General features: G+C 50.3%; 45 protein-coding genes (2 of these 45 cut by a window edge). 35 read left to right on the forward strand and 10 right to left on the reverse strand.

What is annotated here, in order from left to right:
- The 3 genes from yegD to LZU96_RS07010 form a co-directional block, all read right to left on the reverse strand.
- Positions 1-1,002 carry the 5' portion of a molecular chaperone gene (yegD, locus tag LZU96_RS07000; RefSeq protein ID WP_233987624.1) on the reverse strand. It extends 351 nt beyond the left edge of the window, so only the first 1,002 of its 1,353 coding nucleotides appear in the window; it begins with the start codon at positions 1,000-1,002; the stop codon falls past the left edge of the window.
- Between the two features lie 75 nt (positions 1,003-1,077).
- Positions 1,078-4,413 carry a diguanylate cyclase gene (locus LZU96_RS07005; RefSeq protein ID WP_233988150.1) on the reverse strand — a complete coding sequence of 1,112 codons (3,336 nt, stop codon included), beginning with the start codon at positions 4,411-4,413 and terminating at the stop codon, positions 1,078-1,080.
- A 154-nt stretch (positions 4,414-4,567) separates the two neighbouring features.
- Positions 4,568-5,182: a phosphatase PAP2 family protein gene (locus LZU96_RS07010; RefSeq protein ID WP_233987625.1), complete on the reverse strand. Its 615-nt coding sequence runs from the start codon at positions 5,180-5,182 to the stop codon at positions 4,568-4,570.
- A gap of 277 nt (positions 5,183-5,459) precedes the next feature.
- On the opposite strand from LZU96_RS07010, the gene udk reads away from it, so the two are divergent.
- From udk to asmA, 3 genes are all read left to right on the forward strand, one after another.
- On the forward strand, positions 5,460-6,101 hold the full coding sequence (gene udk, locus LZU96_RS07015) for a uridine kinase (protein WP_031375322.1): 642 nt from the start codon (positions 5,460-5,462) through the stop codon (positions 6,099-6,101).
- An 83-nt stretch (positions 6,102-6,184) separates the two neighbouring features.
- Positions 6,185-6,766, forward strand: a complete 582-nt coding sequence (gene dcd, locus LZU96_RS07020; RefSeq protein WP_031375323.1) for a dCTP deaminase — start codon at positions 6,185-6,187, stop codon at positions 6,764-6,766.
- Between the two features lie 15 nt (positions 6,767-6,781).
- Positions 6,782-8,605 carry an outer membrane assembly protein AsmA gene (asmA, locus tag LZU96_RS07025; protein ID WP_233987626.1) on the forward strand — a complete coding sequence of 608 codons (1,824 nt, stop codon included), beginning with the start codon at positions 6,782-6,784 and terminating at the stop codon, positions 8,603-8,605.
- A 13-nt stretch (positions 8,606-8,618) separates the two neighbouring features.
- On the opposite strand, the gene LZU96_RS07030 is transcribed toward asmA, so the two are convergent.
- Entirely contained in the window at positions 8,619-10,190 is a 1,572-nt protein-coding gene (locus LZU96_RS07030) for a TerC family protein (protein ID WP_233987627.1), read from the reverse strand.
- Between the two features lie 799 nt (positions 10,191-10,989).
- Here LZU96_RS07030 and wbaP point away from each other — a divergent pair.
- The 32 genes from wbaP to LZU96_RS07190 all read left to right on the forward strand — a co-directional run bounded on the left by wbaP (position 10,990) and on the right by LZU96_RS07190 (position 52,562).
- Positions 10,990-12,423 (forward strand): undecaprenyl-phosphate galactose phosphotransferase WbaP, encoded by a 1,434-nt coding sequence (gene wbaP / locus LZU96_RS07035; protein WP_233987628.1) that lies wholly within the window; start codon positions 10,990-10,992, stop codon positions 12,421-12,423.
- Between the two features lie 290 nt (positions 12,424-12,713).
- Complete coding sequence (locus tag LZU96_RS07040; RefSeq protein ID WP_031375327.1) at positions 12,714-13,853, forward strand: polysaccharide export protein; 1,140 nt, start codon at positions 12,714-12,716, stop codon at positions 13,851-13,853.
- A gap of 9 nt (positions 13,854-13,862) precedes the next feature.
- Positions 13,863-14,297 (forward strand): protein tyrosine phosphatase, encoded by a 435-nt coding sequence (locus tag LZU96_RS07045; RefSeq protein ID WP_233987629.1) that lies wholly within the window; start codon positions 13,863-13,865, stop codon positions 14,295-14,297.
- Between the two features lie 12 nt (positions 14,298-14,309).
- Complete coding sequence (gene wzc, locus LZU96_RS07050) at positions 14,310-16,487, forward strand: tyrosine-protein kinase Wzc (RefSeq protein ID WP_233987630.1); 2,178 nt, start codon at positions 14,310-14,312, stop codon at positions 16,485-16,487.
- Between the two features lie 280 nt (positions 16,488-16,767).
- Positions 16,768-17,907, forward strand: coding sequence for an EpsG family protein (locus tag LZU96_RS07055; RefSeq protein ID WP_233987631.1), 1,140 nt, complete (start codon positions 16,768-16,770; stop codon positions 17,905-17,907).
- Between the two features lie 17 nt (positions 17,908-17,924).
- Positions 17,925-18,629 (forward strand): SGNH/GDSL hydrolase family protein, encoded by a 705-nt coding sequence (locus tag LZU96_RS07060; protein WP_233987632.1) that lies wholly within the window; start codon positions 17,925-17,927, stop codon positions 18,627-18,629.
- A gap of 35 nt (positions 18,630-18,664) precedes the next feature.
- Complete coding sequence (locus tag LZU96_RS07065) at positions 18,665-19,843, forward strand: acyltransferase family protein (RefSeq protein ID WP_233987633.1); 1,179 nt, start codon at positions 18,665-18,667, stop codon at positions 19,841-19,843.
- Positions 19,844-19,918: 75 nt separating this feature from the next.
- Complete coding sequence (locus tag LZU96_RS07070; protein ID WP_233987634.1) at positions 19,919-20,836, forward strand: glycosyltransferase family 2 protein; 918 nt, start codon at positions 19,919-19,921, stop codon at positions 20,834-20,836.
- A 76-nt stretch (positions 20,837-20,912) separates the two neighbouring features.
- Positions 20,913-21,665, forward strand: a complete 753-nt coding sequence (locus LZU96_RS07075; protein WP_233987635.1) for a glycosyltransferase family 2 protein — start codon at positions 20,913-20,915, stop codon at positions 21,663-21,665.
- 46 nt (positions 21,666-21,711) lie between these two features.
- Complete coding sequence (locus tag LZU96_RS07080) at positions 21,712-22,746, forward strand: glycosyltransferase (protein ID WP_233987636.1); 1,035 nt, start codon at positions 21,712-21,714, stop codon at positions 22,744-22,746.
- Positions 22,747-22,828: 82 nt separating this feature from the next.
- On the forward strand, positions 22,829-25,045 hold the full coding sequence (locus LZU96_RS07085; RefSeq protein ID WP_233987637.1) for a phage tailspike protein: 2,217 nt from the start codon (positions 22,829-22,831) through the stop codon (positions 25,043-25,045).
- Between the two features lie 189 nt (positions 25,046-25,234).
- On the forward strand, positions 25,235-26,497 hold the full coding sequence (wcaK, locus tag LZU96_RS07090) for a colanic acid biosynthesis pyruvyl transferase WcaK (RefSeq protein ID WP_233987638.1): 1,263 nt from the start codon (positions 25,235-25,237) through the stop codon (positions 26,495-26,497).
- Between the two features lie 4 nt (positions 26,498-26,501).
- Positions 26,502-27,725, forward strand: a complete 1,224-nt coding sequence (locus tag LZU96_RS07095; RefSeq protein WP_233987639.1) for a glycosyltransferase — start codon at positions 26,502-26,504, stop codon at positions 27,723-27,725.
- Entirely contained in the window at positions 27,722-29,062 is a 1,341-nt protein-coding gene (locus LZU96_RS07100; protein WP_233987640.1) for a lipopolysaccharide biosynthesis protein, read from the forward strand. Before LZU96_RS07095 ends, LZU96_RS07100 begins: the two co-directional genes overlap by 4 nt.
- Before the next feature lie 278 nt (positions 29,063-29,340).
- Positions 29,341-30,243 (forward strand): UTP--glucose-1-phosphate uridylyltransferase GalF, encoded by a 903-nt coding sequence (gene galF / locus LZU96_RS07105; RefSeq protein WP_233987641.1) that lies wholly within the window; start codon positions 29,341-29,343, stop codon positions 30,241-30,243.
- A 42-nt stretch (positions 30,244-30,285) separates the two neighbouring features.
- Complete coding sequence (gene galE / locus LZU96_RS07110; protein WP_094120342.1) at positions 30,286-31,299, forward strand: UDP-glucose 4-epimerase GalE; 1,014 nt, start codon at positions 30,286-30,288, stop codon at positions 31,297-31,299.
- Between the two features lie 550 nt (positions 31,300-31,849).
- Complete coding sequence (locus LZU96_RS07115) at positions 31,850-33,265, forward strand: mannose-1-phosphate guanylyltransferase/mannose-6-phosphate isomerase (protein ID WP_233987642.1); 1,416 nt, start codon at positions 31,850-31,852, stop codon at positions 33,263-33,265.
- A 14-nt stretch (positions 33,266-33,279) separates the two neighbouring features.
- Positions 33,280-34,662, forward strand: a complete 1,383-nt coding sequence (gene cpsG, locus LZU96_RS07120; RefSeq protein WP_233987643.1) for a phosphomannomutase CpsG — start codon at positions 33,280-33,282, stop codon at positions 34,660-34,662.
- 48 nt (positions 34,663-34,710) lie between these two features.
- The gene (gene gmd / locus LZU96_RS07125) at positions 34,711-35,751 is read left to right on the forward strand and encodes a GDP-mannose 4,6-dehydratase (RefSeq protein WP_233987644.1); all 1,041 of its coding nucleotides are present in this window, start codon (positions 34,711-34,713) and stop codon (positions 35,749-35,751) included.
- A 1-nt stretch (position 35,752) separates the two neighbouring features.
- A complete protein-coding gene (locus LZU96_RS07130; protein WP_233987645.1) occupies positions 35,753-36,655 on the forward strand; it encodes a GDP-mannose 4,6-dehydratase in 903 nt (300 codons plus the stop codon).
- Positions 36,631-37,794 carry a glycosyltransferase family 4 protein gene (locus LZU96_RS07135; protein ID WP_233987646.1) on the forward strand — a complete coding sequence of 388 codons (1,164 nt, stop codon included), beginning with the start codon at positions 36,631-36,633 and terminating at the stop codon, positions 37,792-37,794. Before LZU96_RS07130 ends, LZU96_RS07135 begins: the two co-directional genes overlap by 25 nt.
- Positions 37,791-38,906, forward strand: coding sequence for a glycosyltransferase family 4 protein (locus tag LZU96_RS07140; protein WP_293002191.1), 1,116 nt, complete (start codon positions 37,791-37,793; stop codon positions 38,904-38,906). The genes LZU96_RS07135 and LZU96_RS07140 overlap by 4 nt, the downstream gene beginning before the upstream one ends.
- 134 nt (positions 38,907-39,040) lie before the next feature.
- Positions 39,041-40,450 carry an NADP-dependent phosphogluconate dehydrogenase gene (gndA, locus tag LZU96_RS07145; protein ID WP_094120353.1) on the forward strand — a complete coding sequence of 470 codons (1,410 nt, stop codon included), beginning with the start codon at positions 39,041-39,043 and terminating at the stop codon, positions 40,448-40,450.
- Positions 40,451-40,543: 93 nt separating this feature from the next.
- Positions 40,544-41,341, forward strand: a complete 798-nt coding sequence (locus LZU96_RS07150) for an ABC transporter permease (RefSeq protein WP_233987647.1) — start codon at positions 40,544-40,546, stop codon at positions 41,339-41,341.
- Positions 41,341-42,570: an ABC transporter ATP-binding protein gene (locus LZU96_RS07155; protein WP_233987648.1), complete on the forward strand. Its 1,230-nt coding sequence runs from the start codon at positions 41,341-41,343 to the stop codon at positions 42,568-42,570. The genes LZU96_RS07150 and LZU96_RS07155 overlap by 1 nt, the downstream gene beginning before the upstream one ends.
- Positions 42,563-44,020 carry an FkbM family methyltransferase gene (locus LZU96_RS07160; RefSeq protein ID WP_233987649.1) on the forward strand — a complete coding sequence of 486 codons (1,458 nt, stop codon included), beginning with the start codon at positions 42,563-42,565 and terminating at the stop codon, positions 44,018-44,020. Before LZU96_RS07155 ends, LZU96_RS07160 begins: the two co-directional genes overlap by 8 nt.
- Before the next feature lie 9 nt (positions 44,021-44,029).
- Complete coding sequence (locus LZU96_RS07165) at positions 44,030-47,728, forward strand: glycosyltransferase (protein WP_233987650.1); 3,699 nt, start codon at positions 44,030-44,032, stop codon at positions 47,726-47,728.
- Between the two features lie 138 nt (positions 47,729-47,866).
- Positions 47,867-48,241 (forward strand): glycosyltransferase family 2 protein, encoded by a 375-nt coding sequence (locus LZU96_RS07170; protein WP_233987651.1) that lies wholly within the window; start codon positions 47,867-47,869, stop codon positions 48,239-48,241.
- A gap of 351 nt (positions 48,242-48,592) precedes the next feature.
- On the forward strand, positions 48,593-48,817 hold the full coding sequence (locus LZU96_RS07175; protein ID WP_233987652.1) for a hypothetical protein: 225 nt from the start codon (positions 48,593-48,595) through the stop codon (positions 48,815-48,817).
- Between the two features lies 1 nt (position 48,818).
- Positions 48,819-49,457 carry a class I SAM-dependent methyltransferase gene (locus LZU96_RS07180; RefSeq protein ID WP_233987653.1) on the forward strand — a complete coding sequence of 213 codons (639 nt, stop codon included), beginning with the start codon at positions 48,819-48,821 and terminating at the stop codon, positions 49,455-49,457.
- A complete protein-coding gene (locus LZU96_RS07185) occupies positions 49,436-50,335 on the forward strand; it encodes a hypothetical protein (protein ID WP_233987654.1) in 900 nt (299 codons plus the stop codon). The genes LZU96_RS07180 and LZU96_RS07185 overlap by 22 nt, the downstream gene beginning before the upstream one ends.
- Positions 50,310-52,562, forward strand: a complete 2,253-nt coding sequence (locus LZU96_RS07190; RefSeq protein ID WP_233987655.1) for a hypothetical protein — start codon at positions 50,310-50,312, stop codon at positions 52,560-52,562. The genes LZU96_RS07185 and LZU96_RS07190 overlap by 26 nt, the downstream gene beginning before the upstream one ends.
- 101 nt (positions 52,563-52,663) lie before the next feature.
- Here the strand turns inward: LZU96_RS07190 and LZU96_RS07195 are convergent, their stop codons facing one another.
- The 6 genes from LZU96_RS07195 to hisA all read right to left on the reverse strand — a co-directional run.
- Entirely contained in the window at positions 52,664-53,962 is a 1,299-nt protein-coding gene (locus LZU96_RS07195; protein ID WP_233987656.1) for a succinylglutamate desuccinylase/aspartoacylase family protein, read from the reverse strand.
- 107 nt (positions 53,963-54,069) lie between these two features.
- A complete protein-coding gene (locus tag LZU96_RS07200) occupies positions 54,070-54,861 on the reverse strand; it encodes an ABC transporter substrate-binding protein (RefSeq protein WP_233988152.1) in 792 nt (263 codons plus the stop codon).
- A gap of 71 nt (positions 54,862-54,932) precedes the next feature.
- Positions 54,933-55,409, reverse strand: coding sequence for a YbaK/prolyl-tRNA synthetase associated domain-containing protein (locus LZU96_RS07205; protein WP_233987657.1), 477 nt, complete (start codon positions 55,407-55,409; stop codon positions 54,933-54,935).
- Between the two features lie 319 nt (positions 55,410-55,728).
- A complete protein-coding gene (hisIE, locus tag LZU96_RS07210) occupies positions 55,729-56,340 on the reverse strand; it encodes a bifunctional phosphoribosyl-AMP cyclohydrolase/phosphoribosyl-ATP diphosphatase HisIE (RefSeq protein ID WP_233987658.1) in 612 nt (203 codons plus the stop codon).
- The gene (gene hisF, locus LZU96_RS07215; protein WP_233987659.1) at positions 56,334-57,110 is read right to left on the reverse strand and encodes an imidazole glycerol phosphate synthase subunit HisF; all 777 of its coding nucleotides are present in this window, start codon (positions 57,108-57,110) and stop codon (positions 56,334-56,336) included. The genes hisIE and hisF overlap by 7 nt, the downstream gene beginning before the upstream one ends.
- A protein-coding gene (gene hisA, locus LZU96_RS07220) for a 1-(5-phosphoribosyl)-5-[(5-phosphoribosylamino)methylideneamino]imidazole-4-carboxamide isomerase (protein ID WP_233987660.1) crosses the window boundary here: on the reverse strand, positions 57,092-57,671 show its 3' portion. Its footprint extends 158 nt past the window's final position; only the last 580 of its 738 coding nucleotides appear in the window; its start codon lies beyond the right edge, outside the window — the gene reads right to left on this strand; it ends in the stop codon at positions 57,092-57,094. Before hisA ends, hisF begins: the two co-directional genes overlap by 19 nt.

Here is a 57,671-nt window from a genome sequence, read left to right on the forward strand (position 1 = left end):
ACTCAGTTTCTGCTGCCACACTTTCAGCAGGCGCGCCACCACGTCACTCTGCTCGGCGTCGCGCACCAGATCGCGCAGCAACTTACCGCAGGCGGCGCTGTAAAACTCGCTCTGCGCCGGAACATCGTTAATCGCCACCGCATTCCACCACGGCAGGGCAGGCAGGGCGATGCCTTTCTGAGTATTGCCGCCGAGGCCGAGCAGCGGCATCAGGGTTTTAAACGCCAGCATAATATCGAGATCGTTACCGCCAACGCGGCAACCGCTGTGGCCCAGCAGGCTTTCGCGGCGATCGGCTTTGTCACGCCACTGCGGGCCCATCAGTAACATCGAACAGTCGGTGGTCCCGCCGCCGATATCGACCACCAGCACCCGGGTTTCCTGCTGCAGGGTGGCTTCAAAATCGAGACCGGCCGCTACCGGCTCAAACTGAAACTCCACGTCGCGGAAGCCGGCCCGCTGCGCGGCACGCAGTAAAATGCCCTGCGCCTGCTGGTTGGCCTCTTCACTGCCTAAGCCCTGGAAGTTAATCGGACGGCCAATCACCGCCTGATCGATCGGCTGATCGAGCTGGCTTTCGCCCTGCTGACGGATGTGCAGCATCATGGCGCAGACCAGATCTTCAAACAGGGCGATCTGCTGCGGCTTCAGGCCGCTGGCACCGAGAAAGGATTTAGGGGATTTTACGAACCAGACATCTTCGGGATCGACCATGTAGTGCTGCAGGGCGGTCAGGCCGAACTGCACACTGTTGGGCAGCACGTCGATATCTTCTTCGCGGTTGAAACGCAGCGCGCGCTGCAGCAGGGCGGTGGTTTCACTGTCGGGCGTGGGCACCTGATGATGGCGATAGAGCCATTCGCTGACGGACTCACGGGTCGGCGCACAGATCATCGACGGCAGCAGGCGCTGGCCGTTTTCCAGCGTTAACAGACGCGGCGCGCCATTTTCACTGACGGCTATCGAACAGTTAGCCGTGCCGTAATCGAATCCTATGAACATTTTCGCCCCCATGCCGGAAAAAAGGGGGCGACTTTAACGCAGCTTTAACAGGGTAGCAAGCGCTCAGCGGCGGATTTAACGGATGGCAAAAAAGCGCGCTTCAGCCAGTACGCTCAGCGGCTGACGTTCGGCCACCGCACTGCCCCAGACGCCGTCGACGTCCAGGCTGGCCAGCGCGGTCAGCACCGCCGGCACCGACACCGGACCGGCCAGCAGGGCGATATTGCGCTGCGATGCCTGACCCTGAATGATGGTCAGCAGCATCTCATCCATCAGATTATTGTGTACATTGGTCACCAGTTCCGGCGCCAGCACCAGACAATCGACCAGTTCATCGCTGAGCTGATTAAAGGCTTCAAGATTACGCCCGAACTGCTGTAATACGATGCGGCAGCCGCACTGACGCAGTTGCAGCAGGGCGCTGTGCAGCTGTTCGCCCTGACTTAACACGCTGGCGGTCTGGAAGGCGAAGCCACAGCGGCTGTCGGTCAGGCCCGCTGCGTCAAAGCGGCGACAAAGCTGCCGGACAAAATCCGCATCGCTGAGTGCCTGAGCATTCAGCGGCAGGATCACCGGGATGCCTTTTTCATTCAGCCCCTGCACGTCATGCTGGAAAAAAGCATTGAGAATTTTATTGTCCAGCTGCCGCCGCAGCGCCTCATCGGGCAGGTTATTGCGCAGCAGGGTTTCATCCACCAGCAGGCCATCGGGCGTCAACAGCTGTACGTCGAGAAGCCAGAGAAAGGCGGACTGTGGCGTTTTCGGCGGGGCAACCGCCCAGGCGGGCAGTTCAATCTGCAAGGAGTCGATCATCGCGGCATCCAGCCCCTGATGATTACCCGCCAGCGGCATCCGGTGCTGCTCATAGATCATGTAACGGCCACGTCCGCTGCGCTTGGCGTTATAACAGGCGATATCCGCCTGCGACAGTACATCACTGCTCTGGCAGTTGTCGGGCGAAATCTGGGTGACACCGGCGCTGGCGCCAACATGATAGAGCCGCCCCAGCCACTGAAAACGGTAATCGTTGACCGTGGCCACGATGCGCTGAATCACCTCGTGCGCCTGCTCAACCTGACAGTCAGGCATCAGCAAGGCAAACTCATCGCCACCCAGCCGCGCCAGGAAGTCACTGCTGCGCAGATGATGCTGCATCAGGTCTGACAGTTCGCGTAACAGCGCATCGCCCGCGGCGTGACCGGCGCTGTCGTTGACCGCTTTAAACTTATCAAGATCGATAAACACCAGCACGTGCTGATGCTGATGTTCCGCCGCGTCGTACAGCAGACGTTTTAACTGGTGCTCAAAGCTGGCGCGGTTAGGCAAACCGGTCAGGGTGTCGTGCAGCGCACTGTAGCTCAGCCGCTTCATCAGTTTGCGCGACTCGCTGACATCCTGAATCACCATTACCGCGCCCTGTTCCAGCCCGGCTTCTGAACGCAGCGGAGTGATGCTGTAATGAATGTCGATATGGCCGCCATCCGGGGTATGCAGCACCAGATCCTCGGCCAGATCGGGCGTAATCTTTTCGCGTGGCAACTGACACAGCAGCAGGTTTTCCACTTCCGGCCCGTTGCGGCCCTGAGTAATGTGCAGCAGTTCGCTGAGCGGTTTACCCGCCGCCTGTTCCTGCGTCCAGCCGCTCATCTTTTCCGCCACCGGATTCATAAAGGAGACCTGCATCGCCTGATTGGTGCTGATGACGGCCTCACCGATGGAGCCAAGCGTGATCGCCATGCGCTCTTTCTCCTGAAACAGCGCCTCGTTCAGATTGCGTAATGGAGTGATGTCCTGGCAAATACCGAGCATCCGCTCAATTCGTCCCTCTTTACTGAGGATGCGGTTAGCCTGAGTGCGTATCCAGCGCTGACCGTCAGCGTTAACCACGCGGTACTCCATATGGAAAGCGCTGCGCAGTTCGATCGCCTGCTGTACCGTCAGGGCGGCATGTTCCCGATCGCCGGGATGCAGCAGATGCACCCACAAATCGTAACTGGGCGACTCATGAGACGCCAGGCCAAACAGCGCATACATCCGTTTGTCCCATAACATCTCGCCGGTCAGCAGGTTCCATTCCCACACGCCGATTCCGCCCGCCTCATTGGCCAGCGTGATCCGCTCCATCAGCCGCCGGTTAACCTGTTCACTCTGTTTCAGCTCGGAGATATCGATGATCTGGGCAATCAGGTAGAGCGGCACATTGTCAGTATCACGGACCAGCGACACCGTCAGCCGGGTCCAGACAATCTCACCGTCTTTGCGGAAGTAACGTTTTTCCATCGTGTAGGTGTAGATCTCGCCGCTGAGCAGTTTACTTAGCTGCTGCAGATCGTTGCTGAGATCATCAGGATGGGTGATCTGCTGAAAGGTGAGTCGTCTCAGTTCCTCTTCCGGATAGCCCAGCGTCTGGCAGAGCGAATGGTTGACCTGCAGCCAGCTGCCTTGTGGCGACACCAGCGCCATGCCGATTGCCGAGTACTCCATTGCGTGACGAAAACGGGTTTCGCTCTCGCTGATGTGATTTTTCTCGCGGCGAAACGCATCCATCACCAGCGACATGATATGGCTGGGGATCAGCACCAGCAGGAACGGCAGCCAGCTGGAGACCGGTCCCAGCGCACTGTTATTGTTCACCACGCTGACCAGGCTAAGCGCCAGCAGCATCGACATAAAACTGGCATTGATGAAGAACAGCACAAAAGCCTGCAGCTTAGGCAACCGGACGGCGCACCAGAACAGGATCACCACAATAAAGGTGAAGGGCCACGGCAGAAAGCGCAGAGCCAGATAACTGGCAATCAGCGTGACCGCCAGCGTCAGGAAAAATTCGGTCAGGCGCCTATCGCCTATCTGGCTGCGGCGTAGCGGCCACGGCAGCAGCAGCAACATCGGGCCCAGCACCAGCATCCCGATGATTTCGGAGATCACCCAGGTATAAAAGAAGGGGAACGAGGCGTGACCACTGACCTGCAGTACCCATAGCGCCATCAGCCCACCGAGCACCGGGGTTAACACGCCCACCGAAAGCACCAGCCGCGCCCAGTCATGCAGCGAACTGAGCGGTGCGCGCCGATCGAGTAATGCCCGCAGCAGGATACCGCCGAGGCCCGCCTGCAACAGATTGAGCAGGGCGAATTTAATATTCGACAGCGCCGGTCCGATGATTAAAGCGTTGGCACAGGCGGTACCGATGACACAGGTGGTCAGATAGAGCGGAAGCTGACGCGACGGACAGCGGAAAACCACCACCGTCATCACGGCGGTCGGAAACCATAGCGGCGAAATTTTACCGCTGACGACGATCAGTTCGAGGCAGAATAGCGTCAGAAAAAACACCAGGCAGCCGAGCAGAAGTGCGGGCAAAGCGTGCTTTTGCGGTCGGTTGTGCAGGGTGGGGATCTCAATGGTCATGCAGACGTCCGGCAGGGCGCACGCATTCGCAACGGCGAAATATGCACCAGTCATTCTCTTTCAGCATGCTAGCACATTCAGCAAAGAAAAAAGGGGCGAAATCAAAGTTGCCCGTTATTCGACGAATTGACGGGCATAGAAAGTTAACCTTTGATTACTGTCGGAAAAGATCGGCGCGGGTATAGGGCTTTTCCATGCCGGCCAGGCTGGCGGAGAAACGTTCGAGGAACTGCTGGGTTGTCGCGACCCGACCATGACCTAACAGCACAAATGGCACTAACAGTGCGGCACCCACCTGAGGCCAGCTGAACCCTTTGAGGGCGGTACGCCGCTGGGAAATCAGGAACGCCGTACTCAGGGTAAAGCCGAGCAGCAAGCCGGTCGCCACTTCACTTTTCGAGTGCGCATGGATCACCAGACGAGAGAAGCCCACCATCAGCGGGATCATATAGCCGACGCCAATGGCGAAGCCGCGCCATAAGGCGGACCAGCGGCCTGAAATCAGCCACAGCATCACCGGCCAGAGCGTCGCAGACATCGCGCTGTGACCGCTGAAGCCGGTAAAATTAAAGCGCGCACTGCCAATACCAAAGCCGAGAAACAGAATTTTTGACAGGCTCACCAGCAGTCCGGCCAGGCCAAAGGCGACAACCCAGTAGAGCACCGTACGGCGGTTATCGCTTTTCCACGGCAAAATCAGCGCAATAATTACCGCTGTTGGAATCAACAGCATGCTGTCGCCAAAATAGGTCAAGGTCTTCCAGAGCATACAACTCCTGATAGGATCGTTCGTTCGCGCCGGGCAGCCACGCGTTCAGCGCACCGCACCGGCGAATTTATCTGTATTACAGTCTGACCTTAGTTTATCGGTGAAATGAGTGGCGTCCAAAGGAGAAAGTCTGAAAAGTCACGGACGCCATTTCTCTGGCATCAAAACGCCGAAATCCCTATACTTAGCGCGAACACACCCTCTCCATTTCGGCCCGTCATCTGGATGCGTAATGCGTGACCAGTGGCAGGCTCCAGTTATCAGGTCTTAAAAAAGTATGACTGACAAGTCTCATCAGTGCGTGATTGTAGGCATTGCCGGCGCTTCCGCATCCGGTAAAAGTTTAATTGCCAGCACGCTCTATCGTGAAATCCGTGATCAGGTAGGTGACGAGCATATCGGGGTTATCCCGGAAGATGCTTATTACAAAGATCAAAGTCACCTCACCATGGAAGAGAGGGTTAAAACCAATTATGACCATCCGAGTGCGATGGATCATGATTTGCTGTTACAGCATTTACAGGCGGTCAAAGCCGGTCAGGACATTGAGCTGCCGGTCTACAGTTATGTAGAGCACACCCGCACCGCAGAAACGCTGCACCTGAAGCCAAAAAAGGTGATTATCCTTGAAGGCATTCTGCTGCTGACCGACGCGCGCCTGCGCCAGGAACTGAATTTTTCGATTTTCGTCGATACGCCGCTCGATATCTGCCTGATGCGCCGCATGAAGCGTGACGTCAATGAGCGTGGCCGTTCGATGGACTCGGTGATGAGCCAGTATCAGAAAACGGTTCGCCCGATGTTCCTGCAGTTCATTGAGCCGTCAAAACAGTACGCCGATATCATTGTGCCGCGCGGCGGGAAAAACCGTATTGCCATCGATATCCTGAAAGCCAAAATTAATCAGTTCTTTGAATAATTCACATCTGTCCGGATAGGACGCGAACCGGCGGCACGCAGTCTGGCGCCTGTTCGCTACACTTACGTCATGGAGTTAGCGCAATGAGATTATGCGACCGCGATATTGAAGCCTGGCTGGATAATGGCAAGCTGGCCATTGAGCCGCGTCCGCCGGTTGAGCGGATTAATGGCGCCACGGTCGATGTGCGGCTGGGCAACCAGTTCCGCACCTTTAGCGGCCATACCGCAGCTTATATCGATCTGAGTGGACCGAAACATGAAGTCAGCGCGGCGCTGGATCGGGTGATGAGCGATGAAATCGTGCTGCCGGATGGTGAAGCCTTTTTCCTGCATCCCGGTGAACTGGCGCTGGCGGTGACGCTGGAGTCAGTGACGCTGCCGGACGATCTGGTCGGCTGGCTGGATGGCCGCTCCTCCCTGGCGCGACTCGGGCTGATGGTGCACGTAACGGCGCACCGCATCGATCCTGGCTGGCAGGGGCGCATCGTGCTGGAGTTCTATAACTCCGGTAAACTGCCGCTGGCTCTGCGCCCTGGCATGTTAATCGGCGCGCTGAGCTTCGAGCCTCTTTCCGGCCCGGCTGCCCGTCCTTATAATCGGCGTGAAGATGCAAAATATCGTGGTCAGCAGGGTGCTGACGCCAGCCGTATTGATAAAGACTGATTTACTGAGGATGTAATGAAGAGAGTGATAACCACGCTGGCCATCCTGTTAGTGGTGGTCGTAGCGGGAATGACCGCACTGGTGCTGCTGGTAAATCCCAACGACTTTCGTGCCTATATGGTGCAACAGGTTGAACAACGCAGTGGTTATCAGCTTCAGGTCAGCGGCGATCTGCGCTGGCACGTCTGGCCGCAGCTGAGCATTCTCGCGGGCCGCATGAGCCTGACCGCGCCCGGAGCCAGCCAGCCGATGGTGACGGCTGACAATATGCGGCTGGATGTCGATCTCTGGCCGTTGCTGTCGCATCAGCTTAGCGTCAGCCAGGTGATGCTGAAAAATGCTGTGGTGCGGGTCACGCCCGACAGCGCGGCGCAACCGGCAAAAAACGCCCCTCAGGGACCGCGTGATGCGGAGCCTTCTTCGCCTGCAACCGGCTGGTCATTTGATATCGGCCAGCTGCGGGTGGCCGACAGTCTGCTGATCTGGCAACAGCCGGGTGGCGACGAATATAACTTCCGCAACTTCAATCTTAACCTGGAGCAGGATGCGCGTAAGCAGGCGCAGCTGACGCTCAGCACCAGCCTGACGCGCAATCAGCGCACCGCCGTGGTCAGCCTCAATGCTCAGCTGGATGCCGCGCAATATCCGCATCGCCTCTCGGGCCAGATCGCGCAGCTCGATTACAACGTATCCGGCGCTGATCTGCCGGCGCAGGGAATAAAAGGCACGCTGAGCCTGCAGGCGGACTGGAACGCCGACAGCCAGCAGTTCGCCCTGAACCATCTGCAGTTAACCGCCAACGACAGCGCGATGACCGGTCAGGCCGAGGGCCGGCTGGCACTGCCGCAGCGGCTGGCGCTTACGCTCAATGCCAGCACCCTGAATCTGGATAATTTACTGGCCAATTCTCCGGTTGCGGCTGCGCCAGGCGCGCAGCGGGCAACGGTGGCTCGCTCGCCGGTGATTGCCCAGCCGCGTGAGAAAAGTAACGCCGATTCCCCGCTCAATACTCTTGATCTGGCATTAAAGGTGCAGGCTGAGAATGCGGTCTGGCGCGGACTGCCGCTGACCGGCCTGACGATCGACGCCACTAACCAGGGCGGATTAATGACGATTAACACCCTGAAAGGCAATCTGGGTCAGGGGAGTTTTTCGATTCCGGGCAGCATCGATATCCGCCAGCCGCTGACCCACGTCAGCCTGCAACCTCAGCTCAATGCGATTGCTATTCAGCCATTGCTGAAAGCCTTTGAACTGCCGGAAAGTCTGCAGGGCGCAGTGAGTCTGAGCGGTAATCTGGCCGGTGACACGCTGAGCGTGGATGAGGCGAAGCGCAGCTGGCAGGGCAGGGCGGTAATCAGCGCCACGCAACTGCAGCTAGCGCAGATCAATCTGCAACAGATGGTGCGTCGGGCAGTGGCGCGGGTGAGCAATCGTGTCACCAGCGACGACCAGCCGGATCAGGGCATCGATCAGATCAGCGGTCAGGTGGCACTGAACCGCGGCGTGCTCAGCTTCAGCCAGCTCAGCGGTAACGGTCAGCAGCTGGCGCTGCAGGGTGACGGTAAAGTGAATATGGTCGAGCAGCAGCTCGACGTGACGCTGGGACTGAAAATCAGCGGCTGGCAAGGCGACGAGGAGCTGGTGGCGGCGCTTGCCGATCAGGCGATCCCGCTACGGATGTATGGCAGCTGGAACGATCTGCAATATTCATTACCGGTGGATGCGGTGTTGCGGGAACGGCTGCAGAATGAGGCGAAATCACGGTTAGATAAGTGGATCGATCGTCAGCAGGATAGCGACAATAAACAGAATATGCAGAAACTGCTGCGCCCGTAACGGGCGCAGCGGGTTACACCTCGTAATCGATCGCCGGTTGTTGCAGGATCTCAACTTTCTGCACCCGGTGATTTTCTACCTGCAGCGTCCGCAACAGATAATCACCCATCTGCACCTCTTCACCCTCCTGCGGAATATGCTGCAACCGATCCATCAGTAATCCCGCCAGCGTATGATAATCACGCTGCTCTTCCAGCGGCAATTTCACATACAGCGCCAGGTCATCCAGCGGCATATGGCCGTTAGCGATCCAGTGCCGCTCGCCCTTGATCTGAATATCGTAACGGGCATCAATCTCGCCCGCTTCATTCGGCAGGTTACCGGCGATGGTTTCCATCACATCGCTGAGAGTCACTACGCCCTCAACCGACCCAAACTCATCGACTACAAAGGCAAAATGGGTATGGGCCTGGCGAAACTGTTCCAGCGCCTGCAACAGCGTTAAACGTTCAGGGAATACCAGCGGCTGGCGAATCAGCGCCCGCAAATCCAGCGAATGATGATGCAGCGACTGGTGCAGCAGGTCGATAACGTGCACCACGCCGAGCGGCTCGCTGGAATGCTCGGTAATCAGAATACGGGTATGCTGGTTGCGGTCGAGCCGCGCCATGATCTCCGCCGGGTCCTCACTGAGATCGATATGCTCGACGTCATGCCGCGAGGTCATAATGCTGTTAACGTGGCGCTGGCCCAGTCCCAGCACGCGGGCAATCATCACCCGTTCCTGGCGGTTAAACAGCATATTGGCGTTACTGTCGGCAATCAGCGAGGAGGTTTTCGCATCCAGTTCTGCCGGTTCCGCTTCTCCGCGCAGCAGGCGCAGCACCGCCTCGGCGGTACGCTGACGTAACGGCCGGCCAGCCGACAACACCCGCCGGCGATTATACTGCGCCAGCTGGTTCAGCGCCTCAATCAGCACCGAGAAGCCGATCGCCGCATAGAGGTAGCCTTTAGGAATCGCGAAGCCAAAGCCTTCCGCCACCAGGCTGAAGCCAATCATCAATAAAAAACTCAGGCAGAGGATCACGATGGTCGGATGGCTGTTCACAAAGCGGGTCAGGGGCTTGCTGGCCAGCAGCATCAGCAGAATGGCAATGGTGACTGCAATCATCATTACCGGCAGATCATTGACCATTCCGACCGCAGTAATCACCGCATCCAGCGAGAAAATCGCGTCCAGCACCACGATTTGTGCGACCACTGGCCAGAATTTAGCGCCGCCTTTTTGTTGACCGGCCTCATCATCGTGCCCTTCAAGGCGGCTATTCAGCTCGGTTGTGGCCTTAAAAAGCAGGAAAATCCCGCCTGACAGCAGCAACAGATCGCGCGCACTAAAGGCGTGACCCGCCAGTGTGAGCCACGGTTGGGTCAGGGTAACCAGCCAGGAAAGCGAGGCCAGCAGTAATAAGCGGCACAGCAACGCCAGCAGCAGGCCAATCACCCTGGCCCGGTCGCGCAGTGCCGCAGGCAGCTTCTCAACCAGAATGGCGATGAACACCAGATTATCAATACCCAGCACCAGTTCCAGAACGATTAGCGTCACTAATCCTGCCCAAAGCGACGGGTCTGCAATTACCTCCAGCATGAGGGGTTCACCTGAATGTCATTAATTGAGTTTTGTCTGATGATAGTGGAGTGTCTCGCTGGCTACAAATGCCGGTGCAGGTGGAAAATCGTCTTACCAGAGAAATTAACAGTAATTAATCTCTCTCTACATTCATGACCATTTGATTAAATCGGCAGAGAGTTTTGCATAAGAAGTGGCACAGAAGCATTGCTGAATGCGCGATATCTTGCTGCGCTGCTTATGCGATTTATCCTAATGGTGACATGGCATTAATCTGAATTATGAAAAAAGGATTGCACTTCGATTGCATGACGAGGAGGGCGCCATTACTAATGGCTGGTAGTCTTTTTCCTAAAATAGTACAGGGATGGCGGGGCCTACTTGTAAACAAGCCAGTAATAACTAGTATAGCAACGAGTTTGCAAAAGTCTGCGCCAAAGTCGTAATTCGCGTGACCAATCGACGTCAAATGTTATGAATTGTGATCTCGTCCGATAACTACTGCATTAAGCGCCAATACGACGCCCCGTGCAGAGCAATATGAATGATGACAGCGGTATTGGCAGCGACAGCCAAGGGCGGTAGCGTGCCTGAATCGCGTTTATCGTTTATTAAATGACCGCTGTTACGGTCGATTAAAGTCAGAGTAATCTGTTGGAATTAATCACAATAATGCTGGATTTATGGTTAAGATCGTTGGCGTAAAGGCCGCAGGAGCTCCCCTCAGAAACGGCTCAGTCCTGAGAATTTATACCGCTCAATAAATATACAGGCGAGAGACGTGGCGGGTTTAAGGAAATAAAATAAAGAGTTAAATATGCGCGATACTGAATTTACGTTTAAAAGTCTTATCACCAAATTAATGCTGGCTTGCTCAGACTTAATTTGTTTCAACGCAGCGTTTTTTGTGGCGATGATGCTAATTAATATGCAGTCAGAATCGCCGCTGGCAGATATTTCTGAAAAAGAAATGAATTTAAAAATTGCCACTCACATTTGCCTGTCGGTAATTTGTATTGGCTGGTTCTGGGTAAGGCTGCGTCACTATACCTACCGCAAACCTTTCTGGTTCGAATTAAAAGAAATTTTTCGTACCATTCTTATTTTTTCAGTGATTGATCTGTCGATTACCGCATTGTCACAATGGCAGATGTCGCGGTTCGTCTGGTTGCTGACCTGGGTGCTGGCGCTTATTTTCATTCCGACCTGTCGCGCGCTCTCTAAACGTGTGCTGAACCATTACGGTTTGTGGAAAAAGCAGACCATCATTATCGGCAGCAGCAAAAATGCTCACGAAGCCTGGCAGGCGCTGCAGAGCGAAGAGGTGATGGGTTTTGACGTGATCGCCTTCTACGACGTCGATGGCACTTGTCCGCAGAGCATCCTCGATGGCGTGCCGGTACTGCGCGATGAGCAGGAGCTGTGGAGCCTGACCAGCAGCGAAACGCAGTTTATCGTGGCGGTAGAGTTCGAACAGAGTCAGTACCGTGATAAGTGGCTGAAATCACTGGCGATGCATAATTGCCGCTCCGTTTCAGTGATTCCTACATTGCGTGGCGTGCCGCTTTATGGCACTGATATGGCCTATATCTTCAGCCATGAAGTGATGATCCTGCGGGTACAGAACAATCTGGCAAAACGCACTTCGCGTTTCCTGAAGCGGGCATTTGATATCGTCGGTGCGCTGTCGATTATCCTGATGCTGATGCCGGCGCTGCTGGTGCTGGGCTTCCTGGTTGGCCGTGATGGCGGACCACCGATTTATGGCCATGAGCGTGTCGGCATGAATGGCCGTAAGTTCAAATGCCTGAAGTTCCGCTCAATGGTGATCAATTCCAAAGAGGTGCTGGAAGAAGTGCTGCGCACTGACCCGATTGCACGCGCCGAGTGGGATAAAGATTTCAAACTGAAAAATGATCCGCGTATCACCAAAGTGGGCCATTTTATCCGTAAAACCAGCCTTGATGAGCTGCCGCAACTGTGGAACGTGGTGCGCGGCGACATGAGCCTGGTCGGTCCCCGTCCCGTAATTGAAGATGAACTCTGTCGTTATGCCGGTGATGTTGATTATTACCTGATGGCAAAGCCAGGCATGACGGGATTGTGGCAGGTCAGCGGTCGTAATGATGTTGACTACGAAACCCGCGTCTATTTCGACTCGTGGTACGTGAAAAACTGGTCACTGTGGAATGACATCGCCATCCTGTTTAAGACAGTGGGTGTGGTGTTGAAGCGAGACGGTGCGTATTGATTGTGAGGCGATAAGAGCGTGTTAACCGCATGCTCTCGTGGTTCGGTGCCGTTGTCAGGCGTGTCGTTGTTAGCGGCCATCGTCAGGGAGAACGCAGATTGTCATTACCGAAGCGTAATGCTCTGCTACTGTTATTCCGCCCTGATAGATGGTTACTACTTATAACAATTGGAGCAAAGGATAATGAACGACAGGTTCAGTGCTTAATTAAGTTAGTTTTACTTTTTGTTGGACGCTTACACAGCGGCGTATTCGCCTCTATCAATCAATAACTGATAGCGAAGATCTAAATGATTACAATCAAAATGAAATTGATACCCTTGCTGGTATCCGCCACTTTTCTTAGCGGGTGTACGATCGAACCAGGTCAGCGCCTTTCCACATCGGGAAAAGATGTCATCGAGCAGCAGGACAGCAACTTTGACATCGACAAGTACGTCAACGTCTTTCCGTTAACCCCAACGCTGGTTGAGAAAATGCGTCCTAAGCCGCTGGTGGCTCAGGCGAATCCTTCTCTGCAGAACGAAATTCAGAACTATGAATACCGTATCGGCATTGGCGACGTCCTGACTGTCACCGTCTGGGATCACCCGGAGTTGACCACGCCAGCCGGTCAGTACCGTAGCGCCAGCGACACCGGTAACTGGGTACATTCCGATGGCACGATTTTCTACCCTTACATTGGTAAAGTCCGCGTAGCGGGCCGGACCGTGGGTGAAGTGCGTAACGAAATCGCCCGTCGCCTGGCACAGTACATCGAAAGTCCACAGGTTGATGTCAGCATCGCCTCGTTTAAATCGCAGAAGACCTACGTGACCGGTTCAGTGACCACCTCAGGTCAGCAGCCGATTACCAACGTGCCGCTGACGATTCTGGATGCCATCAACGCCGCAGGCGGCCTGGCAGCGGATGCGGACTGGCGCAACGTGGTGCTGACGCACAACGGTCGCGAACAGCGCGTGTCACTGCAGGCGCTGATGCAAAATGGCGACCTGAGTCAGAACCATCTGCTCTATCCGGGCGACATTCTGTACGTTCCGCGTAATGACGATCTGAAAGTGTTCGTGATGGGTGAAGTGAAGCAGCAGGCGACCCTGAAAATGGATCGCAGCGGCATGACGCTGGCGGAAGCACTGGGCAATGCGGCCGGGATGGATCAAACCACCTCTGACGCCACCGGTGTGTTCGTTATCCGTCCACTGCGCGGCACCGATCGCAACAAGATTGCCAACATCTATCAGTTGAACACCAAAGATGCGGCATCAATGGTCATGGGTACTGAATTCCAACTGGAACCGTACGACATCGTCTATGTCACCTCCACGCCGCTGACGCGCTGGAACCGTGTGATCTCGCAATTACTGCCAACCATTGCGGGTATCAACGATGTGAGCGAGAGCGCACTGCGTATCCGCAACTGGTCAAACTAAGGTTTCACCATGATTACGTCCGTGTTAGTCGTTTGCGTCGGCAATATCTGCCGCTCTCCGACCGGAGAGCGCCTGTTTAAACGCGCATTACCCAACACCCGTGTCAGTTCTGCTGGTCTGGGCGCCCTGGTGGGGCGTCCTGCCGATCAGACTGCCAGCGACGTAGCGGCCGCACATGGTCTGTCGCTGGAAGGGCATCAGGCTCAACAGCTGACGGCCGAAATGTGCCGCAACGTCGACCTGATCCTGGTGATGGAGAAGCGTCAGATTGAACAGGTGAACCGCATTGACCCGGCCGCGCGTGGCAAAACCATGCTGCTTGGGCACTGGCTCAATCAGAGAGAAATTGCGGATCCGTACAGAAAAAGCCGTGAGGCCTTTGAAGAGGTTTACGGGTTACTGGAAAACGCTACCCAGAAATGGGTCAACGTATTAAGCCGATAGTTGGGATTATCCATGAATATAAAAAACAAGGTCAGAACCGCGCCGGGAGAGGATTCAAATGGATGGGATCTGGCGCATCTTGTGGGACAGCTTATTGATCATCGCTGGATCATTGTTGCCGTTACCGCTTTCTTTATGCTGGCGGGCACGCTCTACACACTGTTTGCGACACCGATTTACAGCGCCGATGCGTTAGTACAGGTTGAGCAGAAAAATGCCAGCACCGTACTGAACGAACTGGACAGCATTCTGCCACCGACGCCAGCCTCAGATACTGAGATTGAGATTCTGGAATCGCGCATGGTGATCGGCAAAACCGTTGACGATCTGGGTCTGGATACCGTTGTCGAGCAGAACTATTTCCCGGTTATCGGTAAAGGTCTGTCACGTCTGATGGGCAACAAACCGGCTAACATCGCGATTTCGCGCTTGGAAATTCCACGCACTATCGACAAACGTAACGTTGAGCTGGAAGTGACCGGTCCGGACAGCTACACCGTGTCGAAAGATGGCGATGAGCTGTTCAAAGGTAAAGTGGGTCAGCTGGAGTCGCACGGCGACATCACCATGCTGGTGAGCGAGATTCATGCCGACGAAGGCACCAGCTTCACCGTGACCAAGCTCAACAATCTGCAGGCTATCCGCTCGGTGCTCTCTAACCTGACCGTTGCAGACAAAGGTAAAGATACCGGCGTACTGGGTCTGGAATATCTGGGTGAAGATCCTGAGCAGATCAGCAAAGTCCTGAACCAGATCGTGAATAACTATCTGTTGCAGAACGTTGAGCGTAAGTCAGAGCAGGCAGAGAAGAGCCTGGAGTTCTTACGTACCCAGCTGCCGCAGGTTCGCGCCAAACTGGATGAAGCGGAAGACAAGCTGAACACCTTCCGTCGTGAGAACGAATCAGTTGACCTGTCGCTGGAAGCGAAATCTGCCCTCGACTCCTCGGTCAGCGTGCAGAGCCAGTTGAACGAACTGACTTTCCGTGAAGCCGAAGTCTCTCAGCTGTTTACCAAAGATCACCCGACTTACCGCGCACTGCTGGAAAAACGCAAAACGCTGGAAGGTGAGCAGGCTCAGCTGAACAAGAAAATTTCTGGTATGCCACAGACTCAGCAGGAAATTCTGCGTCTGACCCGTGACGTGCAGTCCGGTCAGGAGATCTACATGCAGCTGCTGAACCGTCAGCAGGAGCTGGGCATCAGTAAAGCCAGCACCGTGGGTGATGTTCGCATCATCGATGGCGCGGAAACGGCTAACTCGCCAGTGGCACCGAAGAAGCTGCTGATCATCGCCGCCAGCCTGATTTTTGGTCTGTTCGTGTCGGTGGGTCTGGTGCTGCTGAAAGCGCTGCTGCATCACGGCATCGAAAACCCGGATCAGCTGGAAGAGCTGGGCATGAACGTCTACGCCAGCGTTCCCCTGTCGGAATGGCAGCGTAAGAAGGATACCGAAGCGCTGGCACGTCGCGGCAGCAAGGTGAAAACCGATCCGCACGAAACGCTGCTGGCATTGGGTAATCCGACTGACCTCTCTATCGAAGCGATCCGTAGCCTGCGTACCAGCCTGCACTTCGCAATGATGGAAGCCAAAAACAACATCCTGATGATCACCGGTGCCAGCCCGGGTATTGGTAAAACCTTTATCTGTGCCAACCTGGCGACGCTGGTGGCGAAAGCGGGTCAGCGCGTACTGTTTATCGATGGCGACATGCGTCGTGGTTACACCCACGAACTGCTGGGCGCGGATAACAAATCGGGTCTGTCCAACGTGCTGTCCGGTAAAACGGAGTTCAGTCCGGCGCTGATTCAGCAGGGCGTTTACGGTTTCGACTTCCTGCCACGTGGTCAGGTGCCGCCGAACCCGTCTGAACTGCTGATGCATCGTCGCATGGGTGAGCTGCTGGAGTGGGCGAGCAAGAACTACGACTTGGTGTTAATCGATACGCCACCGATTCTGGCGGTTACCGATGCGTCAATTATCGGTAAGCTGGCCGGCACCTCGCTGATGGTGGCGCGTTTCGAAGCCAACACCACCAAAGAAGTGGACGTCAGCTTCAAACGCTTTGCCCAGAACGGTATCGAGATTAAAGGTGTGATCCTCAACGCCGTGGTGCGTAAAGCTGCCAATGCGTATGGCTATGGCTACGACTATTACGATTACGAATACGGTAAGCCAACCAAAAGCTAATCACTGAGTGGATAGGGGCGGTCTGACCGCCCCTTTTTATCGCCCCTTTGAATGACGACACGCATCAATTTACACAGGTAATTCTGTCAAAACCCACATAAGCGATGAAGGTATAAATCGCATGGCGAGCGTCACTCAACAGAATTCATCACCAGCATGGCATCAGCCTGTCGCACGCCCGCAACGGCAGTCGCGTCAGGCACGCTGAGAGGTCAGCCGGGAAGGCAATCAGCGTCGCCGACTGTTGGCATGAGAACTTGTGGAATTAAGGAATCACACCATGGCTCCATATTGGTATGTATCAGGGTTTTTACTGGTGATTTCGCTGGTTGAACTCCTGCTGAAAAAAGACGAACGAACCAACCATCTTCTGACCTGGTTGCTCTGTATCGCGACCGTGACGCTGATTGTGTTCGGCGGTATTCGCGGCCTCGGCACCGGAATGGATGACTACCAATACCGCAACTTCTTCGAAGATTTTATCCGGCGTATTCAGGTTAACGGCTTCTTTAATACCGTGGCATTCTTCCGCTACGAGCCGCTGATCTTTGCGATTGCTACCCTGACCAGCCTGATCTCTCATAACGCCAGTACCTTCCTGTTTGTCTTTTCGATTCTGGCGGTGGGCACCAACGCGATCTTTTTCAAAAAGATGTCACCCTATCCGGTGATGGCGCTGGCGCTCTATTCGGCGCACATCTTTATCAACAAAGATATGAACCAGATTCGTTTCGGCCTGAGTTCAGCGCTGTTCCTGGGCGTGATCTGGGCGCTCTATCTGCGGCGTTACTGGATGGCGACCGGCTTCTTTGTCCTCTCCTTTCTCAGTCACAACACCGCCGTCATGGTGGTGACGCTGATCCCGTTCCTGTTTATAAGTGAACGCCGCTTGTGGCCGATTCTTATTATTGTGCTGAGTATCCCGGCATCAAAAGTCGGGGGAATGGGCTTTGTATCGGTCATTGCCGGCCACCTCGGAGCGTTAGGCGAAAGGGCAGCCAACTACAACAACGACAATTCAGCCGCGGCAACCACCGGTAGCGTCTTCTCGGTTTCCAACCTGAAGAACGTCGCGCTGGTGTTTATCTTTGTCTACTTCATGCTGAGCAACCAGCTTAAACGCGACAATTACAACGCCTGGCGACTCAACTACCTGTTGATCATTACCTTTGCGATTGGCGGTGGCATCAGGATCTTCTTCTACAACTACTCATCCGGCGCACGTCTGTCGAACTACCTGCTGCAGGTGGAGCCGATCATTCTGACGCTGTTGATCTACCAGTCGAAGCGGGTCTGGAAACCGGCGATGTTTGCGATGTTTGTCTTCTTCCAGATGTACTACCTCTACTACAACACCATCTCACTCAAGCAGGCGGTGGTGGGGTATGAAGTAGCGCGTGAATTTAAACTGATCCACTGATGAACAGGGTGAAGGCGATGAACCGATATCTTCCGTTGTTGCTGGTCGCCGCGCCGCTGATGGCGCAGGCGACGCCCACTCCGGCCGCGATCGTTATCGCGGCCTATGGTGACTCGACGACCGCAGGCGTAACCTCGTCGGGCGGGCGTAACATCATTATTAAAGATAATGAAATCAGCTATCTGCAGCAGATGTTGCAGCAGAAGTATGGGCCTGCGGTACGCATCGAGAATCACGGTTCGCCCGGAGCCCTGCTGACCGAACTGACCCAATCGTCGCTCAGCTGGGAGCAGCGGATGGCACAGTCTGATGCCAGCATCATTCTGATCAATTACGCCATTAACGATGCGCGCATCTACTCAGCAAAAAACCGGCCGGCTGGCGCAGAGAGCCCGGAGGATTTTAACCGCATCCTCACCGGACTGATTAAAACCGCCAAAGCGCACCATAAACAGGTAGTGCTGCAACAGCCTAATCCACTCTGTGGCCGGGCTGAGCGCTGGAACCTCTGGCCATATGTTTATCAGCTGAATCAGGTGGCACAGCAGCAGCAGGTGCCCATTGTCCGACAGTATCAGCTGATCAAGCAGCAGGGCGACTGGCGCAGTGAGATGTCACCGGATTGCATTCACCCGACCAGCACACTCTATAAAAAGAAAGCTGAGCAAACTTTTGAGCTGCTAAGTCAGCATTTTGACAGCGTGTTTAAAACCAACAGCTAACCATTTGATTTAATAAATTTCAGGAGCAGGACAGTATGTATGTACTGATAATGGCGTTGTCGCTGGGACTGGCGCTGATGGTGTTGCGGTTGTTCTCATTCCATCGCGGCATTTATAACGATAGCGGGATTAAAAGTATCTCCGGATTGCGTGCGCTGCTGGCCAGCATCGTGGCGTTTTCCCACTTAGCCCATTATCTCTATGCACGCGATAACGAATGGATTTTTGATAAAGACTATTTTTCGCTGATTTCGCAGGGCAACTTTTTTGTGAACAGCGGCAAGTTTGGCGTGGCGCTGTTTTTTATGATCTCCGCCTTCCTGTTTTATCGCTGGCTGGACAATGACCGTCTCTCTCCCCGCGAGCTGACCCAAAAATTACTCAAGTCGCGGGTGCGCCGGATAGTGCCGATGTTCTGGTTTTCGGGGCTGGTGATTGTGTCGATTGGCTGGTTACAGGGTGATCTGGTACCGGACCTGACGTCGCTGAAGCAGGGGCTGCTCTGGTTGCTGTTTGTCGGCAATTATCACATCGGTTCAATCAAGACCGCCGATATTAACGCCGGCGTTGAGTGGACGCTGCGACTGGAATGGCTGCTCTATCTGTCGATTCCGCTGATTTATCTGCTTAATCGTGTCACCGGTGGCCGTTACAAAACGCTGCTGATCCTCGGCTCGATTGGGGTGATTTTCATGATTGCGGTGGCGCTCCGTGTGTGGGGAACCGCCTATACCGATCCGCGTCCGGTGCTGGGATTCGCAATGGGGTATCTGGCCTGGCTCTACCGTGACCACTGGGTGCAGGGCCGCAACTCTGGCAAGGCGGCCGTGCTGGCGATTGCGCTCGCCGTCGTGGCGCTGTTCTTTACCAGTAACGCGTTCTTCTACCTGATTTTCCTCGCCTGCCTGGCGATAGTGTTTTTCATTGTCAGCAGCGGCAACGCCATTTTTGGCCTGCTGGAGAACAAGACCCTGATGTCGGTGGGTGAAGTGAGCTACAGCCTCTATCTGATTCATGGCGTGGTGCTCTATTTCATTAAGCAACTGCCGCTGCCCGCATTGCAGCACAACTTTGTGCTCTATACCGCGCTCTCGACCCTGTTTTTTGTGGTGTCGTTTTACGTGGCAAAACTGACCTACCTCTATGTGGAAAAACCGTTTATCGGCAGCAGCAATAAGAAAAAAGTGGCGATTGAACCCTCGCCGACAAATTAGGACATCACCGGTTACCCTACCAGGCCCAAACGTTATATCTTTGAAATTGGAAATGTTTTTAATGAGGTGCTGGCAATGAAGGACATTCGCTTCTCCATCGTAATTCCTGCTTACAATGCGTCAGAATCGATCGTGACGACGCTGGATTGCGTTAAAGCGCAGACGTATCGCAATTTTGAAGTAATCATCGTTGATGATAAATCCGCCGATGCGGCCGCGCTGGCGGAAGTGGTGCGCAGCGAGCGCTATCAGGACCTGAACATTAATCTGGTGCTCTCTGAGGTTAAGCTCAATGGCGCCGGTGCGCGTAATAAAGGCATTGAGCTGGCAACCGGCGATTACGTCAGTTTCCTCGACGCCGATGACGAGTGGCATGCCGATAAGCTGCGTCAGGTGAGCGAAAAAATTGCTCAGCTGGACGCGCAGGGTAAACAGAAGGTCGTGATTTTCAGCCAGGTGAACATCTATCAGGATGGCGCTTTTCTGAAAGTGATGCCGATGCAGCCACCGGGCAAAAATGAAACCGTCGCCGAATATCTGTTCGGCTGCTACGGCTTTATTCAGACCAGTACCATCGTGCTGAAGCGCGAAGATGCAGCGAAAATTCAGTTCGATACCCGCTATATCCGCCATCAGGATTACGATTTCTGCATTCGTGCCGACCGCATGGGCTATGCGTTCGAGATGATCGCCGCGCCGCTGGCTAATTACCATCTGGTGACGAAGTTCGGCTCGAAGCACAAAGGGGAGTCGGTGAACTACTCGATGTTCTGGCTCGACGCCATGAAGCCGCACCTGACCCCGCGTGACATTCACACCTACAAAGCCTTTAAGCTGCCGCTGCGCTACAAGATGGACGGCAAGGGCATGATGGCGAGCCTGACTTTTGCCCGCTACTTCTTCCTGACGAACCAGGATAATCGCGCTTACTTTATGAACCGGGTCAAAGACAAGGTCAGATCGCGGTTTGGCGGTGAAAAAGCGCTCTCCTGATTCACGCTAATGCTTTGTTTGCTCCTGTTAGCAGGAGCAGCTTTCTCCTTATTTTGCTTATTATTCTGGGTTAAAGATGAATAATCACGTTGGAACCGTCGGCATTGTTATGCCTATGTATAACTCACGTCAGACGGTATTACGCGCCGTGCAATCGGTTATCAATCAAAGTTATGCCGACTGGCACCTTTACCTGATTAACGACAAATCGACCGATGACTCCCTCGCCTGGGTGCAGGAACAGTGTCAGGACCCGCGCATCACCATTCTGGATAACGCCGTTAACATGGGTGCTGCCGAAACCCGTAACGTCGGGCTGCGCGCCGCCAGCGAAGAGATCATCGCGTTTCTCGACAGTGACGACGAATGGCATGCTGACAAACTGGCGCAGCAGGTGGCGGCGATGGCGGCCGGTGATAACTTTGTCATCACCGAATATCACTACAAAACCCGCAACGCCGATCACGACATTACCTACAGCAAACCTTATCTGCAGCAGGAAAACTTTGTGAAGAAGCAGTATCGCGTCTGCTTCTCCTCGGTCTGTTTCCGCCGTCCGCCAGAAGGCATCTTCTTCCAGCGTAAGGGTCACGAAGACTTTCTTTTTCTGTATGAACTCTTCACCCGCTATAAGCAGGCACGCGTGATTCAGACCATTCTGGTCAATTATTACGAATTAGGTGATTCCCTTTCCCGTAATAAGAACAAAGCGGCGAAATGGCACCTTGAATTATTAAGAATTATCTATAAAAACAATCCTTTAAAAATCTATTACTATTACGGCTGGTATATGGTGAATGGCGTGCTGTTTACCCTGAAGCATCGTTAAGCCAATCGGCAGGATTGTCTTTATTATTTGAGGTGGATAGCGTTTCATGAAAAAAATCGTCCTGGTGATCAAAGATGCCTATTCGTATGCGGGCACCGAGAACATCTGTAACTTTATGTCAGAATGTCTTGGCGAAACACACGACGTCACCATCTACTCGCTGGAAGGCAGCGGAAAAACCTTCTATCCGTTTGAGCACGTCAAACAGATCGTCAGCTTTGAAGGGCAGAGCAACCCGATTAAAAGCGCGGTGGCCCGTATTCACGAAGAGGGTTTCGATACCGTTTTCCTGATCAGTATGGGACGCCTCAGCGTGATGTTCGCTTTCTGGAACCTGCTGGCGATGAAGAAAAAGCGCGGCAAAGCCTATGCCTGCGAACATATCGCCATTAACTCCTTCAGCAAACCGATCAAGTTCCTCAAGTTTCTGCTGCTGCGCTACTACGACCGCGTGATTGTTCTGACCGACAAAGATCATCAGGTGTTCAGCCGCTGGCGCATTCCCAGCAAGCAAATCCCAAATCCGGTGGTGTACAAAGGCTTTCAGCGTCAGACGCGCCATCGTCAGGCGCTGGCCGTGGGTCGTCTGGATAACCAGAAGGGCTTCGATTTGATGCTGGATATCTGGCGCGATTTTGCCCGTTCCCATCCTGACTGGACGCTGGTGATTGCCGGTGACGGCGAACTGCGTCAGCAGTTACACGATCAGGCCGCGGTGTTGGGGATTACTGACAGCGTGAAGTTTGTCGGCAAGGTCAGCAACATTAACGATTACTACCGCGACAGCGACATGGCGCTGATGACCTCACGCTATGAAGGATTGCCGCTGGTGCTGCTGGAAGCCAAATCCTGGTCACTGCCGGTAGTGGCCTATGACTGTCCGACCGGACCGCAGGAGATCATCAATCACGGCGAAGATGGCTTCCTGGTGCCGATGAATGACAAAACCACCTTCCTGGCGCGGATGGATCAACTCGCCAGCGATGACGCCCTGTTCTATGCCATGAGCGAAAAAACAAAACAAACCGCGCTGAAATTCGACGGTAATCAAATCAAGCAAAGCTGGCTGGCGTTGGTGTAATTGGTGCTGGAAAAGCGCCCTTGCGACGTGCCTCAGGGACACCGCCATGGCCACTGGCCTTATTGACTACGGGAAATGATGCATGAAAAGAAGAGAAGTTTTACAGACCGCCGCCTCCGCTCTGGTTGGCGCTCTCTCCGTGAGCACCTTTTCCAGCTACGCTGCTAAAAGTAACGGTATCGCCCTGAAGCCGGTTGATGCCACTGATGTGCCGAAGGGCGACGTGCCGATCCTGACGCCAGAAAACGTTTATGCCATGCCGCCGCAGTTCTGGCAGAGTTTTGAAGGCAAGCTGTGGATCGGTAAAGCCGGCACTGACGCCAGCAAGCCAGGCAACCAGATTCCGGTGTTCCTGCGTGATGCCAATGGCAAAGTGTCGCAGATTGCTCAGCCGGTCGCCCTGAACAAAGGCAATTTTTCCCAGTTCATTCAGGATAACGCGGCGCTGATCGCCGATCCGTCGCACTCGATGGCGGTGGAAGACAACAGCGGTCAGATGTTGTTTAACATTACTGACGTCAGCCGTCCTGGCGCGGCTGATTTCAGTAAGCGTCTGGCGCAGCCTGCCGGTTACCAGCTGATTGGTGAAATTCCGTCCGTGGAAGAGTTACGTAAAACCCGTCCGCTGTTCGAAGGGGCCAAAGTGAAGCTGAAAAGCTGGCATGAAGGCTTCGAAGTGGGCGGCGGCGAGTTTGTCGGCAGCTTCCAGCCCGCCCAGGATGATGGCGGTGTTAACTTCGCCGGTCAGGGTTTCCACTGGCGTCGCGTGGTAGAAGATTTTAACCGCTTAACCCTGTTTGATTTCGGCGCGATTGCGGATGGCAAAACCGATACCGCTCCGGCGATCATGGCGATGTTCACCTGGTCGCAGCAGGCTAACCAGCAGATCTGCATCCAGTTCCCGGCCGGCACCTTTTTTGTCTCGGTCTGCGACTTCGGCGATAAATATCTCAACTTCTTCCGCGTCTCCGGAGCGATGGTTAACTTCGGTTACTTCCCGGCCACCACCGTGGTCTCGGATGGCAAATCAGAGTTCATCTTCTCGATGAATGCGCGCCGGGTTGAGCTCTCTAACCTGATTTTCAACGGTAACAATGACAAGAACCCCAACAAACAGGGCTTCTTCCATAATATCTGTCCCGGCGGTCAGTTTTTCCGGGGTGCCTGCCTGCGTTTCAATTTTGTCGGCGGTACCGCCATCAGCCTGCAGGACACGCTGGATTGCAAAATCGACCAGTGGTACGCCTCACGCTGCAGCGGCGACGTGATCAAATCGGGCTGGTCAGGCCAGAAGCAGGGCAAATGGGATCACAGTACCGCGATTGAGTTATCTAACTTTAATGCGCAGCACTGCCGTGGCGGCAATGTACTCAACCTGCCGCGCTGCGGTCAGTCGATTATTCACAACGGCTGGATTGAGCATTGCGACAATCCTGGCGACATCTCGAACGGTCAGTGGATCGTCGATGCGCTGAGCCTGGAGGATTGTAAGAATCCGCTGATCGCGCACAACTCCCGACTCAATATGCGTCAGACCAGCCTGCAGTCAGGCAGCTGGATCGACAACTCCAGTCAGGGCGATCGTCTGCTCAGCATCTGGGAGATGGGCTCAACCCGCGTTGAGTCGTACGGTGTCGCGCTGGATGGCAGCCTCAAGTACAACTACATCACCTCGCGCTGGCGGTTAGAGAACAACACCAATCAGGAAACCTGGTTCGATCTCGGCAGCCTCTACTCACCGACGGTGGGGGATTCGTGGGAGATTGAAATCTTTGGTCAGGCGCAGTTCAGCAACGGCAGTGGCGATCAGCCGCTGATGAACCTGATCAGCGACAAAACCACCGGTGGCCGTGCGGTGATCCACGTTCAGCGCAAGAAAGGGCGCTCGGAAGCCAGCTGGTCTGCCGAAGGCAGTTCGCCGGTGGTCGACGTGCGCTATGTGGCGGAACATGACACCGATGTGCGGATCTTTATCAAGCTGGCGGGCTGGACCCCGGCGGCGGCGGTGCTGGTGAAAACCACCGGTAAAGACCGTTTTGTCACCGGACGCTGCGCGCGGGTGAATGCCCGGATGCAGCCCGGTAATCCGCCGGCCGGTGATGCCACCAAACGGGCACCGCAGCGTTTCAGCCTGCACAACGGCAAAGCGGGCGTCGGTGCCAACGAACAGGGCGATTTGCTGATGGCCTCGCGGCCGCTGTCGGCTGACCAGGTGGATACCAGCAAGCCGGAAGGTTTTGTCTCGGTGGTGATCAACGGCAAACAGGTGGCGCTGCCTTACTTCGCGATTAAGTCGTAACCGATTCAGGCGTCACTGATTCAACCGTAAGGGATGCATGACGGCCGCCATAATGGAGGCGGCCGGTCTTAACAGGAGCAGGACCCTTTGGGTGCGTTATCCCGTATTGCAGTTATTTAAACAGAGTTCATTTTGCCCGTTGCGGATCTGGGCGGCTTGCAGAATTAAAAAAATTCATTCGGAGTTGTTATGAAAATTTTATTGGTGGGTAACCATACGTGTGGGAATCGTGGGGATGGCGCGATTCTTCGTGGACTGATTGATTCAATGAAGTCTGCTCGCAGTGATTTAGACATTGATGTGATTAGCCGTTATCCAACCAGCTCCGGTTATTTGCTCCAGCAGGATATTCAGCAGGATTCGCTGTTTCTGCACAATAGCAAGTCAGCAAAAGGTCTGGTCGGTTCGTTTAAGCGTAAAGTCGCGAACCGTTTGATGCCCGATATTATGATGGCGCATCTGGGCAAGGGCGGCCTGTACAAGTCGTTCGCCGTGCCACCGCACCTGAAAGCGTTTACCGAAAGCCTGGCAAAGTATGATGCGATTATCCAGGTCGGCGGATCGTTCTTCGTCGATCTCTACGGCGTGACCCAGTTTGATCACGCGTTGTGTGCGCTGATGGCGAAAAAACCGATCTACCTGATTGGTCACTCCGTGGGTCCGTTCCAGAACCCGCGCGTTAATGCGCTGGCTAACTTCGTGTTCGATCGCGTCGACAGCCTGGTGCTGCGTGAGTCGGTCAGCCTGGATCTGATGAAGCGCGATGGTGTCACCAGTTCGAAAGTGGCCGCCGGCGTGGATACCGCCTTCCTGGTGCGGGCGCGTGAAGTGGAAAACCCAAGCCACAACCTGCTGCACTGGCAGGGCATTATCAGCGGTCGTAAAACTATCGCCATCACCGTGCGTGAACTGGCGCCGTTTGATAAACGTCTGGGCGTGACCCAGAAAGAGTACGAAGCCGCCTTTGGCCGGGTGATTAACGCCATGATCGCTGAAGGCTACCAGGTGGTGGCATTCTCGACCTGTACCGGTATCGACAGCTACGCCAAGGATGACCGTATGGTGGCGCTGACGCTGCGTGACCACGTGGCACAGCCAGAGCATTACCATGTCATCATGGATGAGTTTAACGACCTGGAGCTGGGTATCCTGCTGAGTCATTGTCACCTGACCATTGGTACCCGTCTGCACTCGGCGATTATTTCGATGAACTTTGGCACCCCGGCCGTGGCGATCAACTACGAGCACAAGTCGATGGGTGTGATGAACCAGTTGGGTCTGCCGCAGATGGCAACCGATGTGAAAAGCCTGATGGATGGCTCGCTGATCGACAAGGTCCAGACGGTCCTCGCCGACTACGACAACATCAAGCAGAAGGTCGACACGGCCGTTGCGAATGAAAGGGAAATTGGCAATCGGATCACTGAAGAGATTCTCAAAGTATTAGGGTAATGTGATGAAACTGACTTTTTTCACCATGCGTTTCCCGGTTGCCTCTGAGACATTCGTACTAAATCAGGTGACCCATTTTATCGATGCCGGTTACGAGGTGGAGATTATTTCGGTCTTTCCCGGTGATTTAGTCAACCGGCACGCCGCCTTTGATGAGTATGGTCTGGCGGCAAAGACACACTATCTGCTGCCGGAAGAGAAGGTCTCGATTGTCGATAAGCTGAACCAGCGTCTGCGGCTGGTGCTGCCGAAGGTGACGAAGCCGTCGCTGCTGCGTTCGCTCAATGTGCGCCGCTATGGCGCCCAGTCGAGCAAACTGCTGCTGCCGTCGATCGTCGCCAATGCCACGCAAACCTTTACCGCCGACGTGTTTCTGGTGCATTTCGGCTACGCCGGCGCGCTGGCGAATAAGCTGCGTGAGCTGGGCGTGCTGAAAGGCAAGCAGGCGACCGTGTTTCATGGGGCGGACATTTCCCGTCGTCACATTCTGGAAGAGCACAAACTCGATTACGTTAACCTGTTCCGACAGAGTGAGCTGATGTTACCGATCAGCCATCTGTGGCAGAACAAGCTGATCGAGATGGGCTGTCCGCCGGAAAAGATTCACGTTACGCGCATGGGAATTGAGCCGGAGAAGTTTAACTTCCAGCCGCGTCAGGCGTTTCAGACACCGCTGCGCATCGTTTCGGTGGCGCGTCTGACCGAGAAGAAAGGGCTGGATGTGGCGGTGAAAGCCAGCGCGATTCTGAAACAGCGTGGCGGTCAGTTCCAGTACACCATCATTGGCAATGGCGATCAGGATGAGATGATGCGTGATTTCATCGCCCGTGAGGGGATGGAAGATTGCGTCAGTATGCCGGGCTTCAAACCGCAGGATGAAATCCGCCGCGCGTTAAGTGAAGCGGATATCTTCCTGCTGCCATCGAAAACCGCGGCCGATGGTGATATGGAAGGCATCCCGGTGGCGCTGATGGAAGCGATGGCGGTCGGGCTGCCGGTGGTTTCTACGTTCCACAGCGGCATCCCGGAGCTGATTGAGAACAACGTTTCCGGCTGGCTGGTGGAAGAGGACGATCCTGAGGCGCTGGCCGAGACGCTGCTGAAGCTGTCGCAGGGCGAAGTCGACGTGGCACCGGTGGTGGCTGCGGCGCGCCATAAGGTTGAAACGGAATTTAATCAGCACATCGCCTACGGCGAACTGGCACAGATCCTGGAGCGTCTGGCGTGAGTGGATTTAAGTCACAGGCAATCTGGCTGTTCGGCAGCACCTGTTTTTCTGCGGTGCTGCAGGTGGCGCAGCTCAGCTTTCTTGCCCGCAAACTGGAAACCCATGAGCTGGGGCTGTTAGCCATTATCAACGCCATTCTGGCGGTGGCTGGCGTGCTGCAGGATATGGGGATGAGCAGCTATCTGGTGCATCGCCAGAACATCAGCCGCCGCGAGCAGAGCACCATTTACTGGGTCAACGTTTCTCTCAGTCTGTGTACCGGTGTGATCATGCTGCTGATCGCCTTCCCGGTGGCGTGGTTCTATCATCTGCCTGAGCTGGTGGGGCTGATCATGCTGACCAGCCTCAACTTCCTGGTGCTGGGACATCTGTCGCAGTATCAGGCGCACTACATCAAAACCAAGCGGATGGTATCGCTGGCGAAGATTGAGATGGGCACCAAGCTGTTTGCCTTTCTCTGCGTAGTGGCGATGCTGGAGTTCACCTCACTGACGGTGGCCGCGGCGATTCTCGGTCTGTTTATCAACGCCTTTACCCGCATTCTCTGCATGATCGCGCTGGGTGAGAAGTCGTGGCGTCCGACCTGGGAGTTCGATAAAGCGACCTTCTTTGGTGCCATTCGTTACGGCAGCTATCAGCTCGGTTCGCAGACCATCAATCAGCTGCGTACCCAAGCCGATGCGTTAGTGGTGGGTAAGGTGATGGGCGCTGAGATGCTCGGTGTCTACTCGCTGGCGAAAGAGCTGGTGCTGCAACCGCTGAAACTGGTCACGCCGGTGATTAACCGCCTGGCGCTGCCGCGTTTCGCCGAGAAGCAGCACGATGCCGAACAGCTGAAAAAACTGTTCCTCAAGGGTACGCTGGGCATCATGCTGTTCAGCAGCGCGATGTACCTGGTGATTGGCATCTTCTCGCCGGTGATCGTCCGCGTACTGTATGGCGCATCTCATGAGCAGGTCTATCACCTGATTCCGCTGATGCTGCTGTTTGGTATGCTGCGCCCGATGGGTGGCCTGACCGGAGCGATCTCGCAGGCTAACGGACGCACCAACGTCGAGTTCTACTGGAACATCGTGGCAAGTATTGTGGTACTGGCGGTGCTGGCCACCACCTTTATCTGGCCGAACGTGCTCTACGTCGCGCTGACGCTCTCTATCTCGCAGATTCTGATCTCCGCCCTGGCGCATCCGTTCTTTATTAAGCCGGTGATTGGCATTCGGTTTATGCCCTATGCCCGCCAGTGGGTTGCGGTTTCAGTGGTGTTTGTCGGCGTCATGATGCTGGTTAATCACTTCAATCTGTTTGTGATGCCGGAATGGTTTGAAGGCTGGTTATAACAGCACAGCACTCTTATTAACGGGCGGCCTCAGGGTCGCCCGTTTTCATTTATCGCTGGTCTTAGCCGCTGGCCGAATCGTGTCGGCAATGGCAGGGGCGAAATAAGTTTACTGCTTGTCTTTATTCAGTTTCTGCTGTCGCTGGCAATGGGCAAAATGCCGAATTTCCATGTTGTGACAGAGAGTTAGTGTCCGATTTTCAGATAAAGATTATACTTGCTGTTCTGGCCGATCCTGCATAATCGACCCACATCTTCATTTTATTAAACGGAATAAATATGACCAAGCTTAAAGCAGTAATCCCGGTTGCGGGTCTCGGTATGCATATGCTCCCTGCGACTAAAGCCATTCCGAAAGAGATGCTGCCTGTCGTCGACAAACCGATGATTCAGTACATCATTGACGAATGTGTGGCTGCGGGCATTAAAGAGATTGTGCTGGTCACCCATGCCTCTAAAAATGCGGTGGAAAACCACTTCGATACCACCTATGAGCTGGAAGCGCTGCTGGAAGCGCGCGTGAAGCGTCAGCTGCTGAGCGAAGTGCAGTCTATCTGCCCGCCAGGCGTGACCATCATGAACGTGCGTCAGGCGCAGCCGCTGGGTCTGGGTCACTCGATTCTGTGTGCCCGTCCGATGATTGGCGACAATCCTTTCGTGGTGGTGCTGCCAGACGTTCTGCTGGATGATTCCACCGCTGACCACATGCGTTATAACCTTGCGGCAATGGTTGCCCGTTTTGAAGAGACCGGCCACAGCCAGGTACTGGCGCAGCATATGCCTGCTTCCGATCTCTCTGAGTACTCGGTGATCACCACCGAAGAGCCGATTGATCACCCAGGCGACGTCAGCAGCATCACTAACTTTGTTGAGAAACCAGAGCATCCTGCTGAGCTGAACTCTGACCTGGCGGCCGTGGGTCGCTATGTCCTGTCTGCTGATATCTGGGCAGAACTGGAGCGCACCGAGCCAGGCGCCTGGGGCCGTATCCAGCTGACCGATGCGATCGCCAGCCTGAGCCAGCATAAAACAGTGGATGTCTCGCTGCTGACCGGTCACAGCTTCGACTGCGGTCGTAAACTGGGTTACATGCAGGCGTTTGTCTCTTATGGTCTGCGCAGCAACGCTCAGGGCCGCGATTTCCGCGAAGCGATCCAGAAGATTCTTGCCAAACAACACTAATACCTTCGCCGCGCATCCCGCGGCAGAAAGAAAGGAGTACACATGGCTATTTTAGTAACGGGTGGCGCAGGCTACATCGGCTCCCACACGGTGCTGGCGCTGCTGCAGCGCGGTGATGACGTTGTGGTACTGGATAACCTGTGCAATGCCTCACGCGAAGCGATTAACCGCGTTGAGAAGCTGGCGGGTAAGAAAGCGACCTTCGTTGAAGGCGATATCCGCGACCGTGCCTCGCTGCGCGACCTGTTCGCCTCGAACAGCATTTCTGCCGTGATCCACTTCGCCGCGCTGAAAGCGGTGGGTGAATCAACCCGTATGCCGCTGGAGTATTACGAGAACAACGTCGCGGGTACCGTGGTACTGCTGGAAGAGATGCGCGAAGCAGGCGTGTTTAACTTTATTTTCAGCTCTTCCGCCACCGTTTACGGTGCGGATGCACCGGTGCCGTACGTTGAGACCACGCCGATTGGCGGGACCACCAGTCCTTATGGCACCTCCAAGCTGATGATTGAGCTGGTAATGCGCGATTTCGCCAAAGCGGAACCGAAGTTTAAGGCGATTGCTCTGCGTTACTTCAACCCGGTCGGCGCGCATGAGTCCGGTGAAATCGGTGAAGATCCAACCGGCATCCCGAACAACCTGCTGCCGTACATTGCTCAGGTAGCTATCGGCCGTCTGGAGAAGCTGGGTGTGTTTGGCGGCGACTACGACACGCCAGATGGCACCTGCCTGCGTGACTACATCCACGTGGTTGACCTGGCGGAAGGGCACCTCAAGGCACTGGATCATCTCAACAAAGTGGAAGGCTACACCGCTTACAACCTCGGCGGCGGCAAAGGCTTCTCGGTGCTGGAGATGATTAAAGCGTTTGAGAAAGCCTCAGGTAAAGCCATTCCGTTTGAGATCAAACCACGCCGTGATGGCGACCTGCCAGCCTTCTGGGCTGACGCCTCACTGGCGAATCGTGACCTTGACTGGCGCGTAACGCGCGGCATCGATGAGATGATGCGCGATACGTGGAACTGGCAGAGCAAGAACCCGGATGGGTTTAAGTAAACTGCAATGAAATGCAAAAAACCCGGCTAAGGCCGGGTTTTTTTATGTCTGCGTTAAGCAGAATTGCATATATAGACTAAACATTAGCCCGTAGCCAATACATTCCTGACAATCAACGCGATTAATGCGGATTTATCCTGGCGTGCCATCTGCTCAATTGAAACACTATAGAGCGTTGAGCTACGGCTTGAGCAGAGGCCTGGCGCGATAAGCACGTCGCTACTATGCTGTTTTGCCAAAGATTACTTTAGCTGAAGTGCATCTTTATCAATGGTTAACCAAACTTAAGTTTTGCCTGGCACAATGAAAGAATAGGCATATTATTTTTGCCGCACAAATTGTACTATTTGCGGTGGTCTCAGAACCCGTATGCGATTGAATAAAATATCATCAACGCATCGACAAGCTAACTTGTGATGGCATGAATCCTATCACACAGCATATTGGTTGCTGCAAGCCAAGGGCGGTAGCGTGGCTGTTTATTCATAATGAATAAAAATTGACCCGCTTTATATGCAATAGCATGCTTAAATTTGTTAGAGGATGTGGAATGTTACTTCCCGTAATCATGGCCGGAGGAACCGGCAGCCGCTTATGGCCCCTTTCCCGCGAACTTTATCCTAAACAGTTCATCTGTCTACACGGCGAACACTCGATGCTACAGGAGACAGTTAACCGCCTGACGGGCATTGAGGCCCGTGCACCGATGGTGATTTGCAACGAAGAGCATCGTTTTCTGGTCGCCGAGCAATTGCGACAAATTAACAAGCTATCCCATAACATTATTCTTGAGCCAGTTGGGCGCAACACGGCCCCGGCTATCGCACTTGCCGCCCTTAATGCTGTGGAGCAGGGTGATGACCCGGTACTGCTGGTACTGGCAGCAGATCACGTGATTGAAGATCGTACCGCTTTCCATCAGGCCATTAAGGTAGCGACCGCACACGCTAAACAGGGCAAGCTGGTTACTTTTGGCATCGTGCCAACCGGCCCGGAAACCGGATACGGCTATATCCAGCGTGGCGAAGCGCTCGCTGGCGCAGAGAGCGGGCTTTATCAGGTGCAGCGCTTTGTTGAGAAACCTAATCAGAGTACCGCTGAGCAGTACCTGGAATCCGGTGAATACTACTGGAACAGCGGGATGTTTATGTTCCGCGCAAAACGCTATCTGCAGGAACTGGAAAAATTCCGCCCGGATATCCTCGAAGCCTGTCGCCGCGCGATGGCTAACGTGAAAGAAGGCAATGATTTTATCAGTATCGATAAAGACGATTTCATCGCCTGCCCGGATGAGTCAGTAGATTATGCGGTTATGGAACAAACTGATGCCGCAGTCGTCGTTCCGCTGGCAGCAGGGTGGAGTGACGTCGGTTCCTGGTCAGCGCTGTGGGAAGTGAACGATAAAGATGCCCACGGCAACTCCCTTAAAGGCGATACTTTCCTGCACAACACAAAAAACTGTTACATCAACAGTGAAGATCAGTTGGTTGCCGCCATCGGGGTAGAAAACCTGGTGATTGTGAACACCAAAGATGCGGTGCTGGTTGCGCGTAAAGATCAGGTTCAGGATGTGAAGCGTGTGGTTGAGTTCCTGAAAAGTGAATGCCGCAGCGAATATCGCCGTCACCGTGAAACCTACTGGCCATGGGGACGCTGCGATCTGGTGGTTAATACCGGACGATTCAACGTCAACCGCATTACGGTGAAGCCGGGTGAGGCCTTTGAATTGCAGATGCATTACCACCGGACTGAGCACTGGGTCATCCTGTCGGGTACCGCGAAAGTGACTATTCAGGATAAAACCTTGTTGCTGACAGAGAACCAGTCAACCTTTATCCCTATTGGTCATCCACATACCTTAGAAAACCCAGGCAAAATTCCATTAGAGCTGTTGGAAATCCAGTCGGGTTCCTATCTTGGCGATGACGATCTCATTTTGATTAAACAACAGTTTGCAAGTAAGTAAGGACAGACAAGATCATGGCAGCACTGACCTGTTTTAAAGCTTATGACATCCGTGGTGAGCTGGGCACCGAACTCAATGACGATATTGCTTACCGCATAGGTCGCGCCTACGGCGAATTTATCCGGCCTAAGACCATTGTGGTCGGCGGGGATGTTCGTCAGACCAGCGAATCGCTGAAACTGGCGCTGGCAAATGGATTGCGGGATGCGGGCACCGATGTACTGGACATCGGTATGAGCGGAACCGAAGAGATCTACTTCGCCACTTTTCACTTAGGAATTGATGGCGGGATTGAAGTGACTGCCAGTCATAATCCAATGAACTACAACGGCATGAAGTTAGTGCGGGAAGGTGCGCGTCCAATCAGTGGAGATACCGGATTGCGTGACGTCCAGCGTCTGGCTGAAGCCAACGATTTTGCTCCGGTTGACGAGAGCAAACGCGGTAGCTACAAGCAGATCTCAGTCCTGGATGCCTATGTCGATCATCTGATGGGCTATATCGACCTGAAGAACTTCACTAAGCCAATGAAGCTGGTGATTAACTCAGGTAACGGTGCGGCCGGCCATGTCATCGATGAGATTGAAAAGCGCTTCCAGCAGGCGAATACGCCTGTCACCTTTATCAAAGTACATCATCAGGCAGATGCGACTTTCCCTAATGGCATCCCTAATCCACTCCTGCCGGAATGTCGTAAAGATACTTCTGACGCGGTACGTGAGCATCAGGCTGATATGGGCATTGCTTTTGACGGTGACTTCGACCGCTGCTTCCTGTTTGATGAGAATGCTGAGTTCATTGAAGGCTATTACATCGTTGGCCTGTTAGCAGAAGCATTCCTGAAAAAAGAGCCTGGTGCAAAAATCATCCATGACCCGCGTCTGACCTGGAACACCATTGATGTGGTTACCAAAGCGGGCGGCATTCCGGTGATGTCTAAGACCGGACACGCTTTCATCAAAGAACGCATGCGTGAAGAAGATGCGGTCTATGGCGGTGAGATGAGCGCGCACCACTACTTCCGTGACTTTGCCTATTGTGATAGCGGCATGATTCCGTGGCTGCTGGTGGCTGAATTGCTGGCGGTGAAAGGCGAAACGTTATCCGGGCTGGTTGCAGAGAGAATGAAAGCGTTTCCTTGCAGTGGGGAGATTAACTATAAAGTTTCCAACCCGAAGGCCATTATCGCTGCTCTTGACGAAAAATACGCTTCTTCCTCAATAGCTCAGGATAATACAGATGGTGTCAGTCTGGATTGTGAAAGCTGGAGATTCAACGTCAGAACTTCTAATACTGAACCTTTGCTTCGACTTAACGTCGAAACCAGAGGTGATACCGAGGCGTTGAGCAAATTACTGAAAGAAATTGATTCGCTTATTAAAGCATCATCGATTTAGTTTAACACTTAGCTACTAATTTTAATTTTCTTAATCATGGGTTTACGAATGACGAATAAAACTGCAGTAATTACCGGAATCACAGGTCAGGATGGTGCTTATCTCGCAGAGCTGCTACTGAACAAAGGATATACCGTTTATGGTACCTATCGTCGTACCAGTTCAGTGAATTTCTGGCGCATTGATGAGCTTGGCATCCGGTCTAATCCAGCTCTGCACCTGGTTGAGTATGATCTGACTGATTTGTCATCAAGCATCCGTTTGCTTCAGGAAAGCAAAGCTACGGAAGTCTATAACCTTGCTGCTCAGAGCTTTGTCGGTGTCTCGTTTGATCAGCCACTAACTACTGCTGAAATTACCGGTATTGGCCCAGTGAATTTGCTGGAAGCGATTCGTATCGTTAATCCAAAAATCCGGTTTTATCAGGCATCTACCTCAGAGATGTTTGGCAAAGTGCAGGCCATCCCTCAAAAAGAAGATACCCCTTTCTACCCGCGTAGCCCCTACGGTGTAGCTAAGCTTTATGCACACTGGATGACCATAAACTATCGTGAAAGCTATGACATTTTTGCGTCCAGCGGCATCCTCTTCAACCATGAATCACCTCTGCGTGGGCAGGAGTTTGTAACACGTAAGATTACCGACTCAGTTGCTAAAATTAAGCTCGGTAAGCTGGAAGTGCTTGAGTTAGGCAACATGGATGCTAAGCGTGACTGGGGCTTCGCGAAAGAATACGTCGAGGGTATGTGGCTGATGCTACAAGCTGACGAGCCAGATACTTTCGTACTTGCTACCAATCGTACTGAAACCGTTCGTGACTTCGTCTCCATGGCGTTTAAAGCCGCGGGCATCGAATTGCGCTTTGAAGGCAAAGATGAGCAGGAAGTGGCTATCGATGTCGCGACAAACAAAGTTGTGGTCAAGGTCAATCCTAAGTTTTATCGCCCGGCTGAAGTAGAATTACTGATCGGCAATCCTCAACGTGCTAAAGATATTCTGGGCTGGGAACCTAAAACAACTCTGGAAGAGCTGTGTGCAATGATGGTTGAAGAAGATCTGCGTCGTAATAAACAAGGATTCTCCTTCTGATATGATTAATGGCAAAAAAGCACTGATCACAGGGATCAAGGGCTTTACCGGCCAATATATGGCAGCGGAATTATCCGCTGCCGGGTATGAAGTATTTGGTTTCGGTTCATCCCCAGCCCAAAATTCGCCAAACTATGTTCAGGTCGATCTCACAGACTCAGTAGCAGTAAAGCAGGCCGTTGATGCTGTTTCACCTGACGTGGTCGTTCATCTTGCGGCAATTGCTTTTGTTGGACATGCCGATTCAAATGCATTCTACGACGTAAATATTTGCGGGTCTCGTAATTTGCTGCAAGCTTTATCTGAATCCGCAAAGTGTCCTGAAGCGGTTCTGCTTGCCAGCAGCGCAAATGTTTACGGTAATAACACCCCAGGTAAATTAGCGGAATCAACAGCGGCCAGGCCGGCAAATGACTATGCTGTGAGTAAGCTTGCAATGGAGTACATGGCTAGCCTGTTTTACAGCAAACTACCTATTATCGTCGCTCGCCCATTTAATTATACTGGTGTTGGACAAGCAGGAAATTTTCTTATTCCTAAAATTGTTAAGCACTTCAGGGAACGCCAGCCGGTTATAGAACTGGGAAACATAGACGTATGGCGCGATTTTTCTGATGTTCGCGATGTAGTAGGCAGCTATCGGGGATTATTAAAATCTTCGGCTTTTGGTGAAATCGTCAATGTCGCTTCAGGTAAAATGCATTCGTTACGTGAGGTTATTAACCTCTGTGAGGAGTTGACGAGTCATCAAATACGAATCGAGATTAATCCTCAATTCGTTCGTCCAAATGAAATAAAAGAGCTTTGTGGCGATATTAGTTTATTGGGTAGGTTAACCGGTAACAATACCGCCAAAATAACGCTCAGAGAAACGCTCAAATGGATGCTACAGGCAAAAGGTTAAACGTTGTTTTTTCAACGGATTGTATCAAATACCCCCTGACTGGAATTGGCCGTTACGCGTTTGAACTTGCTAAGCAACTTCAGGAGAGAGAACAGCTTTTACTTACATTTTTTCATGGTACTAAAGTTCGTGATTCGCTGGCGGTAGCCAGTGAATCAGCGCAGTCCATTCAATCTGTTAAGCGAAGGTTGCAAAAAAGCAAAGCTGCCAGTGAGATATATCGACTCACTTATCCGGTCATGAAAACTATCGCGCTCAGGAATTTCAAAGATCATATTTTTCACAGCCCAAACTATTATCTTCCTCCTCGCGTAAAGCATTGTGTCGCAACTTTTCATGATTTGTCTGTTTTTCACTGGCCGCAGTTCCATCCTGCAGGCCGTGTTCATCTTATGCAAAAAGAGTTAAGAAATACGGTCTCAAGAGCGGCAATGCTTATTACTGACTCACATTATACTAAAAAAGAATTAATTGATTTTTTTGGAGTCGAAAACGATAAAGTCAGTGTTGCACCATTGGGTTATAACGAGCAATTTCGTCCCCGACAAGAAACAGAAACACGAGATGTTCTGAATAAATATCAGCTCAAATGGCGCAGCTTTTTTCTTTACACAGGTACCATTGAACCCAGAAAAAACATTCTGACGTTGCTGAAGGCTTTTGACTCACTACCTACTAATGATAAACGGGCGCTTCCTTTAGTGATAAGTGGATACAAAGGCTGGGAAAACGAAGAACTGTTCAGACTTTTCAGGAAGGGTGAGAGTGAAGGCTGGTTAAAATATCTGGGCTTCGTGCCTGGTAAAGAGCTGCCACATCTTTATAGTGCAGCTAACTGTTTTGTCTTTCCTTCTATATATGAAGGTTTCGGTTTACCGGTATTAGAAGCCATGGCTTCAGGTACACCAGTGATTTGTTCTGATGCAACCTCACTTCCTGAAGTAGGAGGGGGCGCTCCACTGATGCACTCCCCAGAAGATGTTGATACTTTGACTGCCCACCTCAAGCTAATGATAGAAGATGCTGACGAAAAAAGCCGCATGACTGCTTTAGGGCTTGCTCGTGCACAGCAATTTTCATGGTCCAGATGCGCGGATAAAACCATTGAAGCTTACGAGCAGGTTGCTAAATTTATATGATTAAGGTTCTGCACTGTTATAAAACATATTATCCAGACACATTTGGCGGCATTGAGCAGGTTATTTATCAACTGGCCGAAGGCGGAGTAAAAGAGAACATCCAGTCTAAGGTGTTTACTCACAGTCCCTCTTTCGATATTCAGGAGAGTAAATTAGCTCATCACTCCGTCTACCGGGTCAAAACATTTCTTGAGCTGGCTTCCACACCTTTTTCATATTCAGCGATCCGTGAATTTAAAGAACTGGCGAAAAATGCTGATGTCATTCATTATCATTTCCCCTATCCATTCATGGATTTTATGCATTTTGCTGCAGGCATCAAAAAACCATCCGTCGTAAGCTATCATTCTGATATTGTTAAACAGAAGATGCTACTGAGGTTATACACGCCTCTGATGAACCGGTTTCTAAATAGCGTGGATCGTATTGTCGCTGCCTCACCGAATTATGTAGAAAGTAGCCCCGTTCTACAGCAGTTCGAAAACAAAGTGGAAGTCATTCCTTACGGACTTGATAAAAAATTCTATCAAAATAATGATCCTGCTGTTCTACTTAAGTGGCAGGCAAGATTTCCGGATGGCTTCTTTCTGTTCATAGGCACATTTCGCTATTATAAAGGCCTGCATATTTTAATCGAAGCGGCTAAAAACAGCCGTTATCCGATTGTCGTAGTTGGAGCAGGTCCAATTGAAGCCGAGCTAAAATCTCAGGCGCAGCGACTAGGGGTAGATAATATTCATTTCCTGGGTGCGTTAGACGACAGCGATAAATCTGCGTTACTGCAACTGTGTACCTGTCTGGTATTTCCTTCGCACCTGCGTTCAGAAGCCTTTGGGATTTCATTGCTTGAAGGGGCGCTTTATTCAAAACCCCTGATTTCCAGTGAGATTGGTACGGGCACGACCTTCATTAACATCGACCGGGTAACCGGTTTGGTGGTGCCACCTTCAGATCCGGTCTCTTTGCGTAAGGCGATGGATGAGATATGGCACAACCCGAACCTGGCCAGCACTTATGGCGCAGCAGCGCTTGCGCGCTTTGAGGCGCTTTTTACTGCCGAAAAGATGATCCAGAGTTATACACGACTCTATAAATCCTTGTTAAATGTGTGATTTTTTTTCAGATTATTTCATCTGACTATCGCACCATTCATTACCTTTTATCAGCTATCCTGAGTTAACATACTGATCACTTATAAAGTGGTGTTACTGGTAACACCATGCGAGACCACAGACAGGAGTATGTAATGTCCAAGCAACAGATCGGCGTTGTAGGTATGGCAGTGATGGGCCGCAACTTGGCTCTTAACATTGAGAGCCGCGGTTACACTGTTTCTATCTTTAACCGTTCGCGCGAAAAGACGGATGAAGTCATCGCAGAGAACCAGGGCAAGAAGCTTGCTCCTTTTTACACAGTTGAAGAGTTTGTTGAATCGCTGGAGAAACCACGCCGTATCCTGCTGATGGTACAGGCGGGTGAAGCGACTGATAAGACTATCGCCTCGCTGACGCCACATCTGGATAAAGGCGACATTCTGATTGATGGCGGTAACACCTTCTATAAAGACACCATCCGTCGTAACAAAGAGCTGTCAGACCAGGGCTTCAACTTCATCGGTACCGGTGTCTCCGGCGGCGAAGAGGGCGCACTGAAAGGTCCATCCATTATGCCTGGCGGCCAGAAAGAAGCGTATGAGTTGGTTGCACCGATTCTGGATAAGATTGCGGCACGTGCTGAAGATGGCGAAGCCTGTGTGGCTTACATCGGTCCGGACGGCGCGGGTCATTATGTGAAGATGGTGCACAACGGTATCGAATACGGCGATATGCAGCTGATCGCTGAAGCTTACGCGCTACTGAAAGGTGCGCTGGGCCTGAACAACGAAGAGCTGGCTGAAACCTTCACCGAGTGGAACAACGGCGAACTGAGCAGCTACCTGATCGACATCACCAAAGATATCTTCACCAAGAAAGATGAAGAAGGTAACTATCTGGTTGATGTGATTCTGGATGAAGCAGCCAATAAAGGTACCGGTAAATGGACCAGCCAGAGTTCACTGGACCTCGGCGAGCCGCTGTCGCTGATTACTGAGTCGGTATTTGCTCGTTACCTCTCCTCGCTGAAAACGCAGCGCGTAGCGGCTTCCAAAGTGCTGAGTGGCCCACAGGCGCAGGCTTTCACTGGCGATAAAGCGGAGTTTATCGAGAAAGTGCGTCGTGCACTTTATCTGGGCAAAATCGTCTCTTATGCGCAGGGCTTCTCTCAGCTGCGTGCGGCCTCAGAAGAGAACAACTGGGATCTGCATTACGGTGAAATCGCGAAGATTTTCCGCGCTGGCTGCATTATCCGTGCACAGTTCCTGCAGAAAATCACCGACGCCTATGCTCAGGATGCGAGCATCGCTAACCTCCTACTGGCACCATACTTCAAAGATATCGCTGACCAGTATCAGCAGGCGCTGCGTGATGTGGTTTCTTATGCGATTCAGAACGGTATCCCAACACCAACCTTCTCTGCGGCGATTGCTTACTACGACAGCTACCGTTCAGAAGTACTGCCTGCCAACCTGATTCAGGCGCAGCGTGACTACTTTGGTGCGCATACCTATAAGCGCATTGATAAAGACGGTGTGTTCCACACCGAGTGGTTAGATTAAATCAGGTAGTATGTAATTGTAAAACCCGGCTTTGCCGGGTTTATTTTAACAATCCCTTCGAAAAAACGAATTCTCGAATCTTCAGGATTTATAATGATATTCAACATTAGCAAAACGCTATGGACGTACCGTAGCTTTATATTGGGAAATATGAAGCGAGAGTTCCAGTCAAAGTATCAAAATTCATTATTAGGCGCACTATGGAATGTTATCAATCCATTAGCAATGATAGTTGTTTATACAGTTATCTTTGCTGAGATAATGAGAGCCAAACTTCCCGGTGTTGATAGCACCTATGCTTACAGCATCTATTTATGTGCGGGCGTACTTACGTGGGGATTCTTTTCAGAAATAACATCACGCTCACAAAACGTTTTTATCGAAAATGCAAACATACTTAAAAAAATTAATTTCCCCAGGGTTTGCTTACCAATAACAATTGTGTGTAATGCCTTCGTTAATTTTGTGATTGTGTTTGGATTGTTTACTCTGTTCTTAATAGTAAGTGGTAATTTTCCTGGTGTCGTTTATCTGGCATTAATCCCGGTTTACATTATCACTATTTTGTTGGCTGTAGGTATTGGAGTAACATTAGGTGTATTAAATGTGTTTTTCAGGGATGTAGGGCATTTCTTTGGGATATTCATGCAATTCTGGTTTTGGCTCACGCCTATCGTTTATCCTGTAACAATTATACCAGAGCGCTACAAAGCGTTGATTAATATCAATCCGATGAGTGGCATAATGTTCAGTTGTCAAAATATTCTGGTTAAACATATTGCTCCGGTCTGGAGTGATTTACTCCCTGCTGTTTTTGTCGCAATTTTTTTCAATCTTATAGGGCTGTATTTGTACAGACGTCATGTTGGCGAAATGGTGGATGAACTTTAATGAGTCAGGTAATAAAAGTAAATAAAATCGGCAAAGCTTATAAAGTCTATCCAAACCGCTGGAGCCGCTTCCTGGAATGGATTTCACCCATAAAGAAAGATCACCATGAGCTAAGATGGGTACTTAACGATATCAGCTTTGAAATAGAGAGTGGACAAGCTGTCGGTATCATTGGTATGAATGGCGCGGGCAAAAGTACTCTGCTAAAAATACTTACTGGTACGACTAAACCAACCAAAGGTGTTATCACGACTAAGGGTAAGATTGCTGCGCTGCTCGAATTAGGCATGGGTTTCCATCCCGATTTCACAGGACGGCAAAACGTTTATATGGCTGGCCAGTTAATGGGGCTGACAGTTGAAACCATAAATAAGCTGATGCCGGAAATTGAAGAATTTGCAGAAATCGGTGAATACATCGATCAGCAAGTCAGGGTCTATTCAAGTGGGATGCAAATGCGCCTTGCTTTCAGTGTTGCTACCTGCGTCAGACCGGATGTTCTGATTGTCGATGAAGCATTATCTGTGGGGGATACATATTTTCAACACAAAAGCTTCGAAAAAATCAGAGAATTTAAAAAACATGGCACAACGCTACTAATTGTTTCTCATGATAAACAAGCTATTCAAAGTATCTGTGATCATGCGATTTTACTTAATAAAGGGAGAATCGAGAAGCAAGGCGATCCAGAAATGGTCATGGACTATTACAACGCACTATTAGCTGATAAGCAAAAACAGAAAATAGAGCAAGTAATGAACCAGCAAGGGAAAGTGCAAACTATTTCGGGTACCGGTGAAGCCGTTGTAGATAATATCACAATTTATAATGAGGCTGGCGAGCAGGTTGAATACATCGAAGTAGGGGAGACCGTTAAACTTTCTATTGATGTGCTCGTTAAATCAGATATTGAAAAACTTGTAGTTGGTTATGGCATAAAAGATCGTCTGGGTCAAGTTATGTACGGCACCAACACACAGCTTAAGAAAAAACCTATCTTTAATACAAAGGCGGGAGAGAAATACAAATTTGAGTTTCAGTTCGATATGAATATGGGGCCAGGAAGTTACTCCATACAGACTGCGATAGTTAGTTCGGACACGCATCTGGTGAACAATTATGAATGGCGTGACCTTGCCTTTGTGTTTAATGTCGTCAATGCGAGTCACCCACACTTTGAGGGTGTGAACTGGTTAGACCCAGAAATCGAGATAAACAAACATGACTAAGGTTTCATACGCTCAGAATTACGAAGATATCATGCTTTGGAGAGCGTTAAAGCATATAGAAAATGGTTTCTACGTAGACGTTGGAGCTAACGATCCGATAATAGATTCCGTTACGAAATTATTTTACGATGCAGGCTGGAGTGGTATCAACATTGATCCTGTTGAGAAGTTCATCGAGAAATACCACCTTTTGCGTGAAAGGGATATTAGCATCGCAAAAGCGGTATCGGATGAAAAAGGTGTAATGCAACTGTGGCAATGTGATGTACCTGGCTGGTCTACACTAGACAAGGACGTTGCCGCTAAACATGAATCGGAGGGATATGAAGGCTATTGGTCTGAAGTAAGCATCAATACCCTGGCCGCGATCCTTGAAGAACAAAACATAGCTGATATTCATTTCCTCAAGATTGATGTTGAAGGTGCTGAATATGCAGTGCTTAAAGGCAATGACTGGAATAAATATCGGCCATGGATAGTATTAATTGAAGCTACTGTGCCCAATACCCAGATTTCAGATTACGACGAATGTGAAAAACTACTGTTAAACAATAATTATCACCACGTTTTCTCTGATGGGCTTAATCGCTATTATGTAGCGAATGAACATCCTGAACTCGATGATGCGTTCAAATATCCACCTAATGTTTTTGATGAGTTCATTTCTTATAGAGAATCTCAACTACAATCAGAACTTGATGAAAACTATATCAGAATGGTTAAGGCAGTGAACGAAGCTAACACGCTTTATGAAAAAGAGCAGGCTCTCATGCATGAACTGGAGAGACTCACGCTTCAAAAAGAAGAAACAGATGCAAACTATCAGATCCTTCTGGAGGAAAATTTAAAGCTATCAGCACTTGCTACCGGAGCTGACGCCTTAAAAGAGCAAGAAAATGAAATCAAAAATGATAACAGCAAAAAAGAAAAAAGTTTTCTGAAACAGAAGAACAAGCTTTTACAGAAAATTGTCAGCACTGAAGAAGAGCTTGAACAGTCAAAAGCTGCAATTACTGATCTAAATAGTAAAATTGCAGAATTGAATCGGCATGCTCATCACTGGTGGGAGACGGCTCAACGATTTGAAACTGAGCTGAACCTGGTTTATGCAAGCAGAACGTGGAGATATGGTACTTTACCAAAACGTATTCTCTCCCGGATTAAAATCAAAGTTCATTCACTCAAACAGCAAACCAGGCACTTACTATCTAGAATTACAAATCTCACATACAGACTGGCAAGAAATGTAGCATTGAGCGCATTGCAGAAGCCGGCGATTAGAGGTCCTCTTCTAAAAGTAGTAAACAGGTTTCCTGGACTTAAAAGCTATCTCAAAAGAAAATACATCAGAAGTGTAATTCAAAGTTCTGTACAGGAAAGTACAATGCCAAAAGATAGCGTTAAAATAAATCAAATAAAAAACGTTATCAAAGCCAAATTAAAAAAATAGGTAATTCAAATGCGTCTAGTTATCGACTTGCAGTCATTACAAGGAACAAACAGTAATCGTGGCATTGGGCGTTATGCTCTGTCACTAACTTCAACGCTACTGGAGTTATGTCGAAATGATGAAGTATACCTACTACTGAATGGAAGCCTTCCTGAATCAGTAAACACTATTCGGGAAGCTTTTAATGAAAAGGTTAATCCGGAAAATTTTTTAACATTTTCTTCCCTGGAACATACCGCTGGATTACATAGTGAAAATCAATGGCGTCAGGGCGTTGCTGAGTTATCCAGGGAGGCTTATCTTGAAAAGATTTCTCCCGATGTAGTACTCATTACAAGCCTTTTTGAAGGGGTTGTGGATGACACAGTGACAAGTATCATAAATAAAAATAAAAATTATCTGACAGCTGTTGTATTATATGATTTGATTCCTTTTATAGCTGCAAAGGATTATCTTGAAAATCCCGGGATGTCTAAGTGGTATTATAAGAAAATAGACCATTTAAGACGTGCTGATATGTTATTAGCTATATCTGAATCTTCGCGCCAGGAAGGTATAAAGTATCTTCCTTTCCCAGAAGATAAAATTATAAACATATCCACTGATGCTGACAGTAATTTCAAGAAATTAGAAATTGTTAATCCCCAGGTACTGACTAAGTTTAACATTACTAAGCCCTATGTAATGTACACAGGTGGGATCGATAAACGAAAAAATATTGAAGGCCTGATAACTGCATATTCAGAACTTGATGAAAACGTAAGAAGCGACCATCAGTTAGTGATTGTTTGTTCGGTCAATAATGAGAGTCGTCAAATACTAAAGAAACTTATCCATGAAGCACAGTTGAGTGAAACCGAAGTTGTAATTACGGGTTACATCACTGATGAGGAATTGGTTGAGTTGTATAACCAATGTGCATTGTTCGTTTTCCCAAGCTTCCATGAAGGTTTTGGCCTTCCCGTACTGGAAGCAATGCGTTGCGGTGCCCCTGTCATCTGTTCAGGGCTAACAAGTCTTCCTGAGGTTGTTGGACTTGAAGATGCTATGTTCGATCCAAAAGATGAACAGCAATTTATTGACTTGCTCGAAAAGGGATTAACAGATTTGAATTTTAGAGATCTGTTAATTTCACATGCTGAGACGCAGCAATCAAAATTCTCATGGGAAACGACGGCTCGTAAAACGTATGATGCACTTAATAAACTTAATGCACATAAAAGTCACATGCCTGTCATCTCTCATTTACTTCAGCGTAAAAAAATAGCCTATGTTACACCCGTTCAGCCCGCGAAATCAGGCATAGCGAATTATTCAGCTATTTTACTGCCTGAACTTGCAAGATATTACGATATTGACATTATTATTAAAGATAATGTCCCAGTCGATAAGGTTGCCGAGTCTTACAGTAAAATAAGAAACACGCAATATCTATTGGAAAACTCTGATAAATATGATCGGGTTGTTTACCAATTTGGCAATTCCGAACACCACGACTATATGTTTCCACTGCTGGAAAAAATACCAGGCGTAGTAGTATTACATGATTTCTATATTTCTGGCGTCGTGCAGCATATGGATGTATTCAATACCCATCCTGGTGTCTGGACACGTGAATTACTTATTGGTCATGGGTACAAAGCTTTAAGAGAACGATATTTAGAAAATAATAGCGCAGAAGTAGTATGGCGTTACCCTTGTAGCTATTCAGCCTTGTCTCTGTCTCAGGGCGTCATTGTACATTCCGAAAACTCAGTTCGCTTGGCTAAGCAGTGGTATGGTACAGTTAACCCAAATTTATGGAGCGTGATACCCCACCTTCGTGAGCTGCCATTAATCAATGATAAAAGTGCTGCCAGGAAAAAGTTATCAATTAGCGATGATGCATTTGTCATCTGTAGCTTTGGATTCCTGGGTGAATCTAAATTGAATGATAGGCTGATTGAAGCATTTGCTGAAAGCAGTTTATACGATTCTAAAGAATGTTATATCTTCTTTGTTGGTGAGATGCATGAAGGTGATTTCTCTAAAAAGATAACCCGTCGCATTACAAGTTTAAAAATAACAAACAGAATACAAGTTACAGGCTGGACCGATCTCGATACGTTTAAAGATTATTTACAGGCAGCTGATATCGCCGTGCAACTTAGATCACTTTCCAGAGGAGAAACCTCAGGGGCTGTGCTCGATTGCATGAGTTATGGTTTACCAACTATCATCAATGCTAATGGCACTATGGCTGACATTAATCCTGAAAGTGTCATTATGCTTGAAGATAAATTTGATGATGAGTCGCTGGTTGAAGCCCTTGAGTCGCTTTTTAAATCAGAGAGTTTGCGAAAAAAACTTTCGGGTAAAGCGATAGAAGAAATTTCAACTAAGCATTCTCTGTGGCGATGTGCAGAGCAGTATTCAAAAGCTATTGAAAATTTTTACCACCCAAAAAATAATTTTGTTAGTGAGACGCTTGATTCACTTTTTCAGGTTGAAGGATCTTATTCTGAGCAAGATTTAGATGCATTGGCTACGGCAACTGCTTACAATAAAGGCGCGGCTATTACCTATCCTAAATTGCTCGTTGATATTTCTGAGCTGGTTCAGCGTGACGCAAAGTCTGGTATTCAGCGTGTTGTCAGAAGCATTCTGATGCAATGGCTGGAAAACCCACCAGAAGGTTTTCGTGTTGAACCTGTTTATGCCACTAATGATAGGGACGGTTACCATTTTGCTCGTTCATTTACGGCCAGGTTCCTCGGTATTGAAAATGTACATCTTCAGGATGAACCTGTTGATTATGTAAATGGTGATGTTTTTGTTGGCCTTGACCTGCAACCACACATTACGGTAAGACAAGAAAAAACACTAAGCAAAATGCGCGCTTTAGGTGTCAAGATTAATTTCGTTGTTTATGATTTAATTCCTCTTCTTCATTCTCACTTTTTTGTCAGTCCCGAAGATGCAGCAAAAGACCATGCGCGCTGGCTCTCCGTGGCAGCAAACAGTGAATCACTTATTTGCATTTCAAAAGCCGTCGCTGATGAAGTAGAAGAGTGGTTAAGAACGGATTTCCAGGGTAAAGCTAAACCAGAAGTTAAATGGTTTCATCTGGGTGCTGACATTACTAATTCGAAACCCAGTGCTGGTATCACAGGCGAAGATGAACGGATCCTTAGCATTGTCAATGATGCGCCAGCATTTCTGATGGTCGGTACATTGGAACCCCGTAAAAATCACTCCTTAGCATTAGAAGCTTTTGATAAGCTATGGCGAGAAGGTAGTGATGCTGTTTTAGTTATTGTCGGAAAAGAAGGTTGGGGTGTTGATGAATTGATGCAACGCATTAAAGCTCACCCTGAAAATAATAAAAAACTTTTCTGGCTAAATAATGTCTCAGATGAATTTTTGCAACGGCTGTACCAGGAATCCCAGTGCCTTATCGCTGCCAGTACTGCAGAGGGCTTCGGTTTACCCCTTATTGAAGCTTCACAAAATAATCTTGATATTATAGCGAGTGATATCAAGGTGTTCAAAGAAGTCGCACAGGAACATGCACTATATTTTAAAAGTGACGATGCTGCGTCGCTTAGTGAGACCGTTTTACAATGGCTTTCACTAAAGCAAAGTAATACTCAACCTGTGTCTGCTAATCTTAAATGGAAAACATGGGGTGAGTCTGCACAGGATCTATTAAATTCAGTGATTAAATAATGTTGATTTTTAGTAGATTAACTTTTTGATAAACGATGTGATGTTTTAGCCCTGTAGCTGGTTTCCGATAATTATCTGCCATGTGAACAGGGCTTATACATTTATTGTTTGTCATAAATGTCATAAGGCGTTTTAAGTGTGAAGCTAATTATTCAAATACCCTGTTATAACGAGGCTGAAACTTTATCGATTGCACTGACAGCTTTGCCAAGGCATCTTGAAGGTTTCAGTAAAGTTGAGTGGTTGATCATTGATGATGGGAGTACTGACGCGACATGTGAAGTAGCGCAGGCCTGTGGTGTTGACCATATAATAAAACATACGGGTAATAAAGGACTTGCAAAAGCTTTTATTACTGGCATTGAGGCATGCATTTTGCTCGGGGCTGATGTAATAGTAAATACTGATGCAGATAACCAGTATAACGCAGATGACATTCCTGCGCTTGTAGCGCCTGTCTTGAGCAATCAGGCTGAGATAGTTATTGGTGCCAGACCCATACAGGCTATTTAACATTTCTCATTAGCCAAAAAAATACTTCAGAAAATCGGAAGTTACGTAGTAAGAAGCGCCAGCAAAACAACAATACCCGATGCACCAAGTGGTTTTCGTGCAATCAGCCGCAATGCAGCTCAAAAGTTAATGGTTTTCAGTGAATATACCTATACTCTTGAGACTATTATCCAGGCTGGACAAAAAAATATTTCAATTACATCTGTCCCTGTCAGGGTTAATGATGATCTCCGTCCTTCTCGTTTAGTGAAAAGTATCCCATCCTATATTCAGAGAAGCATTTTTACTATAATACGAATTTATGTGATATATCGCCCGTTCAGATTTTTCATGAGTATCGGGTCTCTGATTATGTTGATAGGATTAATTATTGCCGGCAGATTTTTGTTTCTATTTTTGAACGGCGACGGTGATGGGCACATACAGTCTCTGATTCTCTCAGCCGTATTAATGATGATGGGATTTCAAACTATCCTGGTGGCTTTTTTGGCAGATCTTCTTTCTGCTAACAGAAAGCTAATTGAAGATGTCCGGGAAAAAGTCGCAAAATTAACAATAGAGAAAGGTAGTAAATAAGATGGCTTTTTCATCAGGCAAAAAAGAAAACGGTATCGTATTTGGCAATGCTTATGATAAATATGGTTCAAATAATCCTATTGTCAAACATATGATGCGTGGTTTTGACCAATCTCTTGAGCGCTACATAAGCCAAACTGGCGTCAATGAGTTTCATGAAATAGGCTGTGGTGAAGGTTACTGGGTTTTAAAATATTTAGAAAAAGGATTTAATACTCGTGGAAGTGATTTCTCCTCGGAAGTTATCTCGATAGCGAAGAGTAATGCTACAGAACGAGGTGTGTCAGAGGATCTATTTACCGTTAAAAGCATTTATGATTTAAACGCTGCCGCAGACTCCTCTCAACTGATCGTATGTTGTGAGGTTTTGGAGCATCTTGAAAATCCTCAAGCGGGTCTCGAAAAAATAAAAGAAGTTGCTCGTAATTATGTGATTTTGAGCGTTCCATCAGAACCATTATGGAGAGTTTTAAACCTTGTAAGGTTAAAATATATTTCTCAATTGGGTAATACGCCTGGTCATTTGAATCATTGGTCTCGAAATAAGTTTGTAGCCCTGATTTCTGAATATTTCGATGTTCTATCAGTAAGTTCACCAACTCCCTGGACAATGTTACTGTGTCAAGTCAAAAAAGATTGATGCTTTTAAAAAAAGCAGTGAATAACGTTTCTTATTTATTGGTTTTCCTCAGCGTAATTTTTATTGGCTATAAATTTTATACCTTACAAGGTCTGGTTAATCTTACAGGTTTTTTTAAAGATCATGCTCTGGTTTTTACTGTTGCGTGTCTGGTGTATGCTCTTAATAATTATCTCCTTGCGGCTGGTTGGCGTTTAATATTAGCCGGACTTGACGAAAAGATAACTATAAAGTTATCAGTGGCGATTTTTGGGGTTTCTCAAATTGCTAAGTATATTCCCGGTAATATATTTCAGTTCGCAGGGAAGCAAGTGCTTGCAGTCAGACATAACCTCAATTCTGCTAAAGTGGCTAAGTCGCAATTTTTAGAAATCATACTCTTGTTGTTATCCTCTTTACCCTTCAGTGTTTACGTAGGGGTGTATTACTTTCTCGAAATGGGAGTTGCGCTCTCTATTTTTACTTCTTTTTTGTTTTTTTTGGGCGCATCATTTATTATCAACAGAATTAGCACTAATTTTTTCAGAACCTTTTCAAGCTATATGATATTCATGTTTGTCTCGGGACTGATGTTCTTCTTAATAGTTACTTCGACAATAAAAGTAAATTCTACTTTATCTTTAGATGCATTTGTTTTATGTAGCTTTGTTACGGCATGGCTGATCGGGTTTATTATGCCTGGCTCTCCAGCTGGATTAGGAGTAAGGGAAAGTATACTAATTCTTCTTCTTTTTCCGGTTTTTAGAGATCAGTCATTGGTTTTTAATGCCGCCATTCTAACACGTTTAGTGACAGTTATTGGTGACTTGATTTTTTTCATTTTCTCTTCAACGGTTCAAAGGTTTATTGATAGTGAGCGACAAACAAAAAGAATTTAAAAGAATCCCGTTCCTGTTTTTTGCATTTATTGCTGGTTTATTTTCACTTATCACTAATAATCTTATACCATATTTTTCGCTTCCTACGCTTGGGCAGGCTTTTTGGGCTGTGGGCTTCGCACAGTCTATAGCAAATAGCTCTGTGTTTACTGCTCACGCTTCAAATTTTGGATTCCCTTACGGCGGCAATATTTCATTCGGCTTGTCTGCTGTATATCCTATGAGTATTCTTTTACGATTAGGATTTTCTCCTGCTAATAGTTATATTATTATTTTCACTTTATTCATATTAATTTCTTTTGTGTCTGCTTACAAAATAAGTAGGCATTTTAAGGTTAACCAGTATACATCAGTTTTATTGTCACTGTTATGGGTCATTACGCCTGTAGTCGTTCAGCATGCTAATTATTCCATGTTAACCCTGGGTATAGCATTGCTTCCTTTTTATTTTTTTAGTTTTATGAAGGCAATGACTTTTTGTGATGGCAATCAGTGCCTTAAATTTTATACTTTTTCGTTGTTTATTTGTACTGTTTCATCCGTCATTTCCATTTTTATGGATGGATACACATTCATTATGCAGGCGGTTTTGAATTCATTTTATTTAATGTACTTTCTCTCCAAAGATAATAATCGAACGCTGAAGGTAATTGTTAAAGTAGTTTCGGTGCACGCTTTCGCTTGTATATTTTCTTATATTCTTTATGCTGCGTTTATAGGTAGGTCAGGCTATGAACCCCAGCAACTCTCTTTTTTCCGTTCCTGGGGCGTTGATATTTCTTTTCTTGCTGCCCCATCGTCAGGTATTTCATGGCTTCTGGATAATCTGCATTGGTCCGTGTTTCGCACCGAGGGGCAGTATTATGGAGATAGTTCCGTATGGCGAACGACATTTTTATTGCCCATGTTGATCTTATCTCTTTGCCATTTCTCTAAGTCAAAAATTAGAAATAATAAAAGTATTGTAATTTTATTCTTATCTGTCTTTATATTTTCATTGTATTTCTCGTTGGGACCTTCCTTCAAGTTTATGCTATTGAAACCTACAGGCCAGCCTGATCTCTCACCCATAATACCTGATAATTATCCTTTATTACCCACTGGCACCGGTTGGATTTCAGAACACATACCCGGTTTTGACGTTATGAGAGCATCGTATCGTTGGATAGCATTATCCTTTTTCGCTATATGGTGCTTAGTTGTTCTGCTGTTATCGTCCCGTAAAAATAATTTTTTCTCAGCGCTTTTAGTGAGCTTTGCTATTTTATTTTATATTCCGCCTCTTGAGAATCATTTATCAGCAGGCAGGTATTATAATGAAGCATTTGAACGTGTTGATAATGAAGTGGTGAGAAATCTTAAGCCGTTAATCAATTCTGGTGATTTGGTTGCTTATGTCCCTTGGGGTAATGATTTTTTGGCTAATTACCTGTCTTCCGCCCTGAATGTTAAGAGCTTCAACTTAGGTGGGGATAAAAATGTCCAGCAATCTATGGTGTATTGGCCTCAGGATTTCCTTAAGCTGCGGGGTGAGTTAACAGGCTCCAGCCTGAAATATATTATAAGGCTGTTAAGCTTCGAAAATGTAAATGCAGTTATTATACCTAACTTTGACATGCTCTGGTCAGCCCATGTCTGGCCTTGTAAGATGCCAGACACACCAGTTGAAGCGCAAATGATTTATCCTGACTTTACCTGTCCTGACGCCAAAAGGATGCAATTTTTGCCGCTAGTGAACGTATTAAAGCAAGAGGGATATTTAGATGTTATTCAAAATGAATTATTCACAGTCATCCGTTTGAAGAAAAATGCTATTAATTATCCACTGTTATTCTCTGCTGATTCATTAGCTAAATATAGAGTGCTCGGTAAGGGATGGTATGATCCAGAAGAAAACGGTATATGGTCATCGGCTCGTGCAGATCTTTTTTTGCCGTCTGTAAAAGGAAAAGTTAAGAGTGCGACTTTAAGATTGAATTTTAATGTCTTTGATGCTTCGGAATCTCACCCCAGGAAAGTTATTTTCAGAGTGAAGTTATCTAATAAATCTTATGAGAAAAGCATTGTTTCGGTGGGTGGAAACGATCATGTTGATTTAACTGTCGATAATATAGAAGATGCATTTGTTACATTAGAAGTTATTGATGCTGTTTCGCCATCTATTTTTGGCAGTCGTGATGAACGGGTTCTCGGGCTATTTTTAACCAGCATTAATAATTTATCTTAATAGTACCTGCATCTTTCCTATTTTATACAGTGCATTGTATAAAAATTGAGTCATCGCTTAATAAAAAAGGCTGCCAGCTCACTTAGCTGGCAGCCTTTTTTTTATCCCACCAGCAAATCCCCGCTCCGAATCTCACTCTCGCCCGCCAGCCGCACGACCAGCATACCCGCCGTTGCAAACCGTACCCAGTGTCTCGCATAGAGAATGCCGCCGTGTTCAGCCATTAATGGCGTGATCTGGTCGGTGACCGGATCAATAATCTCCGCTACCACTTCGCCAGCACGAATCCTGGCACCCAGTGATTTGCGATGCAGAATCAGACCGGAGACCGGAGAGTGAATATATTCGCAGGCGGCCAATGGCGTCGGTGGATGCTTCAGGGCAGGGGAGGTCGCGGCAGAACCTTCGCTGTAGCGCTCTTTAATCATACTCTGTTCATCCGCCGCTTCGACCACGTCGGGCGCGCTCAGTCCGGTACCGCTTTCGCCAATCGCCACCACGTCTTCGCCTCCGGTGGTCACCGACACCAGCTCATCGCCACCAATCACCGGTGCCGCCACTTCAACCGAAACCGCCGGCTCGCTGTAACCGATGTAGCCGCTTTCCTGTAACGCGGAAATAATCGCATCCGCATCCTTTTCAGCCTGCTCAGGAGAGACGTCGCGTACGCCACGCAGTTCAAGGGTAACCGGCAGCAAGCCGCGCGGCATCGGGAAGTCTTTGCCAAAACGTTCTGCCAGCGTCAGCCAGGGTTCACAGCAGGCTTCATCAAACGGTTCGCCGCCTGAAATCTGCGCCAGCAGCTGTACCTCACTGCCTAACCAGCGCGCCAGCGGCTCGATATCCGGCCAGGCGTGCGGCGTAGTATAGAGATGCGGCACGGCTTCCCAGTCACAATGCAGATCAATCATCAGATCGGCCTGACTGGCCATGCGCATCAGGGTATAACGCTGCGCATCCAGTTCGGTTCTGGGCACTGTATCGCGGTAGTGACGATCGATCGCCTCACGGATCAGGGTTTTATTCTGCGCTTCGCTCTGGGTAAGACTGTCAGCCAGTCCGGCTGCCAGCGTCTCGCCCAGCGAGGGGAAGCGGCGATTAAAATCCTGTCCCGATAAGGTATGAAAACGACCCAGATGCGTTCCGTGCCAGTGCTGACCCAGCGCCAGCGGATTGGCGACCGGCACCAGGGTGAAAGCGGCTCTTAACTGGCCAGCTGACTCCAGCGTCTGTAGCCGTTGCTTTAAAAACCATGCTACCGCCATGCCCGGCAACTCGTCGCCATGTAGCGCAGCCTGGATATAAACCTGACGCGAGTGGTTTTCAGCAAAATGGAAACTGATAATTTCACGTTGGGTGCCTAAAGAGGCGCTTAACAGAGGATGATGTTGTTGATGCATACCGTGTTAATGTCCTGTGGTCGGCGAAGGACGGCAGCGCGCCGTCCTGAAAAGGTTAGAGTATAGTGCCGGATCGCATTAAATGACGGAAAAGCCTGCCTGCGATGCTACTGCTGAACAGAGATATCGGTGGCGAAATAACGCTTCTGAATCTGATCAAAGGTGCCATTCTTTTTGATCTCAGCAAAGGCATTATCCAGTGCCGTCTTCAGTTCCGTGTCACCTTTACGCAGGCCGATGGCGGTGCCGGGACCGATAATCGGGTCCTGAACGATCGGGCCTGCCAGTTCAAAATCTTTTCCCTGCGGCTGCTTCAGGAAGCCAATCGCCGCCTGTGCGGCATCGGTGAACACCACATCGAGACGACCGGCAACTAAATCACTTTCGACCTGCGCCTGGTCACTATACGGCACCACGTTCACGCCATGCGGTTGCCATTTTGCCAGTGCATAACGCTCCTGAACCGTGCCCTGCTGAACGCCTACCGTTTTGCCTTTCAGTGATTCCGCGGTCGGCAGCACGCCAGCGCCTTTGCGGGCAATCAGCTGGGTGTGAGTGTCGTAGAGCGGCACGGTGAAATCGATCTGCTTCAGCCGCTCTTCCGTAATGCCCATATCAGAGAGGATGGCATCGAACTTACGTGCTTTCAGTGCCGGGATCATGCCGTCAAACTGGCTTTCAACCCAGACGCATTTCGCCTGCATCTGGGTACACAGCGCATTGCCCAGATCGATATCGAAACCAACCAGTTTGCCCTGCGGCGTTTTCGATTCAAACGGTGGGTAGGTGGGATCAACAGCGAAGCGGACCTGGTCGATTTTTGCCTGCGCACCAAAGGCACTGCCGGCGACGACAGCCATGATCAACGTCTGACGCAGACGGGTAGTAAAGCGGTTCATTGCCATGTAATGGTCTTCTTTAGTCGTGATGAGGGTTCACGCAGAGTAACGTTGACCGCTAGTGATGGCAATTACTGGATGATATTCACCACGTTAGCCCGGCACAGCGCCCGATAATCTTCCGTGTTGAGGATAACTGAGCGATCCAGCAGACCGGCGTTAAAAGCGATCTCCGGGTAGCGGTCAAACAACAGCGGATCAACAACCAGGTTTAAATCGGGATGAAAGCTAAATGGTGGAATCGCACCAAACACGCAACCGGTCAGGGCGTCAGTTTCTGCCGGACTGGCGAGTGAGGCACGGCGTCCGCCGACTGCGGCGGCCACTTTGCTCAGGTCAGCCTGCTGATCGGCGGGCAACACCGCCAGTACATGCTGCTTAATGCCATTCCCTTTAACATGGCAGACCAGCGCTTTGGCGCCCTGACCGACGGCAGTGCCGCGGATCGCCGCCACCGCTTCGCACTTACCGGTCGCCTGATGTTCCATCAGTCGATAGCGTGCCTGGTGCTGGTCGAGCAGGGCGATCAATTTTTCATGGGTGGTCATGGTTCTCTCCAGACGCAGTGAGTTGCTGGATCAGGGTTTGCAGCATAAGCGGCTGACGCGGTAATAGACCTGCCCTGAGACCGAACGGTTTAAAGGCACGATTCAGCGTAGTTAAGGTGGTGTGGTCTCAATGTCTGGACTGCTGGATTTTGATTAAAGCAGCATCCCGCCGGACACCGTTAATACACCACTGGAGAGTTAACATCATCGTGCCTGTTGAGCAATATTTTGCTCAAAAATAGCGCTAAGAGTTATTTTTGAGAAGGATACTGCTCAAAATCATCGCCTCAGCCTGATTTTGAGCAGCTTATTGCACATTTTACTTATGGCGGGCGCGCAGGTTGTTGATCACCGCGCTGAAGTCGAGATCCTGATCCTGTAACAGCACCATCAGGTGATAGACCAGATCTGACGCTTCATTAGTCAGTTCATCCCGATCGTTGACCGTAGCGGCCAGCGCAGTTTCAACGCCTTCTTCACCCACTTTCTGCGCGATGCGCTTGGTGCCGCTGGCGTAGAGCCGTGCGGTGTAAGAGCTTTCAGGGTCGGCTGTTTTGCGGGACGCCAGCAGCTCTTCCAACTGATAGAGGAAGGTCCACTCTGGCACGGCCGGCGAGAAGCAGCTGGTGGTGCCCAGATGGCAGGTCGGACCGATCGGGTTCGCCAGTATCAGCAGCGTATCGTTATCGCAGTCTGGCGTGATGCTCACCACCTGCAGAAAGTGGCCGGAGGTCTCGCCTTTGGTCCACAACCGGTTTTTGGTGCGGGAGAAAAAGGTCACGTTGCCTTCGGCCAGGGTTTTTTCCAGCGCCGGCTGAGTCATGTAACCGTGCATCAGCACTTCGCCAGAGACGTTATGCTGCACGATCACCGGCATCATGCCCTGGGTTTTGTCCCAGTCAAGCTGGGTCAGTTGTTGTTCGGTTAACACGCGCGAATCTCCACTCCGTTGTCGATCAGGAAGCTTTTCAGCTCGCCAATATTGATAATCTGCTTATGGAATACCGAGGCGGCTAACGCACCATCGACGTTGGCCTCGGTAAAGGCGTCGAGGAAGTGCTGCATAGTGCCTGCGCCGCCAGAAGCGATCAGGGGCACTTTGCAGACTTCACGCACTTTCTTCAGCTGCACCAGGTCATAACCGTTACGCACGCCATCCTGATTCATCATGTTCAGCACGATTTCGCCAGCGCCCAGTTTCTGGACCTCCTGCACCCACTCCAGCGTTTCCCACTGCGTCACCCGGGTCCGCGCTTCGTCACCGGTATACTGATTCACCTGATACTTACCGCTGGCTTCATCGAACCAGGTATCAATGCCGACCACAATGCACTGTACGCCAAAGCGGTCCGCGAGGCGGGTAATCAGCGTGGGGTCAGCCAGCGCAGGAGAGTTAATCGAAATCTTGTCCGCACCAAATTCCAGAATGCGCGCCGCGTCCTCCGGCGTTTTGATCCCGCCTGCCACACAGAACGGGATATCGATTACTTCCGCGACCCGCGAAACCCAGCTCTTATCGACGACCCGGTCATCAGATGACGCGGTGATGTCATAAAACACCAGCTCATCAGCGCCTTCAGCCGCATAGCGCTGCGCCAGCGGGACGATATCGCCAATGATCTCGTGATTACGGAACTGCACGCCTTTCACCACCTGGCCATCACGTACATCAAGACAGGGAATTATCCGTTTTGCCAGCATGAGATAGCCTCCGAAACTGTGAATTTACCTTCCAGCAGCGCACGTCCGACAATCACGCCCTGAACGCCGCTGCCGCGCAGGGCGGCGATATCATTAAGTTCACCAATGCCGCCCGAAGACTGGAAGGCGATGTCCGGGAAGCGAGCGGTCACTTCCTGGTAAAGCGCGACGTTGGAGCCGCTCAGGGTGCCGTCGCGTGAAATATCGGTGCAGAGTACATGCTTCAGGCCAGCCGGCTGGAAATCGGCAATCACCTGTTCCAGCGTAACGCCCGCCGCTTCCTGCCAGCCGCTGATCGCCACTTCTTTGCGGTTATCAGCATCAATGCGCACATCCAGCGCCAGCACAATCGCCTCTGCGCCAAACTCGGCAAACCAGCGTTTTACCTCGTCAGGCTGCTTCACCGCGGTTGAACCCACCACCACGCGGCTGGCACCGGCATCCAGCAGCGCTTTCACATCGTCACGATGACGAATGCCGCCACCGACCTGCACAATCACGTCGACGCCGTCGAGCAGGGTTTTCAGCAGCGCAATCTGCCGTTTTGCCGGATCTTTCGCG

The organism is Pantoea agglomerans, from assembly GCF_021397715.1.
Lineage (GTDB): Bacteria > Pseudomonadota > Gammaproteobacteria > Enterobacterales > Enterobacteriaceae > Pantoea > Pantoea astica.

Excerpts from the sequence above, each read along its gene's own strand:
- galF (WP_233987641.1), top strand. The coding sequence starts at position 29,341 with ATGACCAAGCTTAAAGCAGTAATCCCGGTTGCGGGTCTCGGTATGCAT.
- asmA (WP_233987626.1), top strand. The coding sequence starts at position 6,782 with ATGAAGAGAGTGATAACCACGCTGGCCATCCTGTTAGTGGTGGTCGTA.
- LZU96_RS07165 (WP_233987650.1), top strand. The coding sequence starts at position 44,030 with ATGCGTCTAGTTATCGACTTGCAGTCATTACAAGGAACAAACAGTAAT.
- wcaK (WP_233987638.1), top strand. The coding sequence starts at position 25,235 with ATGAAAATTTTATTGGTGGGTAACCATACGTGTGGGAATCGTGGGGAT.
- LZU96_RS07200 (WP_233988152.1), bottom strand. The coding sequence starts at position 54,861 with ATGAACCGCTTTACTACCCGTCTGCGTCAGACGTTGATCATGGCTGTC.
- LZU96_RS07175 (WP_233987652.1), top strand. The coding sequence starts at position 48,593 with ATGTTGATAGGATTAATTATTGCCGGCAGATTTTTGTTTCTATTTTTG.
- LZU96_RS07045 (WP_233987629.1), top strand. The coding sequence starts at position 13,863 with ATGATTACGTCCGTGTTAGTCGTTTGCGTCGGCAATATCTGCCGCTCT.
- udk (WP_031375322.1), top strand. The coding sequence starts at position 5,460 with ATGACTGACAAGTCTCATCAGTGCGTGATTGTAGGCATTGCCGGCGCT.
- LZU96_RS07095 (WP_233987639.1), top strand. The coding sequence starts at position 26,502 with ATGAAACTGACTTTTTTCACCATGCGTTTCCCGGTTGCCTCTGAGACA.
- LZU96_RS07115 (WP_233987642.1), top strand. The coding sequence starts at position 31,850 with ATGTTACTTCCCGTAATCATGGCCGGAGGAACCGGCAGCCGCTTATGG.
- cpsG (WP_233987643.1), top strand. The coding sequence starts at position 33,280 with ATGGCAGCACTGACCTGTTTTAAAGCTTATGACATCCGTGGTGAGCTG.
- LZU96_RS07085 (WP_233987637.1), top strand. The coding sequence starts at position 22,829 with ATGAAAAGAAGAGAAGTTTTACAGACCGCCGCCTCCGCTCTGGTTGGC.
- LZU96_RS07005 (WP_233988150.1), bottom strand. The coding sequence starts at position 4,413 with ATGACCATTGAGATCCCCACCCTGCACAACCGACCGCAAAAGCACGCT.
- LZU96_RS07075 (WP_233987635.1), top strand. The coding sequence starts at position 20,913 with ATGAATAATCACGTTGGAACCGTCGGCATTGTTATGCCTATGTATAAC.
- LZU96_RS07055 (WP_233987631.1), top strand. The coding sequence starts at position 16,768 with ATGGCTCCATATTGGTATGTATCAGGGTTTTTACTGGTGATTTCGCTG.
- wzc (WP_233987630.1), top strand. The coding sequence starts at position 14,310 with ATGAATATAAAAAACAAGGTCAGAACCGCGCCGGGAGAGGATTCAAAT.
- galE (WP_094120342.1), top strand. The coding sequence starts at position 30,286 with ATGGCTATTTTAGTAACGGGTGGCGCAGGCTACATCGGCTCCCACACG.
- LZU96_RS07135 (WP_233987646.1), top strand. The coding sequence starts at position 36,631 with ATGGATGCTACAGGCAAAAGGTTAAACGTTGTTTTTTCAACGGATTGT.
- LZU96_RS07040 (WP_031375327.1), top strand. The coding sequence starts at position 12,714 with ATGATTACAATCAAAATGAAATTGATACCCTTGCTGGTATCCGCCACT.
- LZU96_RS07130 (WP_233987645.1), top strand. The coding sequence starts at position 35,753 with ATGATTAATGGCAAAAAAGCACTGATCACAGGGATCAAGGGCTTTACC.
- dcd (WP_031375323.1), top strand. The coding sequence starts at position 6,185 with ATGAGATTATGCGACCGCGATATTGAAGCCTGGCTGGATAATGGCAAG.
- LZU96_RS07155 (WP_233987648.1), top strand. The coding sequence starts at position 41,341 with ATGAGTCAGGTAATAAAAGTAAATAAAATCGGCAAAGCTTATAAAGTC.
- LZU96_RS07010 (WP_233987625.1), bottom strand. The coding sequence starts at position 5,182 with ATGCTCTGGAAGACCTTGACCTATTTTGGCGACAGCATGCTGTTGATT.
- LZU96_RS07070 (WP_233987634.1), top strand. The coding sequence starts at position 19,919 with ATGAAGGACATTCGCTTCTCCATCGTAATTCCTGCTTACAATGCGTCA.
- LZU96_RS07080 (WP_233987636.1), top strand. The coding sequence starts at position 21,712 with ATGAAAAAAATCGTCCTGGTGATCAAAGATGCCTATTCGTATGCGGGC.
- LZU96_RS07180 (WP_233987653.1), top strand. The coding sequence starts at position 48,819 with ATGGCTTTTTCATCAGGCAAAAAAGAAAACGGTATCGTATTTGGCAAT.
- LZU96_RS07160 (WP_233987649.1), top strand. The coding sequence starts at position 42,563 with ATGACTAAGGTTTCATACGCTCAGAATTACGAAGATATCATGCTTTGG.
- LZU96_RS07140 (WP_293002191.1), top strand. The coding sequence starts at position 37,791 with ATGATTAAGGTTCTGCACTGTTATAAAACATATTATCCAGACACATTT.
- LZU96_RS07065 (WP_233987633.1), top strand. The coding sequence starts at position 18,665 with ATGTATGTACTGATAATGGCGTTGTCGCTGGGACTGGCGCTGATGGTG.
- hisF (WP_233987659.1), bottom strand. The coding sequence starts at position 57,110 with ATGCTGGCAAAACGGATAATTCCCTGTCTTGATGTACGTGATGGCCAG.
- LZU96_RS07030 (WP_233987627.1), bottom strand. The coding sequence starts at position 10,190 with ATGCTGGAGGTAATTGCAGACCCGTCGCTTTGGGCAGGATTAGTGACG.
- LZU96_RS07195 (WP_233987656.1), bottom strand. The coding sequence starts at position 53,962 with ATGCATCAACAACATCATCCTCTGTTAAGCGCCTCTTTAGGCACCCAA.
- LZU96_RS07205 (WP_233987657.1), bottom strand. The coding sequence starts at position 55,409 with ATGACCACCCATGAAAAATTGATCGCCCTGCTCGACCAGCACCAGGCA.
- gmd (WP_233987644.1), top strand. The coding sequence starts at position 34,711 with ATGACGAATAAAACTGCAGTAATTACCGGAATCACAGGTCAGGATGGT.
- LZU96_RS07150 (WP_233987647.1), top strand. The coding sequence starts at position 40,544 with ATGATATTCAACATTAGCAAAACGCTATGGACGTACCGTAGCTTTATA.
- wbaP (WP_233987628.1), top strand. The coding sequence starts at position 10,990 with ATGCGCGATACTGAATTTACGTTTAAAAGTCTTATCACCAAATTAATG.
- LZU96_RS07060 (WP_233987632.1), top strand. The coding sequence starts at position 17,925 with ATGAACCGATATCTTCCGTTGTTGCTGGTCGCCGCGCCGCTGATGGCG.
- gndA (WP_094120353.1), top strand. The coding sequence starts at position 39,041 with ATGTCCAAGCAACAGATCGGCGTTGTAGGTATGGCAGTGATGGGCCGC.